General features: G+C 51.6%; 54 protein-coding genes and 7 tRNA genes (2 of these 61 cut by a window edge). 29 read left to right on the top strand and 32 right to left on the bottom strand.

Features of this window, described 5'->3' with window-relative positions:
• Positions 1 to 1,248, bottom strand: the 5' portion of a protein-coding gene (miaB, locus tag ACJHYW_RS08400; RefSeq protein WP_000162740.1) for a tRNA (N6-isopentenyl adenosine(37)-C2)-methylthiotransferase MiaB. The gene continues 177 nt to the left of window position 1, outside the view; 1,248 of the gene's 1,425 nt are visible here — the first part of the coding sequence; the start codon lies at positions 1,246 to 1,248; its stop codon lies beyond the left edge, outside the window.
• Between the two features lie 145 nt (positions 1,249 to 1,393).
• On the opposite strand from miaB, the gene ubiF reads away from it, so the two are divergent.
• Positions 1,394 to 2,569, top strand: a complete 1,176-nt coding sequence (ubiF, locus tag ACJHYW_RS08395; RefSeq protein ID WP_000184553.1) for a 3-demethoxyubiquinol 3-hydroxylase — start codon at positions 1,394 to 1,396, stop codon at positions 2,567 to 2,569.
• Between the two features lie 153 nt (positions 2,570 to 2,722).
• Here the strand turns inward: ubiF and ACJHYW_RS08390 are convergent.
• The 7 genes from ACJHYW_RS08390 to ACJHYW_RS08360 form a co-directional block, all read right to left on the bottom strand.
• Positions 2,723 to 2,797 (bottom strand) — tRNA-Gln (locus tag ACJHYW_RS08390).
• Positions 2,798 to 2,834: 37 nt separating this feature from the next.
• Positions 2,835 to 2,909: transfer RNA gene (locus ACJHYW_RS08385), tRNA-Gln, on the bottom strand.
• Between the two features lie 48 nt (positions 2,910 to 2,957).
• A tRNA-Met gene (locus ACJHYW_RS08380) sits at positions 2,958 to 3,034 on the bottom strand.
• A gap of 15 nt (positions 3,035 to 3,049) precedes the next feature.
• Positions 3,050 to 3,124 (bottom strand) — tRNA-Gln (locus ACJHYW_RS08375).
• A 34-nt stretch (positions 3,125 to 3,158) separates the two neighbouring features.
• Positions 3,159 to 3,233: transfer RNA gene (locus tag ACJHYW_RS08370), tRNA-Gln, on the bottom strand.
• A 23-nt stretch (positions 3,234 to 3,256) separates the two neighbouring features.
• Positions 3,257 to 3,341 (bottom strand) — tRNA-Leu (locus ACJHYW_RS08365).
• A gap of 8 nt (positions 3,342 to 3,349) precedes the next feature.
• Positions 3,350 to 3,426, bottom strand: a tRNA-Met gene (locus ACJHYW_RS08360).
• A gap of 332 nt (positions 3,427 to 3,758) precedes the next feature.
• Between ACJHYW_RS08360 and ACJHYW_RS08355 the strand changes: the two genes are divergently transcribed.
• Positions 3,759 to 4,196, top strand: coding sequence for a hypothetical protein (locus tag ACJHYW_RS08355; RefSeq protein WP_000943488.1), 438 nt, complete (start codon positions 3,759 to 3,761; stop codon positions 4,194 to 4,196).
• A 41-nt stretch (positions 4,197 to 4,237) separates the two neighbouring features.
• On the opposite strand, the gene asnB is transcribed toward ACJHYW_RS08355, so the two are convergent.
• The 5 genes from asnB to nagB form a co-directional block, all read right to left on the bottom strand.
• Positions 4,238 to 5,902, bottom strand: a complete 1,665-nt coding sequence (asnB, locus tag ACJHYW_RS08350; protein WP_000337077.1) for an asparagine synthase B — start codon at positions 5,900 to 5,902, stop codon at positions 4,238 to 4,240.
• Positions 5,903 to 6,158: 256 nt separating this feature from the next.
• Positions 6,159 to 6,911 carry a ribonucleotide monophosphatase NagD gene (gene nagD / locus ACJHYW_RS08345; protein WP_000153129.1) on the bottom strand — a complete coding sequence of 251 codons (753 nt, stop codon included), beginning with the start codon at positions 6,909 to 6,911 and terminating at the stop codon, positions 6,159 to 6,161.
• A gap of 47 nt (positions 6,912 to 6,958) precedes the next feature.
• The gene (gene nagC, locus ACJHYW_RS08340; RefSeq protein ID WP_000187594.1) at positions 6,959 to 8,179 is read right to left on the bottom strand and encodes a DNA-binding transcriptional regulator NagC; all 1,221 of its coding nucleotides are present in this window, start codon (positions 8,177 to 8,179) and stop codon (positions 6,959 to 6,961) included.
• Positions 8,180 to 8,187: 8 nt separating this feature from the next.
• The gene (gene nagA, locus ACJHYW_RS08335) at positions 8,188 to 9,336 is read right to left on the bottom strand and encodes an N-acetylglucosamine-6-phosphate deacetylase (RefSeq protein WP_000271154.1); all 1,149 of its coding nucleotides are present in this window, start codon (positions 9,334 to 9,336) and stop codon (positions 8,188 to 8,190) included.
• Between the two features lie 59 nt (positions 9,337 to 9,395).
• Positions 9,396 to 10,196 (bottom strand): glucosamine-6-phosphate deaminase, encoded by an 801-nt coding sequence (nagB, locus tag ACJHYW_RS08330; protein WP_001237067.1) that lies wholly within the window; start codon positions 10,194 to 10,196, stop codon positions 9,396 to 9,398.
• 333 nt (positions 10,197 to 10,529) lie between these two features.
• Between nagB and nagE the strand changes: the two genes are divergently transcribed.
• The 4 genes from nagE (at position 10,530) to chiQ (ending at position 16,565) form a co-directional block, all read left to right on the top strand.
• Complete coding sequence (nagE, locus tag ACJHYW_RS08325) at positions 10,530 to 12,476, top strand: PTS N-acetyl glucosamine transporter subunit IIABC (protein WP_061092805.1); 1,947 nt, start codon at positions 10,530 to 10,532, stop codon at positions 12,474 to 12,476.
• 202 nt (positions 12,477 to 12,678) lie between these two features.
• Positions 12,679 to 14,343: a glutamine--tRNA ligase gene (gene glnS / locus ACJHYW_RS08320; RefSeq protein WP_001287164.1), complete on the top strand. Its 1,665-nt coding sequence runs from the start codon at positions 12,679 to 12,681 to the stop codon at positions 14,341 to 14,343.
• Positions 14,344 to 14,782: 439 nt separating this feature from the next.
• Positions 14,783 to 16,189: a chitoporin ChiP gene (gene chiP / locus ACJHYW_RS08315; protein ID WP_001201177.1), complete on the top strand. Its 1,407-nt coding sequence runs from the start codon at positions 14,783 to 14,785 to the stop codon at positions 16,187 to 16,189.
• Positions 16,190 to 16,238: 49 nt separating this feature from the next.
• Positions 16,239 to 16,565, top strand: coding sequence for a ChiQ/YbfN family lipoprotein (gene chiQ / locus ACJHYW_RS08310; RefSeq protein WP_000733582.1), 327 nt, complete (start codon positions 16,239 to 16,241; stop codon positions 16,563 to 16,565).
• Between the two features lie 83 nt (positions 16,566 to 16,648).
• Here the strand turns inward: chiQ and fur are convergent, their stop codons facing one another.
• The 5 genes from fur to ybfF all read right to left on the bottom strand — a co-directional run bounded on the left by fur (position 16,649) and on the right by ybfF (position 19,251).
• Positions 16,649 to 17,095 carry a ferric iron uptake transcriptional regulator gene (fur, locus tag ACJHYW_RS08305; protein ID WP_000131702.1) on the bottom strand — a complete coding sequence of 149 codons (447 nt, stop codon included), beginning with the start codon at positions 17,093 to 17,095 and terminating at the stop codon, positions 16,649 to 16,651.
• Positions 17,088 to 17,174: a fur leader peptide gene (uof, locus tag ACJHYW_RS08300; protein WP_001406816.1), complete on the bottom strand. Its 87-nt coding sequence runs from the start codon at positions 17,172 to 17,174 to the stop codon at positions 17,088 to 17,090. Before uof ends, fur begins: the two co-directional genes overlap by 8 nt.
• A 209-nt stretch (positions 17,175 to 17,383) precedes the next feature.
• Complete coding sequence (gene fldA / locus ACJHYW_RS08295) at positions 17,384 to 17,914, bottom strand: flavodoxin FldA (RefSeq protein ID WP_001018618.1); 531 nt, start codon at positions 17,912 to 17,914, stop codon at positions 17,384 to 17,386.
• A 139-nt stretch (positions 17,915 to 18,053) separates the two neighbouring features.
• The gene (ybfE, locus tag ACJHYW_RS08290) at positions 18,054 to 18,347 is read right to left on the bottom strand and encodes a LexA regulated protein (RefSeq protein ID WP_001300829.1); all 294 of its coding nucleotides are present in this window, start codon (positions 18,345 to 18,347) and stop codon (positions 18,054 to 18,056) included.
• A 139-nt stretch (positions 18,348 to 18,486) separates the two neighbouring features.
• Positions 18,487 to 19,251, bottom strand: a complete 765-nt coding sequence (ybfF, locus tag ACJHYW_RS08285) for an esterase (RefSeq protein ID WP_000773282.1) — start codon at positions 19,249 to 19,251, stop codon at positions 18,487 to 18,489.
• 184 nt (positions 19,252 to 19,435) lie between these two features.
• On the opposite strand from ybfF, the gene seqA reads away from it, so the two are divergent.
• Together seqA and pgm are read left to right on the top strand one after the other, a co-directional pair.
• On the top strand, positions 19,436 to 19,981 hold the full coding sequence (seqA, locus tag ACJHYW_RS08280; RefSeq protein ID WP_000848387.1) for a replication initiation negative regulator SeqA: 546 nt from the start codon (positions 19,436 to 19,438) through the stop codon (positions 19,979 to 19,981).
• A gap of 25 nt (positions 19,982 to 20,006) precedes the next feature.
• On the top strand, positions 20,007 to 21,647 hold the full coding sequence (pgm, locus tag ACJHYW_RS08275) for a phosphoglucomutase (alpha-D-glucose-1,6-bisphosphate-dependent) (RefSeq protein WP_001361276.1): 1,641 nt from the start codon (positions 20,007 to 20,009) through the stop codon (positions 21,645 to 21,647).
• A gap of 56 nt (positions 21,648 to 21,703) precedes the next feature.
• Here pgm and potE read toward each other — a convergent pair whose 3' ends face one another.
• The 9 genes from potE to kdpF form a co-directional block, all read right to left on the bottom strand.
• On the bottom strand, positions 21,704 to 23,023 hold the full coding sequence (gene potE, locus ACJHYW_RS08270) for a putrescine-ornithine antiporter (protein ID WP_000075831.1): 1,320 nt from the start codon (positions 23,021 to 23,023) through the stop codon (positions 21,704 to 21,706).
• On the bottom strand, positions 23,020 to 25,218 hold the full coding sequence (speF, locus tag ACJHYW_RS08265; protein ID WP_000040178.1) for an ornithine decarboxylase SpeF: 2,199 nt from the start codon (positions 25,216 to 25,218) through the stop codon (positions 23,020 to 23,022). The genes potE and speF overlap by 4 nt, the downstream gene beginning before the upstream one ends.
• 257 nt (positions 25,219 to 25,475) lie before the next feature.
• Positions 25,476 to 25,580 (bottom strand): leader peptide SpeFL, encoded by a 105-nt coding sequence (locus ACJHYW_RS08260; protein ID WP_211180488.1) that lies wholly within the window; start codon positions 25,578 to 25,580, stop codon positions 25,476 to 25,478.
• A gap of 233 nt (positions 25,581 to 25,813) precedes the next feature.
• Positions 25,814 to 26,491 (bottom strand): two-component system response regulator KdpE, encoded by a 678-nt coding sequence (gene kdpE / locus ACJHYW_RS08255; RefSeq protein ID WP_000186076.1) that lies wholly within the window; start codon positions 26,489 to 26,491, stop codon positions 25,814 to 25,816.
• Positions 26,488 to 29,172 (bottom strand): two-component system sensor histidine kinase KdpD, encoded by a 2,685-nt coding sequence (gene kdpD, locus ACJHYW_RS08250; protein WP_001361277.1) that lies wholly within the window; start codon positions 29,170 to 29,172, stop codon positions 26,488 to 26,490. Before kdpD ends, kdpE begins: the two co-directional genes overlap by 4 nt.
• A complete protein-coding gene (gene kdpC, locus ACJHYW_RS08245) occupies positions 29,165 to 29,737 on the bottom strand; it encodes a K(+)-transporting ATPase subunit C (RefSeq protein ID WP_001361278.1) in 573 nt (190 codons plus the stop codon). Before kdpC ends, kdpD begins: the two co-directional genes overlap by 8 nt.
• Positions 29,738 to 29,745: 8 nt before the next feature.
• On the bottom strand, positions 29,746 to 31,794 hold the full coding sequence (kdpB, locus tag ACJHYW_RS08240) for a potassium-transporting ATPase subunit KdpB (protein ID WP_000087993.1): 2,049 nt from the start codon (positions 31,792 to 31,794) through the stop codon (positions 29,746 to 29,748).
• A gap of 22 nt (positions 31,795 to 31,816) precedes the next feature.
• Positions 31,817 to 33,490: a potassium-transporting ATPase subunit KdpA gene (gene kdpA / locus ACJHYW_RS08235; RefSeq protein WP_000741122.1), complete on the bottom strand. Its 1,674-nt coding sequence runs from the start codon at positions 33,488 to 33,490 to the stop codon at positions 31,817 to 31,819.
• Positions 33,490 to 33,579, bottom strand: coding sequence for a K(+)-transporting ATPase subunit F (gene kdpF, locus ACJHYW_RS08230; protein WP_001365534.1), 90 nt, complete (start codon positions 33,577 to 33,579; stop codon positions 33,490 to 33,492). The genes kdpA and kdpF overlap by 1 nt, the downstream gene beginning before the upstream one ends.
• A gap of 312 nt (positions 33,580 to 33,891) precedes the next feature.
• Here kdpF and ACJHYW_RS08225 point away from each other — a divergent pair, with 312 nt between their 5' ends.
• The 3 genes from ACJHYW_RS08225 to phrB all read left to right on the top strand — a co-directional run bounded on the left by ACJHYW_RS08225 (position 33,892) and on the right by phrB (position 36,123).
• A complete protein-coding gene (locus ACJHYW_RS08225; protein WP_000424924.1) occupies positions 33,892 to 34,098 on the top strand; it encodes a YbfA family protein in 207 nt (68 codons plus the stop codon).
• Positions 34,099 to 34,198: 100 nt separating this feature from the next.
• Positions 34,199 to 34,708, top strand: coding sequence for a YbgA family protein (locus tag ACJHYW_RS08220; RefSeq protein WP_061092806.1), 510 nt, complete (start codon positions 34,199 to 34,201; stop codon positions 34,706 to 34,708).
• Positions 34,705 to 36,123, top strand: a complete 1,419-nt coding sequence (phrB, locus tag ACJHYW_RS08215; RefSeq protein WP_000207165.1) for a deoxyribodipyrimidine photo-lyase — start codon at positions 34,705 to 34,707, stop codon at positions 36,121 to 36,123. The genes ACJHYW_RS08220 and phrB overlap by 4 nt, the downstream gene beginning before the upstream one ends.
• A gap of 42 nt (positions 36,124 to 36,165) precedes the next feature.
• On the opposite strand, the gene dtpD is transcribed toward phrB, so the two are convergent.
• Entirely contained in the window at positions 36,166 to 37,647 is a 1,482-nt protein-coding gene (gene dtpD / locus ACJHYW_RS08210) for a dipeptide permease DtpD (RefSeq protein WP_001032685.1), read from the bottom strand.
• Positions 37,648 to 37,917: 270 nt separating this feature from the next.
• Between dtpD and ybgI the strand changes: the two genes are divergently transcribed.
• The 5 genes from ybgI to nei are packed head-to-tail and all read left to right on the top strand — an operon-like array spanning position 37,918 to position 41,817.
• A complete protein-coding gene (gene ybgI / locus ACJHYW_RS08205) occupies positions 37,918 to 38,661 on the top strand; it encodes a radiation resistance protein YbgI (protein ID WP_000798865.1) in 744 nt (247 codons plus the stop codon).
• A gap of 22 nt (positions 38,662 to 38,683) precedes the next feature.
• Entirely contained in the window at positions 38,684 to 39,340 is a 657-nt protein-coding gene (gene pxpB, locus ACJHYW_RS08200) for a 5-oxoprolinase subunit PxpB (protein WP_001188344.1), read from the top strand.
• Positions 39,334 to 40,266: a 5-oxoprolinase subunit PxpC gene (gene pxpC, locus ACJHYW_RS08195; RefSeq protein ID WP_000912719.1), complete on the top strand. Its 933-nt coding sequence runs from the start codon at positions 39,334 to 39,336 to the stop codon at positions 40,264 to 40,266. The genes pxpB and pxpC overlap by 7 nt, the downstream gene beginning before the upstream one ends.
• Positions 40,256 to 40,990, top strand: a complete 735-nt coding sequence (gene pxpA, locus ACJHYW_RS08190; RefSeq protein WP_000687176.1) for a 5-oxoprolinase subunit PxpA — start codon at positions 40,256 to 40,258, stop codon at positions 40,988 to 40,990. Before pxpC ends, pxpA begins: the two co-directional genes overlap by 11 nt.
• A gap of 35 nt (positions 40,991 to 41,025) precedes the next feature.
• A complete protein-coding gene (gene nei, locus ACJHYW_RS08185) occupies positions 41,026 to 41,817 on the top strand; it encodes an endonuclease VIII (protein WP_001114000.1) in 792 nt (263 codons plus the stop codon).
• On the opposite strand, the gene ACJHYW_RS08180 is transcribed toward nei, so the two are convergent.
• Complete coding sequence (locus ACJHYW_RS08180) at positions 41,814 to 42,860, bottom strand: AbrB family transcriptional regulator (RefSeq protein WP_061092807.1); 1,047 nt, start codon at positions 42,858 to 42,860, stop codon at positions 41,814 to 41,816. The genes nei and ACJHYW_RS08180 overlap by 4 nt on opposite strands.
• A 179-nt stretch (positions 42,861 to 43,039) precedes the next feature.
• Positions 43,040 to 43,753 carry a FadR/GntR family transcriptional regulator gene (locus tag ACJHYW_RS08175; protein ID WP_000004201.1) on the bottom strand — a complete coding sequence of 238 codons (714 nt, stop codon included), beginning with the start codon at positions 43,751 to 43,753 and terminating at the stop codon, positions 43,040 to 43,042.
• A 263-nt stretch (positions 43,754 to 44,016) separates the two neighbouring features.
• On the opposite strand from ACJHYW_RS08175, the gene ACJHYW_RS08170 reads away from it, so the two are divergent.
• From ACJHYW_RS08170 to ACJHYW_RS08135, 8 genes are read left to right on the top strand one after another with little or no spacing between them, the layout of a single operon-like run.
• On the top strand, positions 44,017 to 44,703 hold the full coding sequence (locus ACJHYW_RS08170; protein WP_000265973.1) for an RraA family protein: 687 nt from the start codon (positions 44,017 to 44,019) through the stop codon (positions 44,701 to 44,703).
• Positions 44,704 to 44,715: 12 nt separating this feature from the next.
• Positions 44,716 to 45,729 carry a zinc-binding alcohol dehydrogenase family protein gene (locus tag ACJHYW_RS08165; RefSeq protein WP_000646083.1) on the top strand — a complete coding sequence of 338 codons (1,014 nt, stop codon included), beginning with the start codon at positions 44,716 to 44,718 and terminating at the stop codon, positions 45,727 to 45,729.
• Positions 45,730 to 45,740: 11 nt separating this feature from the next.
• A complete protein-coding gene (locus ACJHYW_RS08160; protein ID WP_000991075.1) occupies positions 45,741 to 46,496 on the top strand; it encodes an SDR family NAD(P)-dependent oxidoreductase in 756 nt (251 codons plus the stop codon).
• A gap of 14 nt (positions 46,497 to 46,510) precedes the next feature.
• Positions 46,511 to 46,822 (top strand): UxaA family hydrolase, encoded by a 312-nt coding sequence (locus tag ACJHYW_RS08155; protein WP_001361279.1) that lies wholly within the window; start codon positions 46,511 to 46,513, stop codon positions 46,820 to 46,822.
• Entirely contained in the window at positions 46,822 to 48,018 is a 1,197-nt protein-coding gene (locus tag ACJHYW_RS08150) for a UxaA family hydrolase (protein WP_000399430.1), read from the top strand. Before ACJHYW_RS08155 ends, ACJHYW_RS08150 begins: the two co-directional genes overlap by 1 nt.
• A 27-nt stretch (positions 48,019 to 48,045) precedes the next feature.
• Complete coding sequence (locus tag ACJHYW_RS08145; RefSeq protein ID WP_000735580.1) at positions 48,046 to 49,014, top strand: C4-dicarboxylate TRAP transporter substrate-binding protein; 969 nt, start codon at positions 48,046 to 48,048, stop codon at positions 49,012 to 49,014.
• A gap of 59 nt (positions 49,015 to 49,073) precedes the next feature.
• Positions 49,074 to 49,535: a TRAP transporter small permease gene (locus ACJHYW_RS08140; RefSeq protein WP_001237778.1), complete on the top strand. Its 462-nt coding sequence runs from the start codon at positions 49,074 to 49,076 to the stop codon at positions 49,533 to 49,535.
• Complete coding sequence (locus ACJHYW_RS08135; RefSeq protein ID WP_000126141.1) at positions 49,535 to 50,845, top strand: TRAP transporter large permease; 1,311 nt, start codon at positions 49,535 to 49,537, stop codon at positions 50,843 to 50,845. The genes ACJHYW_RS08140 and ACJHYW_RS08135 overlap by 1 nt, the downstream gene beginning before the upstream one ends.
• 46 nt (positions 50,846 to 50,891) lie before the next feature.
• Here the strand turns inward: ACJHYW_RS08135 and gltA are convergent, their stop codons facing one another.
• Both gltA and ACJHYW_RS08125 read right to left on the bottom strand, forming a co-directional pair.
• A complete protein-coding gene (gene gltA, locus ACJHYW_RS08130) occupies positions 50,892 to 52,175 on the bottom strand; it encodes a citrate synthase (protein WP_000785832.1) in 1,284 nt (427 codons plus the stop codon).
• Positions 52,176 to 52,380: 205 nt separating this feature from the next.
• The gene (locus ACJHYW_RS08125) at positions 52,381 to 52,488 is read right to left on the bottom strand and encodes a hypothetical protein (protein WP_001305582.1); all 108 of its coding nucleotides are present in this window, start codon (positions 52,486 to 52,488) and stop codon (positions 52,381 to 52,383) included.
• A gap of 380 nt (positions 52,489 to 52,868) precedes the next feature.
• On the opposite strand from ACJHYW_RS08125, the gene sdhC reads away from it, so the two are divergent.
• From sdhC to sucA, 5 genes are all read left to right on the top strand, one after another.
• On the top strand, positions 52,869 to 53,273 hold the full coding sequence (gene sdhC / locus ACJHYW_RS08120) for a succinate dehydrogenase cytochrome b556 subunit (protein WP_000263355.1): 405 nt from the start codon (positions 52,869 to 52,871) through the stop codon (positions 53,271 to 53,273).
• Positions 53,267 to 53,614 (top strand): succinate dehydrogenase membrane anchor subunit, encoded by a 348-nt coding sequence (sdhD, locus tag ACJHYW_RS08115; protein WP_000254365.1) that lies wholly within the window; start codon positions 53,267 to 53,269, stop codon positions 53,612 to 53,614. The genes sdhC and sdhD overlap by 7 nt, the downstream gene beginning before the upstream one ends.
• Complete coding sequence (gene sdhA, locus ACJHYW_RS08110) at positions 53,614 to 55,380, top strand: succinate dehydrogenase flavoprotein subunit (RefSeq protein WP_000775540.1); 1,767 nt, start codon at positions 53,614 to 53,616, stop codon at positions 55,378 to 55,380. Before sdhD ends, sdhA begins: the two co-directional genes overlap by 1 nt.
• A 15-nt stretch (positions 55,381 to 55,395) precedes the next feature.
• A complete protein-coding gene (gene sdhB / locus ACJHYW_RS08105; RefSeq protein ID WP_001235263.1) occupies positions 55,396 to 56,112 on the top strand; it encodes a succinate dehydrogenase iron-sulfur subunit SdhB in 717 nt (238 codons plus the stop codon).
• A 200-nt stretch (positions 56,113 to 56,312) separates the two neighbouring features.
• Positions 56,313 to 56,797, top strand: partial view of a 2-oxoglutarate dehydrogenase E1 component gene (gene sucA / locus ACJHYW_RS08100; RefSeq protein WP_001181473.1) — the 5' end (the start) only. Its footprint extends 2,317 nt past the window's final position; only the first 485 of its 2,802 coding nucleotides appear in the window; it begins with the start codon at positions 56,313 to 56,315; its stop codon lies beyond the right edge, outside the window.

Below are 56,797 nucleotides of genomic sequence, written 5' to 3'. Positions count from 1 at the left end.
TGGCGTGCCTTCAAAGTTGACCACGCGGTTATTTTCAGTGCGACCGGAAAGCTCCATGATGCTCTTACGCGATGTACCTTCTACCAGAATACGCTGGGTGGTGCCGAGCATCCGGCGGCTCCATGCCATCGCTTGCTGATTAATACGTTCTTGCAGAATATACAGACGCTGCTTCTTCTCTTCTTCCGGAACATCATCAACCATATCGGCGGCTGGCGTACCCGGACGTGCAGAGAAGATAAAGCTGTAGCTCATGTCGAAATTGACGTCGGCAATCAGCTTCATCGTTTTCTCGAAGTCTTCGGTGGTTTCGCCAGGGAAGCCAACGATGAAGTCAGAACTGATCTGAATATCCGGACGCGCCGCACGCAGTTTACGGATGATCGCTTTGTACTCCAGCGCTGTATGGGTACGTCCCATCAGGTTCAGAATGCGATCGGAACCGCTCTGTACCGGCAGATGCAGGAAACTCACCAGCTCCGGCGTGTCGCGGTACACTTCGATGATATCGTCGGTGAATTCGATCGGATGGCTGGTGGTAAAGCGAATACGATCGATCCCGTCGATCGCCGCAACCAGACGCAGCAGGTCGGCAAACGATCCGGTGGTGCCGTCGTAGTTCTCACCACGCCAGGCGTTCACGTTCTGACCGAGCAGGTTGACTTCACGCACGCCCTGAGCCGCAAGCTGGGCAATTTCAAACAGAATATCGTCGGACGGACGGCTTACCTCTTCACCACGGGTGTAAGGCACTACGCAGTAGGTGCAATATTTATTGCAGCCTTCCATGATGGAGACAAACGCGGTCGGCCCTTCGGCGCGCGGTTCCGGCAGACGGTCAAACTTCTCGATTTCCGGGAAGCTGATATCTACAACCGGGCTGCGGTCGCCGCGCACGGAGTTGATCATCTCCGGCAGACGGTGCAGCGTTTGCGGCCCAAAAATAATATCGACATAGTGGGCGCGCTGGCGAATGTGCTCGCCTTCTTGCGATGCCACGCAGCCGCCGACGCCGATAATCAGGTCTGGATTCTTCTCTTTTAACAGTTTCCAGCGACCCAACTGATGGAAGACTTTTTCCTGAGCCTTCTCGCGGATTGAGCAGGTGTTCAGCAGCAGCACATCCGCTTCTTCCGCCACATCGGTCAGTTGATAGCCGTGGGTGGCATCCAGCAGATCGGCCATCTTCGATGAATCGTACTCGTTCATCTGACAGCCCCAGGTTTTAATATGGAGTTTTTTGGTCATCGACTTGCTCTTGCGAAATAGTAGCCAGGAATGCAGGGCGCATAGTGTAATGCTTTGCTGCCGTTGTGACCAGTATGAGCGTTATCAGCCCTTGGGGGTAAAAATCCTGTAAACTTAAAGCATATTGCTAACAGGATGATTGACCATGACAAATCAACCAACGGAAATTGCCATTGTCGGCGGAGGAATGGTCGGCGGCGCACTGGCGCTGGGACTGGCTCAGCACGGATTTTCGGTAATGGTTATCGAACATGCCCAACCTGCACCGTTTGTCGCTGACAGCCAGCCGGACGTGCGGATCTCGGCGATTAGTGCGGCTTCGGTATCATTGCTTAAAGGGTTAGGGGTCTGGGATGCAGTACAGGCTATGCGTTGCCATCCTTACCGCAGACTGGAAACGTGGGAGTGGGAAACGGCGCATGTGGTGTTTGACGCCGCTGAACTTAAGCTACCGTTGCTTGGCTACATGGTGGAAAACACTGTCCTGCAACAGGCGCTGTGGCAGGCGCTGGAAGCGCATCCGAAAGTAACGTTACGTGTGCCAGGCTCGCTGATTGCGCTGCATCGCCATAATGATCTTCAGGAGCTGGAACTGAAGGGCGGTGAAACGATCCGCGCGAAGCTGGTGATTGGTGCCGATGGCGCAAATTCGCAGGTGCGGCAGATAGCGGGAATTGGCGTTCATGCCTGGCAGTATGCGCAGTCGTGTATGTTGATTAGCGTACAGTGCGAGAATGATCCCGGCGACAGCACCTGGCAGCAGTTTACTCCGGACGGGCCGCGTGCGTTTTTGCCGCTGTTTGATAACTGGGCGTCGCTGGTGTGGTATGACTCTCCGGCGCGTATTCGCCAGTTGCAGAATATGAATATGGCGCAGCTCCAGGCGGAAATCGCGAAGCATTTCCCGTCGCGTCTGGGTTACGTGACACCGCTTGCCGCTGGTGCGTTTCCGCTGACACGTCGCCATGCGTTGCAGTATGTGCAACCAGGGCTTGCGCTGGTGGGCGATGCCGCGCACACCATTCATCCGTTGGCGGGGCAGGGGGTTAACCTCGGTTATCGCGATGTTGATGCGCTGATTGACGTTCTGGTGAATGCCCGCAGCTACGGTGAAGCGTGGGCCAGTTATCCTGTCCTCAAGCGTTACCAGATGCGGCGTATGGCGGATAACTTCATTATGCAAAGCGGTATGGATCTGTTTTATGCCGGATTCAGTAATAATCTGCCGCCGCTGCGTTTTGTGCGTAATCTTGGTTTGATGGCGGCGGAGCGTGCTGGCGTGTTGAAACGTCAGGCGCTGAAATATGCGTTAGGGTTGTAGCCTTACAACATTGCCGGATGCATGCCAACCGTAGGTCGGATAAGACGCGTCAGCGTCGCATCCGACTTTGAAGGATAAGACGTGTCAACATCGCATTCGACATTGAATATACGCAGAAAAGCAAAAAGCTCGCCGAAGCGAGCTTTTTTAATGTGGCTGGGGTACGAGGATTCGAACCTCGGAATGCCGGAATCAGAATCCGGTGCCTTACCGCTTGGCGATACCCCAACTGGGTGCACTTACAAGGTAAGCGTCTTGAATAAATTGGCTGGGGTACGAGGATTCGAACCTCGGAATGCCGGAATCAGAATCCGGTGCCTTACCGCTTGGCGATACCCCAACAAATTGGTTTGTGAATTTGCCGAACACATTCGACACATTCAGAATTTGGTGGCTACGACGGGATTCGAACCTGTGACCCCATCATTATGAGTGATGTGCTCTAACCAACTGAGCTACGTAGCCAGATTGTTTCTTCGATGGCTGGGGTACCTGGATTCGAACCAGGGAATGCCGGTATCAAAAACCGGTGCCTTACCGCTTGGCGATACCCCAATAACCGGGCGGTGAACCGCTTACTCGAAGAATATGGCTGGGGTACCTGGATTCGAACCAGGGAATGCCGGTATCAAAAACCGGTGCCTTACCGCTTGGCGATACCCCATCCGTACAACGCTTTCTGGTGAATGGTGCGGGAGGCGAGACTTGAACTCGCACACCTTGCGGCGCCAGAACCTAAATCTGGTGCGTCTACCAATTTCGCCACTCCCGCAAAAAAGATGGTGGCTACGACGGGATTCGAACCTGTGACCCCATCATTATGAGTGATGTGCTCTAACCAACTGAGCTACGTAGCCATCTTTTTTTTCGCGATACCTTATCGGCGTTGCGGGGCGCATTATGCGTATAGAGCCTTGCAGCGTCAACCTCTTTTTCAAGGAAAATTGCTCGAAAGTGACTGTTTGGTTAGGTTGCGAACAGCGTGGCGCTATATTCGTCAATTATTGTTTACTTTGTGTTTTTTCCCCACCCTACAGCCATTCTTTTGTCATACAGGATGAAATTCGGAATTCAACAATAGTGGTGGGAAATTAATCTATGAAATACTGGCCCGTTGCAACAGGACAGGGCAGGGATCGCTACGCCTGCATCTCTGCTACCACTTCAGGCGATTTATTGAGGGAATACTATGCTGCGTTTTATGACGGCGCTGATGGGTGCGTTATTACTTATGCAATCTGCGTTTGCCGATACGGTCAAACCGGAAATCGGTAAATATGTTTTTGGCTATCGTGGGCAGGAAGGCGCTGTGGTGTGGATGATGCGGATAGGGCCGAAAGCCTCTAATGAAGCCCTCATTCAGGTATCGCATGTTGATAATGACATCGATGGCCAGATTTTTCGCTGTAAAGTGAAAGCATTACAGGAAGGTGAAAAATCCTATACCGCCGTAATTAAGGGCAAATCTTTTGAGTTATTACGCCTGAAAGAGGGGAATGGCAGCCTGCATATTCCGGATGAGCAGGCGACCTGGTCGGTGGCCTACAGTAATGAGTTGTCAAACAGTGATGTGGCAAACCCGGAACATTTCCTTACTGCATATCAGAATCAACAAGCACCTCAATAACTGAAACAGCCCCGGATTTTACCGGGGCTGTTTCGCATTTCTTACTTATACGCCGACTGGTGAACACCAACCGCACGACCAGATGGATCGTCCATTTTTTTGAACGCTTCATCCCATTCGATCGCTTTAGCGGAAGAACACGCGACGGAAGGACCGCCCGGCACGCACTCAGCGGCGCTCGGAAGCGGGAACAGTTCTTCAAAGATCTCGCGGTACAGATACGCTTCTTTGGACGTCGGCGTGTTGTACGGGAAGCGGAAGCGGGCAGTTTCCAGCTGTTGATCAGAAACCTGCTGCGCCGCCACTTCTTTCAGGGTGTCGATCCAACTGTAACCGACGCCATCGGAGAACTGCTCTTTCTGCCGCCAGGCCACGCTTGCAGGCAGATACGCTTCAAAACATTCACGCAGGATGTGTTTTTCCATTTTGCCGTTACCGCACATTTTATCCTGTGGGTTAATGCGCATCGCTACATCAAGGAATTTTTTGTCGAGGAACGGAACGCGTGCTTCCACGCCCCAGGCTGACATCGCTTTGTTGGCACGCGCGCAGTCATACATATGCAGGGCCAGCAGTTTACGCACCGTCTCTTCATGCAGTTCTTTGGCATTCGGCGCTTTGTGGAAGTATAGATAACCGCCAAACACTTCATCAGATCCTTCACCGGACAGCACCATTTTAATGCCCATCGCCTTGATCTTACGCGACATTAAATACATCGGTGTTGAAGCGCGAATAGTGGTCACATCATAGGTTTCGATGTGGTAAATCACGTCGCGGATGGCGTCCAGACCTTCCTGTACAGTGAAGTGAATTTCATGATGCACAGTGCCCAGATGGTTTGCCACTTCCTGGGCTGCCTTCAGATCCGGTGAACCCGGCAGACCTACAGCAAAGGAGTGCAGCTGCGGCCACCAGGCTTCAGAGCGTTCCTGATCTTCCACGCGACGGGCGGCGTATTTCTTGGTGATAGCGGAAATGATTGAGGAATCCAGGCCACCAGATAGCAGCACACCGTAAGGCACATCAGACATCAGATGGCTTTTAACGGAATCTTCCAGTGCCTGACGCAGCTCGTTTTTGTCGGTCACGTTATCTTTCACCGCATCGTAGTCGAACCAGTCGCGATGATAATAAGAACGGATTTCGCCGTCCTGACTCCACAAATAGCTCCCCGCCGGGAACTCTTTAATCGTGCGGCATACCGGCACCAGGGCTTTCATTTCTGAGGCCACATACAGCTGACCATGTTCGTCATAGCCCATATACAGTGGGATGATCCCCAGATGGTCGCGACCAATCAGGTAGGCATCTTTTTCGCTGTCGTACAGGGCAAAGGCAAACATGCCCTGCAAGTCGTCAAGAAATTCCGGCCCTTTTTCCTGATACAGCGCGAGGATCACTTCGCAGTCAGATCCGGTCTGGAACTGATAACGATCGCCATATTCGGCGCGCAGTGCCTGGTGGTTGTAGATTTCACCGTTTACCGCCAGTACGTGGGTTTTTTGTTGGTTGTAGAGAGGTTGCGCCCCTGCGTTAACGTCAACAATTGACAGACGTTCGTGAGCGAGAATGGCGTTATCGCTGGCATAAATACCGGACCAGTCCGGGCCACGATGACGCATCAGGCGTGACAGCTCGAGGGCTTTCTTCCGCAGCTCAACTGCGTCTGTTTTGATATCGAATACGCCAAAAATTGAACACATAACCTTCTCCGTTAACCTGGTATTTGTTGCTTGTTGTGTTTGCTTGTTTAAAAAAATGCCGCAAAGTAGCACTGTGCGCAAGCGATTTGGCGGTGGAAAAATAAAAAACGTAATGGCGATTGCTGATTTGTGAAAAAGGATAGGGTGTGGTGACGTATTTATTGATGGATCGATAATTTTGGGCGGGTTTTATTGAATAGGATGATTTTAATGATGGCTAAAAATAAGAAACCACGCCCTGAGGCGTGGTTGCTATTCAGATAACGTCGATTTCAGCGACCGACGGGTAAATCCAGCTTGGGCGGAACGGCATACTGTCGATATCGTCGAGCGATGAAACACCAGAAAGCACCAGAATCGTCTCCAGACCCGCCTGGAAGCCCGCCAGAATATCGGTACGCAGGTTATCGCCGACAATCACCGTTTCTTCCGAATGCGCCTGCATTTTGTTTAATGCCGCGCGGATGATCCACGGACTCGGCTTACCAACATAGAACGGTTTACGTCCGGAGATTTTTTCGATGCCTGCACACAACGCGCCACAGGCCGGATAAAAACCGCGCCCGTGGGTGTCCGGGTTGGTGGCGATAAAGCGTGCACCGTTAGCGACGAAATAGGCTGCTTTATGCATCATGTCCCAGTTGTAGGAACGCGTTTCGCCAACAATCACGAAATCAGGGTTCACATCGGTAATAGTGAAACCGGCTTTGTACAGTTCATGAATCAGTGCGCCTTCGCCCACCACATACGCTTTCTTGCCTTCCTGGCGACGCAGGAAATCGGCGGTCGCCATTGCAGAGGTATAAAACACGCTGTCAGGTACATCGACACCGGCAGTGGCAAAGCGGTTCGCCAGATCTTGCCCGGTCTGCGAAGGATAGTTGGTCAGCAACACCAGCGGCAGGCCTTTATCCATAATCCCGTGCAAAAATTCCGCTGCACCCGGTACGGCGACGTTATCGTGCATCAGCACGCCGTCGATATCGCAAATTACATTTTTAATGGTCATGGACTACCCAGAATATTGACAACAATAAGCGCCACTATAAAAGCACATTAATTTTCCAGCAAATGCTGGAGCAAAATACCGTTGAGCATGGCGCGTTTTACCAGCGCAAAAGCGCCGATTGCCGAGCGGTGATCCAGCTCAGAACGTACCACCGGCAGATTAGTGCGAAACGCCTTCAGCGCCTGGGTATTAATGCAGCTTTCAATAGCAGGGAGCAGCACTTTATCGGCTTCGGTGATTTCACCAGCAATAACAATTTTTTGCGGATTAAATAAGTTGATAGCAATGGCGATGGTTTTACCCAGATGACGACCGACATACTCAATCACTTCCGAGGCCAGGCTATCGCCTTTGTTCGCGGCTTTGCAGATAGTTTTGATGGTGCAGTCGTCCAGTGGCACACGGCTCTGGTAGCCCTGCTTTAACAGATTCAACACCCGTTGTTCAATGGCAGCGTTGGCGGCGATAGTTTCCAGGCAGCCAAAGTTGCCACAGTGGCAGCGTTCACCCAGCGGTTCGACCTGAATATGGCCAATTTCACCGACGTTGCCGTTGCGCCCGATAAAAATTCGCCCGTTAGAGATAATCCCGGCCCCGGTTCCACGATGGACACGCACCAGAATGGAGTCTTCGCAATCCTGACTTGCACCGAAGTAGTGCTCTGCCAGCGCCAGACTGCGGATATCGTGGCCGACAAAACAGGTCACTTTAAAACGTTCTTCCAGTGCTTCTACCAGCCCCCAGTTTTCTACCTGAATATGCGGCATGTAATGAATTTTGCCGCTGTCCGGGTCAACAAGTCCTGGCAGGATCACGGAAATGGCGATCAGCTCGCGCAGTTTGCGCTGGTAGCTATCAATAAACTGAGCAATGGCGTTAAGCAGGGCATGTTCCAGCGTCTGCTGGGTACGTTCCGGCAGCGGGTAATGTTCTTCTGCCAGCACTTTGCTACTAAGATCAAACAGAGTGATGGTGGCGTCGTGACGACCAAGCCGTACGCCGATTGCGTGGAAATTGCGGGTTTCGGTGACGATAGAGATAGCGCGGCGGCCCCCGGTGGAGGCCTGCTGATCAACTTCTTTGATCAGCCCGCGTTCGATAAGCTGACGCGTAATTTTGGTTACGCTGGCGGGGGCAAGCTGACTTTGCTCGGCAATCTGAATCCGCGAGATTGGTCCGTACTGGTCAATCAGGCGATAAACCGCCGCGCTGTTAAGCTGTTTTACGAGATCAACATTACCTATCTGAGCTTGTCCGCCTGGTGTCATACTTTCTCTTATTGAGTTACGACCTCGTTACCGTTAACGATGGTCCTGGTGATTTTAAAATCAGGTGTGAATGCAGTCAGGTTGGCTACTTTACCTGCGGCGAGCGTGCCGAGACGTTTCTCAACGCCAATCGCACGTGCCGGATAGAGCGTCGCCATACGCAGCACTTCATCCAGTGCGATACCACAATGTTCGACCAGATTACGCACGCCTTCAATCATGGTTAAGGATGAACCGCTTAACGTACCGTTCTCATCCACACAAAGTCCATTACGGTAGTATATTGTTTTACCCGCAAAAATGAACTGTTCAATGTTGGCACCTGCTGGCGCGGTGGCATCGGTAACCAGACACAATTTGTCGCCTTTCAGACGTTTAGCGTTACGAATGTTGGCGTAATCAACATGCAGGCCATCAGCAATAATACCGCAATAAATGTCAGCTTCGTCGAGGATCGCGCCCGCCAGGCCCGGTTCACGACCGGTAATATACGGCATCGCGTTGTAGAGATGGGTGGCAAAGGTAATCCCCGCGCGGAAACCGGCTTTCGCTTCTTTCAACGTCGCGTTGGAGTGACCAGCAGAAACCACAATCCCGGCATTTGCCAGTTTGCTGATGACTTCCGCTGGAACCATTTCCGGTGCCAGAGTCACTTTGGTAATCACGTCGGCGTTCTCACACAGGAAATCGACCAGCGCGGCATCAGGCTTACGCACAAAATTCGGATTATGGGTGCCTTTTTTTACCAGATTCAGCCACGGACCTTCCAGATGCAGACCTAACGCCTGGTTCGGATGTTTTGCCAGGTACTCGCGCATAACGCGCACGCCCTGTTTCATCAGCTCATCGCTGGTGGTGATAAGCGTCGGCAGATAGTTAGTACAGCCTGATTTCTCATTGGCTTTCTGCATGATTTCCAGCGTTTCCACGCTGACCGCTTCAGCAGTATCGTTAAACTGCACGCCGCCGCAGCCGTTTAACTGCACATCGATAAAACCGGGGGAGAGAATGGCCCCGTTCAGTGAACGTTGTTCGATCTCTGGCGGCAGTTCCGCTACCGGACAGACGCTTTTAATCAGGCCATCAGCGATAACAACCGCGTGGTCATCAAGAAATTCGTGGCCGGTAAAGATCCGGCCCTGGGTTAATGCATACATTCTGACCCCCGATTTTAAAAAATATTGCCCTGAGCAAGGAGCCAGGGCAGGGATAACAATTACAGACCTTTGATATTTTCTGCTTCTAATTCATTGAAATATCTTAAAGTCTTAACTTTCAGCTCCATGGTGGAAGGTTCATCACACACCATGATCGCTTTTGGATGCAGTTGCAGACAGCTGATGGTCCACATGTGGTTCACGCAACCTTCAACGGCGGCCTGCAGTGCCAGTGCTTTCTGACTACCCAGCACCAGAATCATCACTTCTTCGGCATCCAACAATGTACCAACACCGACAGTCAGGGCATATTTTGGCACCTGTTTAACATCGTTATCAAAGAAACGAGAGTTCGCGACGCGAGTGTCATGAGTCAGGGTTTTGATACGAGTACGAGAAGCCAGAGAAGACGCCGGTTCGTTAAATGCAATATGACCGTCGTTACCTACACCGCCCATAAACAGATGAATTTTTCCGTAAGAACGGATTTTTTCTTCATACTGGCGGCACTCGGCGTCGATATCCGGGGCGTTGCCGTTGAGAAGGTTGATGTTTTCTGCTGGAATATCAACGTGATCGAAGAAATTACGGTGCATAAAGCTGTAGTAGCTTTCCGGATGCTCTTTCGGCAGACCGACATATTCGTCCATGTTGAAGGTGACAACGTGCTTAAAGCTGACCTGGCCTGCTTTATGCATTTCGACTAACGCTTTATAGGTGGTCATCGGCGTGCCGCCAGTCGGCAGGCCCAGAACAAACGGACGATCGGCAGTCGGTTTGAACGCATTGATACGATTGACGATATGGCGAGCAGCCCATTTGCCGACCTGTTCAGCGGTAGTCAGGGGGATCAGTCTCATTATTCACCTCAAGTAAGTAAAAAGTAAGCCGTTGGCGGATTAGGCATCTTTAAGCGTAACCTGGATTTGCGCAGACAGGCGTCAATCCGACCTGATTTTTTGAATGATAAAATAAGTTTTCTGGTTTAGCCAGTAAAAGGGAGTGATGATAACGATATTTGGTGACAAAACTCACAAAAGACACGCGTTTAATTTGCGATACGAATTAAATTTTCACACACTCTGTAGCAGATGATCTAACAATCTGATTACAGAACATCGGCAGTACAATTTGCAGCAAAATAAAAATACGGCTTTAAACGAGCCAAATAGGGTTCTCGTAGGGGGAATAAGATGAATATTTTAGGTTTTTTCCAGCGACTCGGTAGGGCGTTACAGCTCCCTATCGCGGTGCTGCCGGTGGCGGCGCTGTTGCTGCGATTCGGTCAGCCAGATTTACTTAACGTTGCGTTTATTGCCCAGGCGGGCGGTGCGATTTTTGATAACCTCGCATTAATCTTCGCCATCGGCGTGGCATCCAGCTGGTCGAAAGACAGCGCAGGTGCGGCGGCACTGGCGGGTGCGGTAGGTTACTTTGTGTTAACCAAAGCGATGGTTACCATCAACCCAGAAATTAACATGGGTGTACTGGCGGGTATCATTACTGGTCTGGTTGGTGGCGCAGCCTATAACCGTTGGTCCGATATTAAACTGCCGGACTTCCTGAGTTTCTTCGGCGGCAAACGCTTTGTGCCGATTGCCACCGGCTTCTTCTGCCTGGTGCTGGCGGCCATTTTTGGTTACGTCTGGCCGCCGGTACAGCACGCTATCCATGCAGGCGGCGAGTGGATCGTTTCTGCGGGCGCGCTGGGTTCCGGTATCTTTGGTTTCATCAACCGTCTGCTGATCCCAACCGGTCTGCATCAGGTGCTGAACACCATCGCCTGGTTCCAGATTGGTGAATTCACCAACGCGGCGGGTACAGTTTTCCACGGTGATATCAACCGCTTCTATGCCGGTGACGGCACCGCGGGGATGTTCATGTCCGGCTTCTTCCCGATCATGATGTTCGGTCTGCCGGGTGCGGCGCTGGCGATGTACTTTGCAGCACCGAAAGAGCGTCGTCCGATGGTTGGCGGGATGCTGCTTTCTGTTGCTGTTACTGCGTTCCTGACCGGTGTGACTGAGCCGCTGGAATTCCTGTTCATGTTCCTTGCACCGCTGCTGTACCTCCTGCACGCACTGCTGACCGGTATCAGCCTGTTTGTGGCAACGTTGCTGGGTATCCATGCCGGCTTCTCTTTCTCTGCGGGGGCTATCGACTACGCGTTGATGTATAACCTGCCGGCCGCCAGCCAGAACGTCTGGATGCTGCTGGTGATGGGGGTTGTCTTCTTCGCTATCTACTTCGTGGTGTTCAGTTTGGTTATCCGCATGTTCAACCTGAAAACGCCAGGTCGTGAAGATAAAGAAGACGAGATCGTTACTGAAGAGGCTAACAGCAATACTGAAGAAGGTCTCAATCAACTGGCAACCAACTATATTGCTGCGGTTGGCGGTACTGACAACCTGAAAGCCATTGACGCCTGTATTACTCGTCTGCGCCTGACCGTGGTTGACTCAGCTCGCGTCAACGATGCGATGTGTAAACGTCTGGGGGCTTCTGGGGTAGTGAAACTGAACAAACAGACTATTCAGGTGATTGTTGGCGCGAAAGCGGAATCCATTGGCGATGCAATGAAGAAAGTTGTTGCCCGTGGTCCGGTAGCCGCTGCGACAGCTGAAACTGCGCCTGCAACTGCCGCGCCTGTAGCAAAACCGCAGGCTGTACCAAACGCAGTATCTATCGCGGAGCTGGTATCGCCGGTTACCGGTGATGTTGTGGCACTGGATCAGGTTCCTGACGAAGCATTCGCCAGCAAAGCGGTGGGTGACGGTGTGGCGGTGAAACCGACAGATAAAATCGTCGTATCACCAGCCGCAGGGACTATCGTGAAAATCTTCAACACCAACCATGCATTCTGCCTGGAAACTGAAAAAGGCGCGGAGATTGTCGTCCATATGGGTATCGACACCGTAGCGCTGGAAGGTAAAGGCTTTAAACGTCTGGTGGAAGAGGGCGCGAAAGTAAGCGCAGGGCAACCGATTCTGGAAATGGATCTGGATTATCTGAACGAAAACGCCCGCTCGATGATTAGCCCGGTGGTTTGCAGCAATATCGACGATTTCAGCGGCTTGATCATTAAAGCTCAGGGCCATGTCGTGGCGGGTCAAACGCCGCTGTATGAAATCAAAAAGTAATCTTCTTTATGCCTGATGCGACGCTTGAGCGTCGCATCCAACAATGACAAGCGGTGGAGATCTTCTCTGCCGCTTTTTTTTTCATCAATCATCCCCATAATCTCAGTGAGATTTTCGATTTTCACTAACTAACAGTTGTCAGCCTGTCCCGCTTATAAGATCATACGCCGTTATACGTTGTTTACGCTTTGAGGAATCCACGATGAGTGAGGCAGAAGCCCGCCCGACTAACTTTATTCGTCAGATCATCGATGAAGATCTGGCCAGTGGTAAGCACACCACAGTACACACCCGTTTCCCGCCGGAGCCGAATGGCTATCTGCATATTGGCCATGCGAAATCTATCTGCCTGAACTTCGGGATCGCCCAGGACTATAAAGGCCAGTGCAACCTGCGTTTCGACGACACTAACCCGGTAAAAGAAGATATCGAGTATGTTGAGTCGATCAAAAACGACGTTGAGTGGTTAGGTTTTCACTGGTCTGGTAACGTCCGTTACTCCTCCGATTATTTTGATCAGCTCCACGCCTATGCGATCGAACTGATCAATAAAGGCCTGGCGTACGTTGATGAACTGACGCCGGAACAGATCCGCGAATACCGCGGCACCTTGACGCAGCCGGGTAAAAACAGCCCGTACCGCGATCGCAGCGTTGAAGAGAACCTGGCGCTGTTCGAGAAAATGCGTACCGGCGGTTTTGAAGAAGGTAAAGCCTGCCTGCGTGCGAAAATCGACATGGCTTCGCCGTTTATCGTGATGCGCGATCCGGTGCTGTACCGCATTAAGTTTGCTGAACACCACCAGACTGGCAACAAGTGGTGCATCTACCCGATGTACGACTTCACCCACTGCATCAGCGATGCGCTGGAAGGTATTACGCACTCTCTGTGTACGCTTGAGTTCCAGGACAACCGTCGCCTGTACGACTGGGTGCTGGACAACATCACCATTCCTGTTCACCCGCGCCAGTACGAATTCTCGCGCCTGAATCTGGAATACACTGTGATGTCCAAGCGTAAGCTGAACCTGCTGGTGACAGACAAGCACGTTGAAGGCTGGGATGACCCGCGTATGCCGACCATTTCCGGTCTGCGTCGTCGTGGTTACACTGCGGCTTCTATTCGTGAGTTCTGCAAACGCATCGGCGTGACCAAGCAGGACAACACCATTGAAATGGCGTCGCTGGAATCCTGCATCCGTGAAGATCTCAACGAAAACGCCCCGCGCGCAATGGCGGTTATCGATCCGGTGAAACTGGTTATCGAAAACTATCAGGGCGAAGGCGAAATGGTTACCATGCCGAACCATCCGAACAAACCGGAAATGGGGAGCCGTCAGGTGCCGTTTAGCGGTGAGATTTGGATCGATCGCGCCGATTTCCGCGAAGAAGCTAACAAGCAGTACAAGCGTCTGGTGCTGGGTAAAGAAGTGCGTCTGCGTAATGCTTACGTCATTAAGGCAGAACGCGTCGAGAAAGATGCCGAAGGCAATATCACCACCATCTTCTGTACTTATGACGCCGACACCTTAAGCAAAGATCCGGCAGATGGTCGTAAAGTCAAAGGTGTTATTCACTGGGTGAGCGCGGCACATGCGCTGCCGGTTGAAATCCGTTTGTATGACCGTCTGTTCAGCGTGCCGAACCCTGGTGCTGCGGATGATTTCCTGTCGGTGATTAACCCGGAATCGCTGGTGATCAAACAGGGCTTTGCTGAACCGTCGCTGAAAGATGCGGTTGCGGGTAAAGCATTCCAGTTTGAGCGTGAAGGTTATTTCTGCCTCGACAGCCGCCATTCTACGGCGGAAAAACCGGTATTTAACCGCACCGTTGGGCTGCGTGATACCTGGGCGAAAGTAGGCGAGTAAGTTTACGTTGTCGGATAGAGCGTTTACGCCGCATCCGGAAAGAAATATGCAAACAATCCCAAACGCCGCGCTCTGCGGCGTTTTTTTCTGCTTTTCTTCGCGAATTAATTCCGCTTCGTAATTTATTCATAAAACAAATTTAAAATTACAAATCATAATTAAATAAAATGTAACCGCTTTCATCTTGCTGGAAATTCACGCATTTTTTCTTCAACACACCTTTCAACTACAACTTAAGCCTTGTAACAAAAATCATCAAAATATGTGCGGTTGCTCATGTTCTTACATTCTGATTACAGAAAGAGATTGATAATTCGCGTCGCGAAAAATAGTCTGTTCCTGTAGTCAGCGAGACTTTTCTCAACGCTACTTTTTAATTTTTATTTTTTTCGCTGTTCACCTTTGGTGCAGCAATTTATACGTCAAAGAGGATTAACCCATGCGTGCGTTTAGTGGCAAACGTAGTACGCTGGCGCTGGCTATCGCCGGTGTTACAGCTATGTCGGGCTTTATGGCAATTCCGGAGGCTCGCGCCGAAGGATTCATCGACGATTCAACCTTAACCGGCGGTATCTATTACTGGCAGCGTGAACGCGACCGTAAAGATGTTACCGACGGCGACAAATATAAAACCAACCTTTCTCACTCCACCTGGAACGCTAATCTCGATTTTCAGTCTGGCTATGCCGCTGATATGTTCGGTCTGGATATTGCCGCGTTTACAGCGATTGAAATGGCAGAAAACGGCGACAGCTCTCACCCGAACGAAATCGCGTTTTCAAAAAGTAATAAAGCCTATGACGAAGACTGGTCCGGCGATAAAAGCGGTATAAGTCTGTATAAAGCGGCGGCTAAATTTAAATACGGTCCGGTTTGGGCGAGGGCAGGTTACATTCAGCCAACTGGTCAAACGCTGTTAGCGCCGCACTGGAGCTTTATGCCGGGTACTTATCAGGGGGCGGAAGCCGGGGCGAATTTTGATTATGGCGATGCTGGTGCGTTGAGTTTCTCCTACATGTGGACCAACGAATACAAAGCACCGTGGCATCTGGAAATGGATGAGTTTTATCAGAACGATAAAACCACCAAAGTTGATTATCTACACTCCCTTGGGGCGAAGTACGACTTCAAAAATAACTTCGTACTGGAAGCGGCGTTTGGTCAGGCCGAAGGGTATATCGATCAATATTTTGCCAAAGCCAGCTACAAATTTGATATCGCCGGTAGCCCGTTAACCACCAGCTACCAGTTCTATGGTACGCGCGATAAAGTTGACGATCGCAGCGTCAACGATCTTTATGACGGCACCGCCTGGCTGCAGGCGTTGACCTTTGGTTACCGGGCGGCTGACGTAGTGGATTTGCGCCTCGAAGGTACCTGGGTTAAGGCTGACGGTCAGCAGGGATACTTCCTGCAACGTATGACTCCAACCTACGCTTCCTCGAACGGTCGCCTGGATATCTGGTGGGATAACCGTTCCGACTTCAACGCCAACGGCGAAAAAGCGATCTTCTTCGGTGCGATGTATGACCTGAAAAACTGGAATCTTCCAGGCTTCGCCATCGGCGCTTCCTACGTTTACGCATGGGATGCTAAACCTGCGACCTGGCAGAGCAATCCGGATGCGTACTACGATAAAAACCGGACTATTGAAGAGTCTGCCTACAGCCTGGATGCGGTGTACACCATTCAGGACGGTCGCGCCAAAGGCACGATGTTCAAACTGCACTTCACCGAATACGACAACCACTCCGACATCCCAAGCTGGGGCGGTGGTTACGGCAACATCTTCCAGGATGAGCGTGACGTGAAATTTATGGTAATCGCACCATTCACCATCTTCTGATGCCCGACGCGGCAGGTTTTGTGCCTGCCGCACGTTTGAGGAATTTGCTATGAAAAAACTGATTCTCATCGCCATAATGGCATCGGGGCTGGTAGCTTGTGTGCAATCAACCGCGCCACAGGAAGACAGTCGTCTGAAAGAGGCATACAGCGCCTGTATCAACACCGCACAAGGTTCGCCAGAAAAAATTGAAGCCTGCCAGAGCGTGTTAAACGTGCTGAAGAAAGAGAAACAACATCAGCAGTTTGCCGACCAGGAAAGTGTCCGCGTACTGGATTATCAGCAGTGTCTGCGCGCAACGCAAACCGGAAATGATCAGGCGGTGAAAGCCGATTGTGATAAGGTCTGGCAGGAAATTCGCAGTAATAACAAATAAGTGAGAGCTGTAACTCTCGCTTTTCTTATTTCCCTTGCATAAAAAAGCCAACCCGCAGGTTGGCTTTTCTCGTTCAGGCTGGCTTATTTGCCTTCGTGCGCGTGCTCATCTTCGCGGCAATCGCCTTCGGCACAGTGACCGTAAAGATAGAGACTGTGGTTAGTCAGGCGAATGCCATGTTTTGCGGCAATTTCACGCTGACGCGCTTCGATGGAATCATCACTAAATTCGATTACCTTGCCGCAGTCGAGGCAGATCAGGTGATCGTGGTGATGTTGCTGTGTCAGTTCAAATACGGATTTACCGCCTTCAAAATTGTGGCGGGTGACGATACCAGCGTCGTCAAACTGGTTCAGTACGCGATATACCGTAGCCAGACCAATTTCTTCACCCATATCGATCAGACGTTTGTATAAATCTTCCGCACTGACGTGATGGTTGTCCGGCTCCTGAAGAACTTCCAGGATTTTTAAACGAGGAAGCGTTACTTTCAGGCCAGCTTTCTTTAGGGCGGTATTGTTATCAGTCATGCGGAATCTGTCCTGTTACTAAGCGGTTCACTTCATTAGAAGAAGTGACAGAATTTGCTCTTGAGATAATGCGTATCATTATAGAATTGCCACGCCTAAATGAAAACCACAAGTCCCTGGCAAATATTGTTAATAAAAACGTGGCACAGCTTACATTTACAACGGCAAGGCCACTTGAACACCGGGACATTGTACAGGTACAACAGCAAAAGTTACAAATTTGTAGCAATTATTTTGATTGGCATTATCTATTAATACGGCGTAGACATGAGTCTACGCCGCATCACATCAGGCATTGAGAATTTCGTCGAGATGCAGCTCTTCAGAAATTTGTTTAACCCATTTTTCTACACGTTCAGCGGTCAGTTCCGGCTGACGATCTTCGTCGATAGCCAGACCGACAAAGTGGTCATCATCAGCCAGACCTTTTGACGCTTCGAAGTGGTAGCCCGCAGTTGGCCAGTGACCAACGATAGTTGCGCCGCGCGGTTCAATGATGTCGCGGATGGTGCCCAATGCATCGCAGAAGTATTCTGCGTAATCTTCCTGGTCGCCACAACCAAACAGCGCAACCAGTTTACCATTAAAATCAATCTCTTCGAGAGTCGGGAAGAAGTCATCCCAGTCACACTGCGCTTCGCCGTAATACCAGGTTGGGATGCCCAGCAGCAGAATGTCATAAGCTTCCAGATCTTCTTTGCTGCTTTTTGCAATGTCATGGACATCGGCAACGTCTTTACCAAGCTGTTTTTGAATCATTTTTGCGATATTTTCGGTATTACCGGTGTCGCTGCCGAAAAAGATGCCAGTGATAGCCATGAGTGAAATAACCTCTTGAAACTTATTGAAATGGGGGTGGAAAATTGCCCACGGATAAAGGCAATCATAGCAGAACAGGCAGTCTTGCGGAATCAGCAAACGAGCAGGACTGCACACTGTGCTACATGAAAGTGGAAATTTAAACGATGCCCTGACTACGCAGCGCCGCCAGTTGCTGCATTAACATCTCTTCGATCAGTTCGCTACGGCTCATATTGCGCGACTCCGCCAGCTCGTTCAGTGCCTCGACAGCTTCCGCGTTCAGCTTCAGTTCGACACGCTTAAGGCCACGTACTTTGTCGCGTTTTAGTTGGTTACGTTTATTAATACGCAGCTGTTCATCGCGCGAAAGCGGATTAGTTTTCGGTCGTCCCGGTCGACGCTCGTGCGCGAACAGATCTAATGTCGTACGGTCCGTTTGTTCTTTGGCCATGATCTTGGTGACTTCGGGGGAAACAATCAGCCAGGCCTCTGCCCGGATGGATAGCGCGCCATAATACATCAGCGTGAGGAGTCACGCCAACGTCCACGCGCGGAAAGCGACGCGGACGCTGGGTTTTTAATCAGTTGCGTTAATCATTGAGATAGCGACGGATAGCGCGTAATACCGCATCCGGTTTTTCAGCATGGACCCAGTGACCCGCGCCTGCAATCACATGCGCCCGAGCCTGTGGAAATTGTGCCAGTAAATCATCACGGTACTGCTCGCTAACATACGGAGAATTGCCGCCAGGGATAAACAGGGTAGGATGATCCCATGCCGGGATTTTCTCCCAACCCACAATATGCGGATACTGATCCCACAATACTGGCACGTTAAAGCGCCACTCCCCGTCAACAAAAGATTTCAACAGAAACTGAATCACCCCTTCTTCATTAAGATGCTGGCGCATTATTGCCGCTGCTTGCTGGCGTGTTTGTGCGTCTGATTCACTGACTGCGTTGATGGCCGCGAAAATCTCATCATGACGGCGTACGTGATAGTCGACCGGCGCAATATCAATCGCCACCAGCTTGTCAATGCGATCGGGGGCTAGTGCAGTAAGAGCCATTACCGCTTTACCGCCCATTGAGTGACCGATAAATGTTGCTTTGTCGATCTGCTGTGCATCCAGGGTATCAACAAGATCCTGCGCCATCGCCGGGTAATTCATTACCGGATCTCTCGGTGAAAGACCGTGGTTACGCATATCAACCTGGATGATATTGTGATCGTTTACCAGATCGCGAGCCAGTACGCCAAGGTTGTCGAGGCTGCCAAACAGACCATGGACAAGAACGATGGGAGAATTATTGTGCTGGTTTTGTGCAGTTTGCGCGCGGATATTCAATTTCATGGCAAAGTTCTTTTTTTCGCGTTGTCGGGTTAGGGTATTATGTTGACCATTGTGCCACAGGGCTGCAACAAATAAGGTTTATTCCGAGTTTTTCTGCAAGCCAGGCTTGACGCTATCCGCTGCCGGGATTTATTCATATACTCCTGGCGACTTGTATTCAGCTAAGACACTGCACTGGATTAAGATGAAAACGATTGAAGTTGATGATGAACTCTACAGCTATATTGCCAGCCACACTAAGCATATCGGCGAGAGCGCATCCGACATTTTACGGCGTATGTTGAAATTTTCCGCCGCATCACAGCCTGCTGCTCCGGTGACGAAAGAGGTTCGCGTTGCGTCACCTGCTATCGTCGAAGCGAAGCCGGTCAAAACGATTAAAGACAAGGTTCGCGCAATGCGTGAACTTCTGCTTTCGGATGAATACGCAGAGCAAAAGCGAGCGGTCAATCGCTTTATGCTGCTGTTGTCTACACTATATTCTCTTGACGCCCAGGCGTTTGCCGAAGCAACGGAATCGTTGCACGGTCGTACACGCGTGTACTTTGCGGCAGATGAACAAACGCTGCTGAAAAATGGTAATCAGACCAAGCCGAAACATGTGCCTGGTACGCCGTATTGGGTGATCACCAACACCAACACCGGCCGTAAATGCAGCATGATCGAACACATCATGCAGTCGATGCAATTCCCGGCGGAATTGATTGAGAAGGTTTGCGGAACTATCTAAAACGTTGCAGACAAAGGACAAAGCAATGGCTATCCACAACCGTGCAGGCCAACCTGCACAACAGAGTGATTTGATTAACGTCGCCCAACTGACGGCGCAATATTATGTACTGAAACCAGAAGCAGGGAATGCGGAGCACGCGGTGAAATTCGGTACTTCCGGTCACCGTGGCAGTGCAGCGCGCCACAGCTTTAACGAGCCGCATATTCTGGCGATCGCTCAGGCAATTGCTGAAGAACGTGCGAAAAACGGCATCACTGGCCCTTGCTATGTGGGTAAAGATACTCACGCCCTGTCCGAACCTGCGTTCATTTCCGTTCTGGAAGTGCTGGCAGCGAACGGCGTTGATGTTATTGTGCAGGAAAACAATGGCTTCACTCCGACGCCTGCCGTTTCCAATGCCATCCTGGTTCACAATAAAAAAGGTGGCCCACTGGCAGACGGTATCGTGATTACACCGTCCCATAACCCGCCGGAAGATGGTGGTATCAAGTACAATCCGCCAAATGGTGGCCCGGCTGATACCAACGTCACTAAAGTGGTGGAAGATCGTGCCAACGCACTGCTGGCCGATGGCCTGAAAGGCGTGAAGCGTATCTCCCTCGACGAAGCGATGGCATCCGGTCATGTGAAAGAGCAGGATCTGGTGCAGCCGTTTGTGGAAGGTCTGGCCGATATCGTTGATATGGCGGCGATTCAGAAAGCGGGCCTGACGCTGGGCGTTGATCCGCTGGGCGGTTCCGGTATCGAATACTGGAAGCGTATTGGCGAGTATTACAACCTTAACCTGACCATCGTTAACGATCAGGTCGATCAAACCTTCCGCTTTATGCACCTCGATAAAGACGGCGCGATCCGTATGGACTGCTCCTCCGAGTGTGCGATGGCGGGTCTGCTGGCACTGCGTGATAAGTTCGATCTGGCGTTTGCTAACGACCCGGATTATGACCGTCACGGTATCGTCACTCCGGCAGGTTTGATGAATCCGAACCACTACCTGGCGGTGGCGATCAATTACCTGTTCCAGCATCGTCCGCAGTGGGGCAAAGATGTTGCCGTTGGTAAAACGCTGGTTTCTTCTGCGATGATCGACCGTGTGGTCAATGATTTGGGCCGCAGGCTGGTGGAAGTGCCGGTAGGCTTCAAATGGTTTGTTGATGGCCTGTTCGACGGCAGCTTCGGCTTTGGCGGCGAAGAGAGCGCAGGGGCTTCCTTCCTGCGTTTCGACGGCACGCCGTGGTCCACCGACAAAGACGGCATCATTATGTGTCTGCTGGCGGCGGAAATCACCGCTGTCACCGGTAAGAACCCGCAGGAACACTACAACGAACTGGCAAAACGCTTTGGTGCGCCGAGCTACAACCGTTTGCAGGCAGCTGCGACTTCCGCACAAAAAGCGGCGCTGTCTAAGCTGTCTCCGGAAATGGTGAGCGCCAGCACCCTGGCAGGTGACCCGATCACCGCGCGCCTGACCGCTGCGCCTGGCAACGGTGCTTCTATTGGCGGTCTGAAAGTGATGACTGACAACGGCTGGTTCGCCGCGCGTCCGTCAGGCACGGAAGACGCATATAAGATCTACTGCGAAAGCTTCCTCGGTGAAGAACATCGCAAGCAGATCGAGAAAGAAGCGGTTGAGATTGTTAGCGAAGTTCTGAAAAACGCGTAAACACATTTAATAAGAAAAAGGGCGGTCAGAAGATCGCCCTTTTTTACTTTGCTTTATTAACCGTGTTTATTTTTCAGTTCAAAGCGTGGAGATACCAGACCATACAGTGTCCAACCAAGGAAGGTCACGATGGAACCGTACAGCATGGCTTCTTCCCCGGATGAGTACAGCGCATAGAAACTGTACATCGCACCAACAAAGGCAACAAAGTTTGCTACTTTCGCTTTTGACGGTGGCACATTGGCGACCTGCTGAATAATAACTAATGCTGCCATCGACAGAATATACGGGATGATATTGGTCACCACGGCCAGGTTAACCAGCACGTTGAACTGGCTGTTCAGTGACGGGCTAATGGTCATCAGTGCCAATCCACTCTGAATAATCACAATGGTCAACATTCCCTGAACCGGTGCATCCACTTTGGTTACACGGGAGAAAATTTTAGGGAAGTAGCCTTCATCAGATGAAGATTTAAACACCTGGGCAATGGTGAACTGCCAGCCAAGCAGTGAACCGCAGCAGGACATCACCATCAGCGCCATAATGACTTTACCCACTTCTGGTGTGAACATCTGTGCGAAGGCCAGGCCAAATGGTGCCGTTGAATTTGCCAGCTCCATATTTGGCACAATCCCGGCAATCACGTTGGTGGAGACGATATAAATCACCGCCGCACCTAACGTACCGCCAAGGACTGCTATTGGCACGTTACGTTCCGGGTTTTCCACTACTTCGGCGTTGGCACAGGCTGACTCCAGACCAAGGAAAGCCCACAACGTCATAGCGATGGAAGAACCTACAGCGCTAAAGAACGGCACATGGTGCGGGTTCCATGAGTTAGCGTATAGCGTCGGGCTAAACCAGAACCAGCCGATAATGCACAGACCGACGACCGGAATAATGACCCCCCACACAGTAATGCTACTGATTTGCCCGGTAATGCGCGCACCACCAAAGTTAGCCACGGTACAAATCCACAGCACTCCGATGGTCGCAAGACCAATCTGCACTGGCGACAAACTCGCGCCGAGCAGTTCGGTGCCGTAACCAACCGCCGAAATAGCAATCGCGACGTTAGCAATCAGCAGCGAGACACCGTAGGTGTAGTTCGCCATAAAGTTCCCTGATTTACCGAAAGCATACTCCGCATAACCGCCCATACCGCCTGATTTACGGCTGAACATGCCGCATTTTGCGAATGCCCATGCCAGCGCCATTGAGCCTACGGCAGTCACCAACCAGGAGATTATTGAGATTGTCCCAACTTCGGCAAGCTTTGTCGGCAGCATGATGATACCGGAGCCCATCATGTTGACCATCGTCAGTATGGTTAACTGAACGACGCCCATTTTGTTCGATTTAGCCTGACTCATAATTTTTCCCCTTTCAACAGGATGCTTTGCGCATCACGAGGCTTGATGACATAGCACCAAACTTGCTTACGACCATCATGTTCTTCGATATAGACACCCTGAAGCTCCGGTGCAAAACCTGGCAGCAGGTTGATCCCTTCTTCCAGAGCGCTGAAGTAACGCAGAACAGCACCACCCCAGATTTCACCCGGAACAACACACAGCACACCCGGAGGATAAGGAAGCGCACCTTCTGCAGCGATACGGCCTTCTGCATCCGGCAGACGAACCAGCTCCACTTCACCGCGTAAATAGGCGTAGTTGGCTTCTTGTGGATTCATGCTGACACGTGGGAAGTGTTCCTTACGAAACATCTCTTTTTGCAGTTGTTTCACGTTGTGACGGGCATACAAATCATGCATTTCCTGACACAACTGACGCAGGGTATAACCGGTGTAGCGCTCATCATGCTGTTTGTAGATGGAAGGCAGTACTTCTGATAATGGCGCGTCGGACTCAAGCAGTTTTTCGAAGCGTACCAGCAGAGCAGCAAGTTGCTGAAGTTTGGCCATATCTTCTGCCGGAGTCAGCAGAAAGAGGATGGAGTTAAGATCGCATTTTTCCGGCACTACGCCATTTTCGCGCAGGAAGTTAGCAAGAATCGTCGCGGGTACACCGAACGCTTCATATTCGCCGTTACGTGCATCAATACCTGGGGTTGTCAGCAACAGTTTGCACGGATCGACAAAGTATTGATTCTCTGCATAGCCTTCAAAAGAATGCCAGTGCTCACCTGGTACAAACTGGAAGAAGCGCAGATCAACCGCAATTTGCGCTGTTTCATACGACTGCCAGGGTTTACCATCCACCAGTTCAGGTACGAATGGACGAATATGCTGACAGTTATCGAGGATCAGTTTGCGGGCATTAATGCCATTTACTACACAATCCATCCACATATTACGACCGCTGACACCTTCATGCATTTTGGCGTTGATATCCAGTGCGGCAAACAGCGGATAGAACGGGCTGGTGGAGGCATGCATCATAAAGGCGTTGTTCATGCGTTTGTGCGGTACATAACGCTGTTGCCCTTTGATATGGCTGTCTTTTTTATGGATTTGTGAAGTCTGGGAAAAACCAGCCTGCTGTTTATGCACAGATTGCGTAACCAGAATACCCGGATCGTTCTCATTAAGATCCAGCAACAGTGGTGAACAGTCCGCCATCATCGGGATAAACTGCTCATAGCCGACCCATGCGGAGTCAAAGAGGATGTAGTCACACAGATGACCAATTTTATCCACCACCTGACGGGCGTTATAAATCGTACCGTCGTAAGTGCCTAGCTGAATAACGGCGAGGCGGAAAGGACGCGCCTCTTTTGCCCGCTGCGGTGCGACTTCTGTAATCAGTTCGCGCAGGTAATTTTCTTCGAAGCAGTGGGCATCAATACCACCGATAAAGCCATACGGGTTGCGTGCGGTTTCCAGATAAACTGGTGTTGCGCCAGCCTGTAGCAACGCTCCGTGGTGATTAGATTTATGGTTATTACGGTCAAACAGCACCAGATCCCCCGGTGTTAACAGGGCGTTTAAAACCACTTTGTTAGAAGATGAAGTGCCATTTAGAACGAAGTATGTTTTATCGGCATTAAACACTTTTGCCGCATGTTGCTGTGCAATGCATGGCGCGCCTTCGTGAATCAGCAGATCGCCCATTGCCACATCCGCGTTGCACAAGTCAGCACGGAACAGCGCCTCACCAAAGTATTCCACAAACTGATTCCCCGCCGGATGGCGACGGAAAAATTCGCCGCCCTGATGACCGGGGCAATCAAACGCGCTGTTACCCTGATTGACATAATCGACCAGTGCGCGGAAGAAGGGCGGGCGCAGTTGAGTTTCATAATGGCTGGCTGCGGTTTCTAACTGACGACCATAAAATTCTCGTCGCGATTCGCAATTCTCAAAGACACCCGAAATACGGGGCAAATACTCTGCGGGTACACGTTCTTGATTTTCAGTAGCAATAAATACCGGGATGCCATAACCCGTGGCATCGATTTCATCGAGTTTTCCGCGTGTAACATCGTTGAGCGATAAAACTATTGCCGCCACATCGATATTACTGTTTTCATTAATATAGATACATTCTCGCTGCGTGGTAAAACAGTCCGGGCAAGAATCACTAACCGCAATTTTTAATTTTGACATTTTCCAACTCTTTATTTTTGGTAATAGCAGGTCCTCAATTTCTCGAATGAGAAATCGATCGTGCCGGAAAAAAAGCAAAGTTACCCCGCTGATAAATTAATCAGAAGTTTGCTTTTTTCAGAATGCAGAAACCCTTATCAGTCCGGTGGCTGATAATACAAGGGTTAACAGAGAATGAGCACTGCGGAATACAGGCATATGCCTGTAATACAGAGAGTCAGGAAGACCTGTACGCTGAAGTGCCCTTAGTCGGTAGACTAACGGGCATTGAAGAAGTGAAAGTCGAAGCTATTGCGATGAGCAAACTTCATAATATGAGTTGTCCGCCTTATATGGGGCATAGTGCGGCTGTTATTTTCCATTTAATTTACCTTTCCTGATGTGAATGAAGGTGAAGGTATTCTATCCAGGAAATACGGTTGAACTGTGAAGGTGATCAATAAAAAATGATCAATCTTAATTTATTTAATGATGAGCTTTTTACTCAGTAATATAAAATATTGAATTGTTATTTTTGTGTGTTGTTTAAGATAAAAAGCCGTATTTATTATTACGGCTTTAATTAATAAAAGGCAGGATGTATTAAAATTAATATTCAAAGCATAAACCGATACCCAATACCGGTTTCAGTAATGAAATGGCGGGGGCGGGCGGGATCCTGTTCCAGTTTTTGTCGCAGATGCCCCATATAAATACGCAAATAATGACTGTGTTCGACCGCGTTTGGTCCCCACACCTGATTGAGTAACTGGCGCTGGGTGAGCACTTTTCCGGCGTTGTTGAGCAGCACGGCCAGCAGGCGGAATTCAATCGGCGTGAGATGCACCTCTTCCTCACCCCGGTGAATCACGCGGGCGGCTAAATCGACGGTCACATCGGAAAATTTCACCAGCGGATCGGGCGCGGTGGTGGCGGAGTGGCGGCGTAAAGCGACGCGCAGACGGGCCTGCAATTCGCCAATGCCAAACGGCTTACTCAGGTAATCATCCGCTCCGGCATCCAGCGCGGCGATTTTGTCGCTCTCTTCGCTGCGTGCGGAAAGCACAATCACCGGCACCGCGCTCCACTGGCGCAGGTCGCGGATAAACTCAATCCCATCACCATCGGGCAGGCCGAGATCGAGAATAATCAAATCTGGCTTACGGGTTGCCGCTTCCAGCAAGCCGCGTTGCAGCGTTTCGGCCTCAAAGACGCGCATCCCGTCGCCCTCCAGCGCCGTGCGCAGAAAGCGACGAATAGCCTGTTCATCTTCAACAATCAGAACGTTTGTCACATATCCTCATGAAATTCTTCAAGTTCAGGGGCAGTTTGCTGGGGAAGTGTAACACGAAAACAGGCACCACCTTCCGGTCGGTTGAACGCGGTAATGGTTCCGCCGTGTACATCCACAATCGCCCGACAAATTGCCAACCCAAGCCCTACCCCCGGCACCGCCGACTCTTTATTCCCGCGAGCAAACTTATCAAATATCGTCTGCTCCTGGCCTGGTGGAAGACCGGGGCCATTATCCCAGACATCCAGTTGTAGATTTTCGCCCTCAACGTGGGCATCGATACCAATTTCGGCCTGCGCACCCGCGTATTTCACCGCGTTCTCCAGCAGATTAATCAGCACCCGTTCAAACAGTGGCCCGTCAACGTGGATTAAGGTCAGCGGTTCTGGCAGAGAAAGATTGATGGGCGACGATAAACCCGGTTCCAGCATTTGCAGCGCGCTGCCGACCACTTCTTCCAGCGTTAACCACTCTTTCTTCAAATTAAAGCCGCCGGACTGAATTCGCGCCATATCCAGTAGATTATTCACCAGTCGGGTCGTGTTCAGCACATGCTGGCGAATCTCGCTGGCCTGGCGGGCGTGGGGCGATCCTTCGCTTGCCAGATCGAGCGTTAAGATTTCTGCCTGACCGAACAGCACCGTAAGCGGCGTGCGTAAATCATGCGAAAGTGCCGCCAGCAGGGCGTTGCGGATCTGTTCTCGTTCGCTTGCCATCCGCGCCTGTTCTTCGCTGGCGGTCAGTGTCAGCCGCTCAAGGGCATTGGCGACTAACAGCGTAAACGTCTCCAGCAGGCGTTGCTGTTCCGGGATCATCAACTGGCGCAGATTCCCCGGTTCCACCACCACCAGCCCGTAGGTTTTCTCGCCGCTTTTTAGCGGCAAAATCTGGTACGGTACACCGGGTAACGTGTCGGTGCCCGCGCCCGCAGGCAGGCCTTTATCAAAACTCCACTGCGCGATGGCATCGTCCCACGGCGTCATTCCTTGCGGATGTGTTAACGGCTGCAATTTACCGTTGTCATCGGGTAACAGCACCTGACTGCGGGCATGAAACGTGGAGGCAATAAATTGTTCGCTGGTGGCGGCGATGTCCTGCGGACTGCGGCCCACAGCCAGAGCTTTCGACATTTCATATAAGTGCCGTGTGCGTTGCTCGCGGTAACGGGCTACCCGCGCCTGATAACGCACGCCAGCAGTAAGGTTCCCGATCACCAGCCCGACGGTTAACATCACCGCGAAGGTAAGCAGATATTGCACATCAGAGACGGCGAGCGTGCCGCGTGGGGCGATAAAAAAGAGATCGAAACTCACTACATTAATGACGGTGGCGACCACCGAAGGCCAGCGTCCATAAAATAGCGCCACCACCACCACGCCAAGCAGATACAGCATCACCAGGTTGGCGGCATCAAACGCCATCAGCCACTGCATGGCAATTAAGGTGATAACGGCGCATAACGCGGCGGCAACCACGCATCCCTGAATCTGTACCCGCCACTTGTCTTTAAAAGAGCGGCTATCCGGCGCGTTGTTAATCGTGCGGGCGGGTGGGTCATCAAGCGCGACCAGCACCTGATCGAGATCGGGGGCGATACGCGCCAGTCGGTCAGCAAACGTTTCCCGACGCCACCAGCGGCGCGAGGCCGGGCGACCGAGAATAATCTTGCCGAGATTATGTTCACGGGCATAACGCACTACCGCTTTCTCTTCCGCTGGATCAGAAAGTGTTGCCGTCTCCGCGCCCAGCTCCTGCGCCAGACGTAAGGCGCTGAGAATTGCCCGACGTTTTTTCTCCGGTAAGCGATGCAGGGCAGGGGTTTCAACATACACCGCGTGCCAGACACTACCCAGCCGTGACGCCAGCCGCGCCGCAGCGCGGACCAGTTTCTCACTGCCGGTGTTATGCCCGATGCATAAAAGGATCGCGTCGCGCGTGTGCCAGACTTTCTCTTCGCCAGGATGCCCCCGCCAGGCGCGCATTTGCTCATCAACACGATCGGCAGTACGGCGCAGTGCCAGTTCGCGCAGGGCGATCAGATTGCCTTTGCGGAAAAAATGTTCAATGGCGCGCTCCGCCTGCCCGGCAATATAGACTTTGCCTTCTTTCAGTCGCTGGCGCAGATCGTCCGGGGGCAAGTCCACCAGTACTACGTCGTCGGCGGCATCAAAAAAAGGATCGGGCACGGTTTCCCGTACCTGAATTCCGGTGACGCCGCTGACCACATCATTCAGACTTTCCAGATGCTGAACGTTGACGGTAGTGAAAACATCAATGCCAGCTTCCAGCAGCTCTTCGATGTCCTGCCAGCGTTTAGGATGACGTGAACCTGGCGCATTACTGTGCGCCAGTTCGTCCATTAAGATCAGTGCCGGACGGCGGGCGAGGGCGGCATCGAGATCAAACTCGCTGATGTACCGCCCACGGTACGCCTGGCGTTTTAGCGGTAGAACAGCCAGCCCTTCCAGCATTGCGGCGGTATCTTTCCGCCCGTGGGTTTCTACCACGCCAACCACAATATCCAGCCCTTGCGCCCGCAGTCGCTGGGCTTCTGCCAGCATCGCCCAGGTCTTCCCGACGCCTGCGCAGGCACCGAAGAAAACTTTCAGCTTCCCCCGATGCGGCGCGGCAGTTTGTTCCAGTAGACGATCGGGGTCGGGACGTAAGGGTTCGTTATTCATCAAGCTTATCCAGCGCCAGATTGAGTTCGACAATGTTGACGACCGGCTGGCCGATATATTTCACCAGCGGTTGTTGGCTGTATTTTGCGATCAGTTGCGTGAGCTGTTCAACGCTGAGATTACGCGCTTTCGCCACGCGTGGGATTTGCCAGGCCGCCGCTTGCGGGGTGATGTTATTGTCCAGCCCGCTTGCCGACGCCGTCACCAGTTCAACCGGAACGCTCGCGCTGGCATCCGGGTTAGCGGCCCGTAATGCAGCAACGCGTGTGGCTATCTGTTTATCCAGCTCCGGGTTACTGACTGCCAGATTGCTCCCGCCAGAAGCCTGTGAATTATAGGGCATTTCTGCCGTTGCCGACGGGCGACCATGAAAATAGCCGTTGCCGGTAAAATTCTGCCCGATTAATGCCGAACCGCGCACCGTATCACCTTCACGAATCAACGAACCGTTGGCCTGCCAGGGAAACCACCATTGCCCCAGCGCGGTGGTCAGCAGCGGGTAAACGCCGCCAGTAATCAGTAACAAAAAGAGAAATGTCGATAATGCCGGACGTAATCCACTCATGGTAAACCTCACACCAGACCGCAAACGGTCAGCAGTAAATCAATGACTTTGATACCAATAAACGGCACCAGCAGCCCACCCAGACCGTAAATCCATAAGTTACGGCGCAACATGGCAGAAGCGGTAAGCGGTTTATAACTCACGCCTTTTAACGCCAGGGGAATCAAAAAGACGATAATCAAGGCGTTGAAAATGACCGCACTGAGAATGGCGGAGTCGGGCGAATGCAGGCGCATGATGTTCAGCGCATTTAACTGCGGATATGTTGCCGCGAATGCCGCCGGAATAATGGCGAAGTATTTCGCCACATCGTTGGCAATGCTGAAGGTGGTCAGCGAGCCACGGGTCATCAGCATCTGTTTGCCAATATGCACCACCTCGATCAACTTGGTCGGGTTAGAGTCGAGATCCACCATATTGCCCGCTTCTTTCGCCGCCTGAGTACCAGAGTTCATCGCCACCGCGACATCTGCCTGCGCCAGCGCCGGAGCATCGTTGGTGCCATCGCCGGTCATCGCCACCAAACGGCCTTCCCCCTGATACTGACGAATCAATGCCAGCTTGGCCTCCGGTGTCGCTTCGGCGAGGAAATCATCAACTCCCGCTTCCGCAGCAATGGCGGCGGCAGTCAGACGGTTATCGCCGGTAATCATCACTGTTTTAATGCCCATTTGGCGCAGTTGCGCGAAACGCTCTTTAATGCCGCCTTTGACGATATCTTTCAGCGCAATAACACCCAGCACGCGTGAACCTTCCACCACCACCAGCGGCGTGGCCCCCTGACGCGCAACCTGATCGACTTTTTGATCAACATCGGCAGGGAAGTGACCACCGTTAGCCTCAACATGGCGGCGAATGGCATCGACAGAACCTTTACGGATCATGCGGTTGTCGATGTTGATCCCGCTCATCCGGCTTTGCGCAGTAAACGGTACAAAGGTGGCATGGCGCGACTGCACATCGCGCTCGCGCAGGTTAAAACGCTGCTTGGCGAGGATCACAATACTGCGGCCTTCCGGCGTTTCATCAGCCAGCGAAGCCAGTTGTGCGGCGTCAGCCAGCGTTTTTTCATCCACGCCCTGCGCAGGGATAAACTCCGACGCCTGACGGTTACCAAGTGTGATGGTGCCGGTTTTATCCAGTAGCAGAACGTCAACGTCACCTGCCGCTTCAACTGCACGTCCGCTGGTGGCAATCACATTCGCGCCCAGCATCCGACTCATCCCGGCGACGCCAATCGCTGACAACAGGCCGCCAATAGTGGTTGGGATCAGACAGACCAGCAGTGCCACCAGTACCGTTACGCTGACTGCATTACCGCCCCACGCGGAAAACGGCCACAGCGTGGCGGTTGCCAGTAAAAAGACGATAGTCAGGGCAATCAGGAGAATGGTCAGGGCAATCTCGTTTGGCGTTTTGCGTCGCTGTGCGCCTTCCACCATTGCGATCATCCGATCCAGAAATGTCTCACCGGGGTTAACGCTGCACTCAATCACCAGCCAGTCAGAAAGAATACGCGTGCCGCCAGTGACGGAGGCAAAATCGCCGCCGGATTCACGGATCACCGGTGCCGATTCTCCGGTGATGGCGCTTTCATCGACCGATGCGCCCCCTTCAATGACTTCACCATCGCAGGGGATAATATCGCCAGCTTCTACCAGTACGATATCGCCTTTACGCAGTTGATCGGCGGGAACTTTGTCCGCCGCAGCGCCATATTTCGGCTCACGCAGCTTGCGGGCAAAGGCAGTTTTTTTCACCCCTTTCAGACTGTTGGCCTGCGCTTTACTGCGGCCTTCTGCCAGCGCCTCGGCGAAATTAGCGAACAGTACGGTGACCCACAGCCAGCCGCTAATGGCCGCGCTAAACAGCACATTGCCAGGCATCGCCCCGCTTGCCATCGCGATGCTAATACAGGTGGTCAGCAGACTGCCGATCCAGACGATAAACATCACCGGATTGCGCCATTGCGCCTGCGGGTTTAATTTTTTCACCGCTTCTTTCAGCGCCTGAACGACAAGTGTTGGTTCGAATAGCGCCAGTTGTTTACGACTCATATTCAGTGCTCACTCAATATCATCAGGAGAGATATTCCGCCACCGGACCAAGCGCCAGGGCAGGGATAAAGGTCAGTGCGCCAACCAGCAACACGGTGCCGATTAACAGGCCAACAAACAGCGGGCCGTGCGTTGGCAGCGTGCCGGAGCTGGCGGGTTGGCTCTTTTTACTCACCAACGAACCGGCAATTGCCATCACCGGGATAATTACCCCGAAGCGACCGACAAACATGCACAACGCCAGCAAACAGTTCCAGAATGGAGAGTTGGCGCTTAATCCGGCAAAGGCGCTGCCGTTGTTGTTAGCGGCGGACGACACGGCGTACAGCACTTCGCTAAAACCATGCGGGCCAGGGTTGAGCATGGCGCTACGTCCGGCGTCGGTCATCATTGCCAGCGCCGCGCCCATCAGCACCAGCGTCGGGGTGACCAGAATCGCCAGTGCAGTCAGTTTCATCTCACGTACGTCGATTTTTTTACCCAGATATTCCGGTGTACGACCAATCATCAGCCCAGCAATAAACACCGCCAGCAGAACAAACAGCATCATGCCGTAAAGGCCGGAACCGACGCCGCCGAATACCACTTCACCAATTTGCATCAACCACATCGGCACCATGCCACCAAGAGCGGTAAACGAATCATGCATCGCAATCACCGCGCCGCAGGAAGCCGCCGTAGTCACGACCGCAAACAGGCTACTGACCAGCACGCCGAAACGGCTCTCTTTACCTTCCATATTGATGCTGCTGTCCGCGCCGAGCGCCAGCAGATGAGGATTACCCTGAACTTCTGCCCACATCACTACGCCTACGCAGATGACAAAAATCACTGACATCGCCCACAGCAACATGCGCCCCTGGCGACGATCGCCCGCCACTTCACCAAAGGCAAAGCACAGCGCTGTTGGGATCAAGAAAATCGCCAGCATTTGCACGAAGTTGGTCAGTGCGGTTGGGTTTTCAAACGGATGCGACGAGTTGGCATTAAAGAAGCCACCGCCGTTAGTACCGAGCATCTTGATCGCTTCCTGAGAAGCTACAGGCCCCATGGGTAACAGCTGTTGCGCTCCTTCAACGGTATTCACCGCCTGATAGGGCAGAAAGTTTTGCAGCGCACCTTGTTGAATAAAAAACAATGCGATCAACAATGCCACAGGGACTAGCACCCATAACGTGATGCGTAGCAGATCGACCCAGGCATTCCCGAGCGTGCTCATGCTCTGGCGGGTAAACGCACGGATGAGGGCAAAAATCACCGCAATCCCGCTGGCGGCAGAAAGAAAGTTTTGCACCGTTAAGCCCGCCATCTGGCTGAAATAGCTCAACGTGGTTTCACCGCTATAAGATTGCCAGTTGGTATTCGTGACAAAGCTGACGGCGGTATTGAGCGCCAGATCCCACGACAGCCCCGGCAACTGCTGTGGATTAAGCGGCAGATAGTGCTGACCGAGCAACATAAAAAAAAGCACCGCCAGCCCCAGCATATTCAGGCCAAGAATGGCTGAGAGATACTGCTTCCAGTTCATCTCGCGGTCAGAGACGCCAAGCGCGCTAAAGAGTACGCGTTCAACGCCCGCTGTACCGGGAAGAGGTATGTCATTAATCAGCCGCGCCAGCCCGCTGCCTAAAGGACGTGCCAGCACCATTAACACCAGTAAAAACGTGGCAATCAGTAAGAACCCTTGCGCAGCCATCAGAACGCCTCCGCATTGATCAGGGCATAAACCAGATAACCCAGTAATAAAAACACCAGCAACACGCCGGCTATCACGCCTGCACTCACAGTGCACCTCCAGTGGCCTAAAAGTGATATCGGAAGGGTAGAATTCTGGCTGCAAAGATTTCGCAAAAATCTGCGGGCGTGGTGTAAAAAAAGTATAAAAATGGCAAAAGCCATGATTTAACTAATGTTTAGTATTAATTTAACTTTTGTGTAACTTAATTACACAGTGAATGTAAATAAACCATCAATAAACAAAAATAAGTGGTCGGATGAGTAGTAAAATTACACAAAAGGCGGTACTATTTTCATCAGATAAACAAATTCATTTTTCCGGTGCCATTCACCGGGTAGATACAAAAGGGGGAGAAAAGTATGGAACTCTACAGAGAATATCCTGCATGGCTTATCTTTTTACGCCGTACTTATGCGGTTGCAGCGGGCGTTCTGGCGCTGCCTTTCATGCTTTTCTGGAAAGACCGCGCCCGCTTTTACAGCTACCTGCACCGCGTCTGGTCGAAAACCAGCGATAAACCGGTGTGGATGGATCAGGCCGAAAAGGCAACCGGTGATTTTTACTGATTGCCAAACATGACGTTTAAAGAAAACCGCCGGTGGAAACGCTGGCGGTTTTCTTTTTTCGGCGTCTACACTTACTCCTGTAAACCGTTCAGGAGCAGTAATGAATCAACAACTTTTTGATGACAGCACCCTTATCCGCATTTTTGCTTTGCATGAGTTACACAATCTCAAAGATCGAGGACTAACGCGCGGGGCACTCAACGATTATCACAGCCGCTATAAACTCGTCTTTCTGGCCCATTCCCAGCCCGAGTACCGCAAACTTGGCCCGTTCGTGGCTGATATTCACCAGTGGCAAAATCTGGATGACTATTACAACCAGTACCGCCAACGCGTAGTTGTTTTGCTTTCTCACCCCGCCAACCGACGTGACCACACCAATGTTTTGATGCACGTTCAGGGTTATTTTCGCCCTCATATTGATTCCACAGAACGCCAGCAGCTGGCGGCGCTTATCGACAGTTATCGCGGTGGCGAGCAACCGCTTCTTGCGCCGCTGATGCGTATCAAACACTATATGGCGCTTTATCCTGACGCCTGGCTTTCAGGGCAGCGTTATTTCGAACTTTGGCCGCGTGTGATTAACTTGCGCCATTCAGGAGTTTTATGACTACCCATCTGGTCTGGTTTCGCCAGGATTTACGTCAGCATGATAATCTCGCGCTGGCTGCCGCCTGCCGCAATTCGTCTGCGCGCGTGCTGGCGTTGTATATCGCTACACCACGCCAGTGGGCGGCGCATAACATGTCGCCGCGTCAGGCTGAACTTATCAATGCTCAACTGAATGGGCTACAAATTGCGCTGGCGGAAAAAGGCATTCCTTTACTGTTTCATGAAGTGGATGACTTTGCCGCCAGCGTCGAAATAGTTAAACAGGTGTGCGCGGAAAATCGTGTTACCCATCTGTTTTATAACTATCAGTATGAGGTGAATGAGCGGGCGCGGGATGTGCAGGTTGAGAGAACGCTGCGTAACGTGGTGTGTGAAGGATTTGACGACAGCGTGATCCTGCCGCCGGGGGCGGTGATGACTGGCAATCATGAGATGTACAAAGTCTTTACGCCTTTTCAAAATGCCTGGCTGAAACGGCTGCGGGAAGGGATGCCGGAGTGCGTCGCTGCACCAAAAGTTCGTAGTAGCGGATCGATAAAGCCCGCGCCATCCATTACGCTGAATTATCCTCGTCAGCCTTTCGATACTGCGCATTTCCCGGTGGAAGAGAAAGCGGCGATTGCGCAATTACGCCAGTTTTGCCAGAACGGTGCCGGAGAGTATGAGCAACAGCGAGATTTCCCTGCGGTAGAAGGCACCAGCCGTTTGTCCGCCAGCCTGGCAACGGGCGGGTTATCGCCTCGCCAGTGTTTGCATCGCCTGTTGGCGGAACAGCCGCAGGCGCTGGACGGTGGGGCCGGTAGTATCTGGCTTAATGAGCTGATCTGGCGCGAGTTTTACCGTCATCTGATAACGTATTACCCCTCGCTGTGTAAACATCGTCCGTTTATTGTCTGGACCGACCGCGTGCAGTGGCAGAGCAATTCCGCGCATTTAAAGGCCTGGCAGGAAGGCAAAACGGGATACCCGATTGTTGATGCTGCCATGCGTCAGCTTAACAGCACTGGCTGGATGCATAACCGGCTACGGATGATTACAGCCAGTTTTTTGGTGAAAGATTTATTGATCGACTGGCGCGAAGGTGAGCGATATTTCATGTCGCAGCTGATTGATGGTGATTTGGCAGCCAATAACGGTGGCTGGCAGTGGGCCGCTTCAACCGGAACCGATGCAGCGCCGTATTTTCGTATTTTCAACCCGACAACTCAGGGTGAGAAATTTGACCGCGAAGGCGAATTTATCCGCCAGTGGCTCCCGGAGCTGCGCGATGTGCCAGGGAAAGTGGTGCATGAGCCGTGGAAGTGGGCGCAGAAAGCAGGTGTGACGCTGGATTATCCGCAACCGATAGTTGATCACAAAGAGGCAAGGCTGCGAACGCTGGCAGCGTACGAAGAAGCGAGGAAAGGAGCCTGATAAAACGCAGCGAGCGTCTTATCAGGCATCGGTGCTGGCCTGTTAAGATTCCAGCGCCAGCGCGCGGTTTCTGAATTTCAGCGCCTGATACAGCCAAATCATCAACACCACTCCTACACACGCCAGTGCGCCCCAGGTAATTTGATCAAACACTTCAATATATGCATTGATGGAATAGTTGATCGCCCCGGAAGCATCAAACGAAGCCTGCGATGTCTGATCGGCAATAACGCCAGCCAGATAGTTCGCAATCGCGCCGGAAAGCAGCATATAAATGCCAGTTAATACGCCAGTCACGCCAGGGATTTCAATGCGCGTAATCTGCGACATAGCAACCGGGTCGATAAACAGTTCCGCAAAGCCCATCACCGCCAGGCCTAACACCATCAGTGGCAGAGAAGAATGACCATACATTGCGGACCAGCGGGCGCTTAAGGTCAGAATGCAGAATCCGGCGCTCATCAGGCCGAGACCAAGAGCAAATTTTCCCCAGATGCGCACGGTACGATTACCTGCGACGCTCTCTTTAACCACCCACGCCAGGAACACACCGCACAGCATAACTGCGAAGGCATTAATCGACTGGAACATAGCAGTCGGAACGGTATAACCAAACATATCGCGGTTAACGAAGCGGTCGATATAAAGGCTAATCGAGCTACCCCCCTGTTGTGCGAATGCCCAGAACAACATGCTGAAGAAGGTGAGGGTAACAATCAGCCCCAGCTCCTTACGCTGTTTCTGGTTTTCTGCTTTGCGATAAATTTTTGCCAATACACCCAGGCCAATAATAGTCGCGACAATCAAGGCGTATACCGACCACTCTTTCCAGAACAGTACGGTGATCAGCGCAGGTGTTGCCACCAGCAGAACCAGCAGCCATCCCCAGTTGGGCAGGAGAAAGTTTGTCGCACGCAGTACTTTTTTGTTAACGCCGCGGGTATGAGAGAAATGACGATTGCCACATAAGAAAATGACCAGACCCGCGATCATGCCAACCGCCGCCAGGCCAAAGCCCATCGCCCAACTGTACTCTTCCTGGGCGTAGCCACAGGCGATAGGTGCGATAATAGACCCCACGTTACCCGCCGCATACATCAGCGAGAAACCGCCATCACGACGCGGATCGGTTGGCTCATATAGCTCGCCGAGCAGGCAACTGACGTTGGATTTAAACAGACCATAGCCACAAACGATAATCGCCAGGGACAGATAGAGGAATGACGGATGGATCTCACTGGCACCCAGCACCACATGACCGATCGCCATCAACAACGCCCCCAGCATCACCGCCATGCGATTGCCGAGAACTTTATCCGCCAAAAAGCCACCGAGGATTGGCGTGACATACACCAGCGAACAGTAGGCGCTAAATAACTCGTAGGCGTGAGTATCGTTGTATTTTAGTTGATTGGTGAGATAGAGAATCAGCAGGGCACGCATGCCGTAAAAGCTAAAATATTCCCAGATTTGCAGCGCAACGACATAGTAAATAGCGCGCGGCTGTGATGCGTGTTTATTCATAATAATTCCACAATTGACTGCAACGTCACGTAATAGTTGCGCGGCGTGCTTGTGTTTCCTTAAAGTTAAAACTTTGATACAGATCTGATTATTTATGCAATATGCTGTCTGATTGCATAAATATACATTAGCTGAAGCGTGATGATATAAACAATTTGCGTCTTTTGGCGTCGGGTTTGTTTCTTAATATGTCAAAAGATTGGCTATCGACGAACAGGCGAGGTAACGCTATGTTAACGGTGTAGCTATCAGAATACGGAAGGCGCGAAGATGAAAAACACCGAACTGGAACAACTGATTAACGAAAAACTGAACAGCGCGGCGATTAGTGATTACGCGCCGAATGGTTTGCAGGTGGAAGGCAAAGAGACGGTGCAAAAAATTGTTACCGGTGTCACCGCCAGCCAGGCTTTGCTCGATGAAGCGGTGCGTCTGGGCGCGGATGCGGTCATTGTGCATCATGGCTACTTCTGGAAAGGTGAATCCCCGGTCATTCGCGGCATGAAGCGTAACCGTTTAAAAACGTTGCTGGCAAATGATATCAACCTGTATGGCTGGCATTTGCCGCTTGACGCACATCCTGAGCTGGGCAATAACGCACAGCTGGCGGCGTTACTGGGGATCACGGTCATGGGCGATATTGAGCCGTTGGTGCCGTGGGGCGAACTGACCATGCCTGTGCCGGGACTGGAACTGGCCTCCTGGATTGAAGCGCGTCTGGGACGTAAGCCGTTATGGTGTGGCGATACCGGACCTGAGGTGGTCCAGCGCGTCGCCTGGTGCACGGGGGGCGGGCAAAGTTTTATCGATAGCGCCGCGCGTTTTGGCGTGGATGCTTTTATTACTGGCGAAGTTTCTGAACAGACCATTCATTCAGCCCGCGAGCAGGGATTGCATTTTTATGCTGCGGGTCACCATGCCACTGAACGCGGTGGTATTCGCGCGTTGAGCGAGTGGCTGAATGAAAATACCGATCTTGATGTGACCTTTATTGATATTCCTAATCCTGCATAACGAATAATCAGAGGGATCGAAAGTGCAACGAGCGCGTTGTTATCTGATAGGTGAAACGGCGGTAGTGCTGGAGCTGGAACCGCCGGTGACGCTGGCTAGCCAGAAACGGATCTGGCGACTGGCGCAGCGTCTGGTGGATATGCCAAATGTGGTTGAAGCGATACCGGGGATGAACAATATCACGGTGATTTTACGTAATCCTGAGTCGCTGGCGCTGGATGCCATAGAGCGTTTGCAACGCTGGTGGGAGGAGAGTGAGGCGCTGGAGCCGGAGTCTCGCTTTATTGAAATTCCGGTGGTTTACGGTGGTGCAGGCGGACCGGATTTGGCGGTGGTCGCGGCGCATTGCGGGTTGAGCGAAAAACAGGTTGTTGAATTGCACTCCTCCGTGGAATACGTGGTCTGGTTTTTAGGTTTTCAACCGGGCTTCCCGTATCTCGGGAGTTTGCCGGAACAACTACACACGCCACGGCGCGCTGAACCGCGCTTGCTCGTTCCGGCAGGTTCTGTCGGGATCGGCGGGCCGCAGACTGGTGTTTATCCGCTGGCAACGCCGGGTGGCTGGCAGTTGATTGGTCATACCTCACTCAGCCTGTTTGATCCGGCGCGTGGCGAACCCATCTTATTACGTCCGGGAGACAGCGTGCGCTTTGTACCGCAAAAGGAGGGAGTATGCTGAAGATTATTCGTGCGGGCATGTATACCACTGTGCAGGATGGCGGTCGTCACGGTTTTCGCCAGTCGGGTATCAGCCACTGCGGCGCACTGGATATGCCCGCGTTACGCATTGCTAACCTACTGGTGGGTAATGACGCCAATGCCCCCGCGCTGGAGATCACGCTCGGTCAGTTAACGGTTGAGTTCGAAACTGATGGGTGGTTTGCTCTGACGGGGGCCGGTTGCGAAGCGCGGCTGGATGATAACGCCGTCTGGACCGGCTGGCGATTGCCGATGAAAGCAGGCCAGCGTTTAACGCTTAAACGCCCGCAGCACGGGATGCGCAGTTATCTGGCGGTCGCGGGTGGTATTGACGTTCCGCCGGTAATGGGGTCATGCAGCACCGATCTCAAAGTGGGGATTGGCGGGCTGGAAGGCCGTTTACTGAAGGATGGTGACCGACTCCCGATTGGCAAATCGAAGCGTGATTTTATGGAAGCGCAGGGCGTTAAACAGCTGCTGTGGGGCAACCGCATTCGCGCCTTGCCGGGGCCGGAATATCATGAGTTCGATCGCGCCTCGCAGGATGCATTCTGGCGTTCGCCCTGGCAGCTTAGCCCGCAAAGTAACCGAATGGGCTATCGCTTACAGGGGCAAATTTTAAAACGTACCACCGATCGCGAACTGTTATCTCACGGTTTGTTACCGGGCGTGGTGCAGGTGCCGCATAACGGGCAGCCCATTGTGTTGATGAACGACGCACAGACCACCGGTGGTTATCCGCGTATTGCCTGTATCATCGAGGCTGATATGTACCATCTGGCGCAAATTCCGCTCGGTCAGCCGATTCATTTTGTCCAGTGTTCACTGGAAGAGGCACTTAAAGCACGGCAAGATCAGCAACGTTATTTCGAACAATTAGCGTGGCGGCTGCACAATGAAAATTGACCTGAACGCTGATCTGGGCGAAGGCTATGCCAGCGACGCAGAGCTATTAACGCTGGTTTCCTCTGCCAATATTGCCTGTGGATTTCATGCAGGCGATGCGCAAACCATGCAGGCTTGCGTGCGTGAAGCAATAAAAAATGGTGTCGCGATTGGCGCTCACCCGAGTTTTCCCGACAGGGAAAATTTTGGTCGCAGCGCCATGCAGCTGCCGCCAGAAACCGCTTTCGCCCAGACGCTGTATCAAATTGGCGCGCTGGCAGCGATTGCCCGTGCGCAAGGCGGTGTAATGCGTCATGTCAAACCGCACGGCATGTTATACAACCAGGCGGCGAAAGAGGCACAACTGGCAGACGCCATCGCCAGAGCGGTATACGCTTGCGATCCGGCATTGATTCTCGTCGGGCTGGCGGGAAGCGAGCTGATTCGTGCAGGCAAGCAATATGGCCTGACAACGCGCGAGGAAGTGTTTGCCGATCGCGGTTATCAGGCAGACGGTTCGCTGGTGCCGCGAAGCCAGCCAGGCGCGTTGATTGAAAACGAAGAACAGGCGCTGGCGCAAACGCTGGAGATGGTGCAACACGGCAGAGTCAAAAGTATCACCGGCGAATGGGCAACGGTCACGGCGCAAACGGTCTGCCTGCATGGCGATGGCGAGCACGCACTGGCGTTCGCCCGCCGACTACGCTCTACATTTGCCGAAAAGGGGATTGTTGTCGCAGCATAACCCCGCTTAATAAAGAATGAAAAAAGGATATCACCATGCCTGAAGGCCCGGAGATCCGCCGTGCAGCGGATAACCTGGAGGCGGCGATCAAAGGCAAACCACTAACTGATGTCTGGTTTGCCTTCCCGCAGTTAAAATCTTATCAATCACAACTTATCGGTCAACACGTTACCCATGTGGAAACGCGTGGTAAGGCGTTGTTAACTCATTTTTCCAACGAATTAACGCTCTACAGCCATAATCAGCTTTACGGCGTCTGGCGCGTGGTTGATACCGGCGAAGAGCCGCAGACCACGCGAGTATTGCGGGTAAAACTGCAAACGGTTGACAAAACCATTCTGCTTTATAGCGCCTCGGATATTGAGATGTTGACCCCGGAACAACTGACCACGCATCCGTTTTTACAACGCGTTGGTCCCGATGTGCTGGATCCGAATCTGACGCCAGAGGTGGTAAAGGAACGATTATTGTCACCGCGCTTTCGTAACCGTCAGTTTGCTGGATTACTACTCGATCAGGCGTTTCTGGCAGGACTTGGCAATTATTTGCGGGTGGAGATCCTCTGGCAGGTTGGGTTGACCGGAAATCATAAAGCGAAAGATCTCAATGCGGCGCAACTGGACGCACTCGCACACGCGTTACTGGATATTCCGCGACTTTCTTACGCTACGCGGGGGCAGGTGGATGAAAACAAATATCATGGGGCGCTGTTTCGCTTTAAGGTTTTTCATCGTGATGGCGAACCGTGCGAACGCTGTGGCGGCATCATTGAGAAAACCACGCTGTCATCTCGCCCGTTTTACTGGTGCCCTGGCTGTCAGCACTAGGCCGTACGTTTCGGCGCATAGGTTGAAATAAACCGCGCAATGGCAGGTCCCGTCAGCAAAATACTGAACAGGCGCAGGGTTTGCATCGCCATAATGAGCGCCATATCGGCATTGCTCCCTGCGGCGATGACCGCCACGGTATCAAGCCCGCCGGGACTGGTGGCGAGGTAGGCAGTCATAAAATCAATATGCATAAACCGGGTCAGTCCCCACGCCATACCCGCACAAATAGCCAGCAGAGCAAAAATCGACAGCAGGATTTGTGGCAGTGGGCGCAATGCCCGCAGTAATATTTGCTTATCGAAACCAAGACCAATCCGCCAGCCAATTGCCATATATGCCATCGCCAGCAGCCATTCCGGGAGTTCAATCGTGATGAGCTGACCAGACTGGAGCACTGCGCCCGCCAGCATCGGGATGAGCATCGTGCCGGAAGGAAGACGTAGCAAGCATCCCGCCGTACCGGCAACGACCGCGAGCAAAATCGTAAGCAGGAGATTAATGCTCACTGGCGGGAACCAGACGATCTGCTGGTTAACCGCTTCAGCGTTATCGCCCAGCATCATGCGGGTGACCAGAACAGCGGCCCCCGCGACGAACAGCACTCGCAGATATTGCATAAACGCCACCAGGCGAATATCTGCGCCGTAATCTTGCGCCATAGCGACCATTGCCGCCGCGCCGCCAGGAGAAGAACCCCAGGCACCGGTATTTCCAGGCAGTGAGCTATAGCGCACCAATAACCAATCCACGATGGCGCTGGAAAGCAGCGTCACCAGTAAAATGGCTAACACTATCGGCCAGTTCACCGCTAGCGTGGTCAGGATCGAACCGGTCAGGTTTTGCGCAATCATGCAGCCAAGAATGGCCTGCGCGGCGAGAAAAGCGGAGCGGGGGAGTTGCAGGGTAACCCCGCGCATACTGAAGATGATCCCGGCGAGCATCGGGCCAAGCAGGAGTGCCGCCGGGAGATGTAAAGCGAGGAAGCCAATAGAAAGGAGAAGTGACAGAACACATAACATTCCCCACTGCAAAACTGGCATCCGTCACTCCCTGTTTAACTTACCTTTGGTGTATCGATACAGCATAAAGAATGCGCCTCAACGAAAAAATAGCGGTAATCAAGAAAAAGACAGATTTTGGCTAAAGGGCGTATTAAGTACCGTTGTCTCCCTCTCATTTGTAAAAGAGGGAAGAGTAAACGATTGAACTGAAATAAGTCTTATGGCGAGGAATTATTGATCAGTGCACTGACCGGGCTGTCGAAGTGTGATTTCATGGCTTGAGTCGCCGTTTCGACATCTCTGGCACACACAGCGTCGCAGATTTTCTGGTGTAGTGTGATGATGTGATTGCCATACTCTTTCTGATCGCTTTGGGCGTTTAATCCCTCCTGGATGGATTGCCGCAATTGCTGATGTAATGCCTGCAATAACATCATAAAAAGCGGATTTTTTGAGGCAACGGCGAGTAACTGATGGAAGCGGATGTCATGGGTGATAAAGCTTTCGACATCATCGAACTGTTCGCGGATTTTTGCCATTTCAGCCCGTAGGTTAGCAAAATCTTCTTCTCCGCCATTACGGGCAGCAGCTTCCACAACGCCCAACTCTAGCCAGCGACGTACTTGAAGAATTTGCTCTGTTGTTACTTGTTCGGTCGCCAGGGCAAATCCAAACACCACGCGCAGCACTTCATCATCAAATTTTTTGATCCGTGGCACTTTACCGCTGTGCGTTTCCAGAATCCCCAGGGCGGCAAGTGAACGATAGGCCTCACGCACAATACCCCGACTGACGCCCAATTTCTGAATCAACTGAATTTCACTGGGAACTGGCATCCCCGGTGTCAATTTTTGTTCGGCGATCAGATTAAGAATATGATTTTTGACCTGTGACGATAACGTTACGCTGGTCAATAACGCACTCTCACTCATTTTTACTCCTGTTGTACTTTTTCCTGGTCGGTAAAATCCAGAATACCGGGACTGTATCCTTCATATTTTCCTCCAGAACCCTTGATTATCAATAGACTACTGCGCCTGTGCGCCCGCCATGCAGTGCGAATCAAAGACATATTGTGTGAAAGAGTGGCGAAGAAATAGTAAATACACAACTTTTTCGTGACGCCCTTCGCAGTATTGTGCGCTTTTTCTCCTTACCCTGTAAACCTGTTAAACAGGCTTACAGGGTGAAAATAATGTGGAAGAGTGATAACGAACTTTTTGCTTTGATGAAAACCCGGCTATTTACCGCCGTGGTTGGCGATATTCTCGACACGCTGGGCTATATGCACCAGTTTGTTTCTCCGGCAATCAAGCCGCTGGATGTGAATACGGTGGTGGCAGGCCGGGCAATGCCGGTGCTGGAGTCGGACGTTTACGAAACCAAATCGACGTCGGGTAAGACGGCGATTGGCGAAAAACCGTTTGGCATCATGTTTGAAGCGCTGGATGCCCTCAAAGAGAACGATGTTTACATCACTACGGGCAGCTCTCTGCGCTATGCCTTGTGGGGCGGGTTGATGTCTACCCGTGCCATGCATCTGAAAGCAGCAGGTGCGGTACTCGATGGTTACGCCCGTGACTCTGCTGAAATTCTTGAATTGAAATTTCCCACCTTTTGTCATGGCACTTACGCACAAGATCAAGGTCCGCGCGGCAAGGTCATCGACTTCGGCGTACCTATTGAATTTCACGGCGTGCGGGTGAATCCGGGCGATATCGTGTTTGGTGATCGTGATGGATTACTGATTATTCCCCAGGTTGTTGAGAAAGAAGTTATTACCCAGGCCCTGGAAAAAGTGGCAACTGAAAGTGAAGTGCGCAAAGCCATCAGTGATGGCATGAGCACGGTACAGGCCTTTGAAACCTTCGGCGTAATGTAAGGAGAGCAATGAATGAAGGCATTAACCATTGAGCAGGGAAGTCAGGCGCGATTTGTTGATATCCCCGAACCTGTCTGCGGTAAAGGAGAAGTGCTAATCAATGTTGAGCGTGTCGGACTGTGTGGTTCTGACCTCAATACATGGCGGGGACTGAATCCGCTGGTTAATTATCCCTGTATTCCGGGGCATGAAATTGGCGGCACGGTGCTGGCAACTGGCGATATGGCAGGGGCGATCAAGCCAGGTGACCGGGTGGTCGTTCTGCCTTGCACTGAGTGTGGCGTGTGCAGCTCCTGTCTGAGCGGTCGTCCTAACGCCTGTAAAAACAACCAAACTCTTGGTGTGCAACGTCAGGGGGGGATGGCGCAACAACTGACGATGCCTGCACATAAAGTCATTGTCTGTAATGCCTTAAGTGTTGATGAGTTAGCGCTGGTAGAACCGCTGGCCGTGGGACTACATGCGGCCAGACGTGCGCAAATTAATGTGGGTGAATGGGTCGCAGTTATCGGTTGTGGGGTAATTGGCCTTGGCGCTATCGCCGCGGCATCCGCCATGGGGGCGCGCGTAATTGCTATCGATATTGATGATCGCAAGCAGAACATTGCCCTGGAATGCGGTGCGCAACGTTTTCTTAATTCGCAGCAATGTGACGTGGCGGCAGAACTGGTGCTGTTAAATGACGGTCGCGGCCCGGAAGTGGTGATTGAAGCGGTGGGTAATCAACAAACCATTGAACAGGCTACAGGGTTGGTGGCGTTTAGCGGTCGTGTGGTTTATGTCGGTTACGCCAAACAGCCAGTGAGTTATCAGAGTGCGCAGTTCCTGATGAAAGAACTGGATATCCGTGGTTCGCGCAATGCCACCGTGGCGGATTTTCGTGCCGTGCTGGCATTGATGGAGTCCGGGCGTTATCCGGTCAGCAATCTGGTGAGTGCTCACTACCCGCTGGAACAGGCTGATCATGCTTTTAGCGACTGGGCAAGTGATCCCGGCGCGTATACCAAAATCCTCATTGACCTTTAAGGAGCGACACCATGAATGCTTTTTCTTTACATAACAAAACCGCGTTGATCACCGGTGCAGCCAGTGGGCTGGGGCTGGCAATGGCGAAATGCATGATAGTCAGCGGGGCGAAGGTCATTATTGCTGACCTGAACGGCGAGCTGGCGCAAGCGACCGCCGGAACATTGGGGTCGCAGGCCAGTTGGATACAAATGGATGTCGGGGATACCGCAGCCGCGCAGGAAAAAGTTGATGCGCTTATTAGCGAACACGGGGCTATCGATATCCTGGTCAATAACGCAGGCAATCACTGCAAAAAACCGATTGAAGAGATGAGCGTCAGTGATTTTGAGTCAGTACTCGACGTTCACGTAGTCGGCGCATTTGCGTTAACCAAAGCGCTGGTGCCGCATATGAAACAACGCGGTCAAGGCTGTGTGCTTTTTACTGCATCGATGACCTCATTTCTTGGGCAGCCTCTGGTTACTGGCTACAGCGCAGCGAAGTCAGCCTATCTCGGCATGATTCGCGGTATGACCACGGAGCTTGCCGTTCATGGGATTCGCGTCAACGGTATTGCGCCAGGCTGGATCGATACACCAATGTTGCGTAAGGCCATTGAAGGTGATGACGAACGCCGTAACAAAATCCTGGGGCGGACACCGATGAAAAAATTCGGCAAGCCGGAAGATATCGGTTGGGCTGCGGTTTATCTGGCTTCAGACGCAGCGGCATTTGTCAGTGGTCAGGTGCTGGTGGTGGATGGCGGCGCATTGATCGGCTTCTGATGTACGGAGGAATTATGCGCAAACGTGCGTTAAAGCTACATGCCAAAGATAACTGTGTAGTCGCGCTGAATGACATCGCCAGTGGCGATATTGTCTGGTGGGATGAGGGGGAAATGGTGGCCTGTAGTTCCGTTACCCTGGGTCACAAACTGGCCTGCGAAGCGCTGAACAATGGTGATTCGATTCTGAAATACGGCGCCATTATCGGACACGCCACTCGCGATATTGCCATGGGTGAACATGTGCATTCCCATAATCTTGCCAGCAATGCCATCGCCATTTTTCATCATGATGATGCCGGCTATCAGCCAGAGGAAAAAGCATAATGGAAGGTTATGTACGGCAAAATGGTCGACCGGGTATTCGTAATACTGTGCAGGTAATCTTTATGGTGGAGTGTGCCAGCCATGTCGCTAAAAAGATTGCCGAAGGATTTCCTTGTCACGACGTGCAGTATTTTGGTTTTTCAGGTTGTTATCCCAGCGATTATGGCTATCGTCTGGTAAAAAATCTGGCGATTCATAGCAACGTAGGTGGTGTACTGATTATTTCGCTGGGGTGCGAGAATTTTGATCGCCGTCGGCTGGAGCAAGAAGTACGAGAAAGTGGGCGACCGTGCCATACGCTGGTCATTCAGGAAAATAAAGGCACGACCAACACCATTACTCTGGGTAAGCAGTTGGTCGCTGAAATGCTGGAACAGCTTGCGGATACACCGCGTTGTATCCTGAACTGGAGCGACCTGGTGGTTGGTACTATCTGCGGTGGCTCCGATGGCACCAGTGGTATCACGGGTAACCCGGCAGTAGGACGTGCCTTTGACCAACTGCTGGAGAAAGGGGCTACCTGTATTTTTGAAGAAAGCGGTGAGTTGCTTGGTTGTGAGCAGCATATGATGTCGCGCGCGGCTAGTTCGCAGGCACGTGATGCCATCGAAGTGGCAATGGCAAAAGCCGAACGTTATTACAGTTTGATGGGGCTGGGGAGTTTTTCTAATGGTAATGCTGAAGGCGGCTTAACCACTCAGGAAGAAAAATCCCTTGGGGCTTATACCAAGTCGGGCGATGCGCTGATTGCTGGCGTTATTTTGCCGACGCAACAAACGCCCTTTCCTGGGCTTTGGTTGATGGACGTGGTGCCTGATGGTGAACCTCGTTTTGGGTATCCGAATATTAACGATTCCTCAGAAGCACTGGAACTTATCGCCTCTGGCTGTCATATGGTGTTATTTACCACAGGTCGCGGTTCAGTTATTGGTTCAGTGATCGCTCCTATTATTAAAGTGTGTAATAACCCGCAGACGTGGGAGCATTTATCTGACGATATGGACGTTAATGCCGGTCGTGTAATTAGCGAAGGCGCAACGCTCGACGATATTGCAGACGATATTATGCAGGTGATTGAACATGTCGCCAACGGTCAATATTGTGCCGCAGAACGACTGGAACATCAGGAGTTTGTTTTAACGTATAAAGCATTTGATTACAGCAAAAGTGCAGTCTGTCGGGCAGATCCCCGTTAATCGATAAAGCTCTTACAGGTAATAATAATGAAAAAATTACTGACACCACTTTTATTTCTTTTCGCTTTATTTAGTCCGATGCTGAATGCCGCACCGGTAACTATCAAAATCGCCTATGAAAGTAACCCCGGCGAGCCAGCGGATACAGTAGTGAAGCACTGGGCAGAACTTGTGAAGAAAAAAAGCAATGGAGATATTGTTTTCGAACTTTACCCAAGTTCACAGTTAGGTTCTAAACAAGATATTACTGAACAAGCGTTGATGGGGATGAATATTATCACCATCAGTGATGTGGGATTTTTAACTGACTACGATGCAGACCTGGGAATATTGTTTGGGCCTTATTTAACCGAAGATCCGCAGAAACTGTTTGCGATTTATGCCAGTGACTGGTTTAAACAAAAAGAACAGAAACTACGGGAAAAAGGTGTGCATATTGTCATGAGCAACTATCTGTACGGTACCAGGCAGATCATTGCTAAAAAACCGATTCGTACACCTGAAGACCTGAAAGGGATGAAGATCCGCGTGCCGAATAACGTTATGCAGATTAAAGCCATTGAAGCAATGGGCGCAACCCCAACGCCAATGCCGCTGGGAGACGTTTATCCGGCGCTGACGCAGGGGATGATCGATGGTGTGGAAAACCCGGTTTCTGTTCTGTATGGGCAAAAACTGCATGAGCAGGCGAAATATCTGTCAATGGTGAACTATCTGACCAATACATCATTATGGTTGGGTGGTGAAGCGTTTTTCAGTACCCTGACACCTGCGCAGTTAGATATTATTCACCAGACAGCGTATGAAGCTGGTTTATATAGCCAGAAAATTACCACTGAGCAGGATGCGACAATGTTGAAAACCATGCAGGAGCAGGGCGTGGAAATTATCTATCCTGACGTCGCCCCTTTCAAAGAAAAAGCCTTAAAAGTCTATCAACAATTCCCGGAATGGACCCCTGGTTTGTATGACACTATTCAGCAACAGCTGAAATAACTTCATGGCATAAGGACTGGTCGGTGTTTCGGCACCGACCGTTAAGAGCAGAGGTGTTTATGCGTCTTTTAGGGAAAATGATTGAAGTTGCTGCGGTATTAACGCTCTTTATATTGGTAATCATGACCATTGCTGCGGTAATAATGCGTTACTGTTTTCATATGCCATTACAGTGGACAGAAGAGGTTTCCGGTTTATTAATGATTTGGGTAGTCATGTTTGGTGCGGTCGTTGCCGAGCGGGATAATACCCATTTGTCGATTCCATTTTTAGCTGATGCACTGACACCACGCGTGCAACGTGTTTTAACGTTATTTGTCTCTCTGATATCTATTGTTTTACTGAGTGTGATGGCTTGGTCAGCATGGAAATTAGCTGCCGGAACAGCATTTAAAACCACGCAAATATTAAAAATATCCTGGTTTTGGATCGATATTGCGGTCACGGTTGGTGCAATCGGTATCGCCTGTTTTACTGCCTTACACCTGATCAAGAAAACGCCACGCAAGGAAGGTGAATAATGACAGCATTGAGTGAATTACTGGCGGGAAGCTGGCTGGATAACTGGCTAATGATCATTCCGCTTATGTTCATCTGTTTATTTATCAATATGCCGGTATGGCTGGCGATGTTTTGCGGCATTCTGACCTACTTCCTTTGCTATTCAAATGTGCCGTTAATGGTAGCAATTCAGCGTTTGATTGCCACGACGCAAACCCCTTCGCTGTTAGCTATTCCATTTTTTATCTTATTAGGCACGTTAATGAGCTATACCGGTATTGCCGCGCGTATTTTGCAAATTGCCAACGTGTTGATTGGCAGAATGCGCGGTGGTCTGGGTGGGGCTAATATTCTGGTCAGTACCATGATGGGCGGCGTTAGCGCCTCAAACCTGGCGGATGCTGCGATGTTATCGCGCATGATGGTGCCGGAAATGGAACAGAAAGGTTATTCCCGTGGCTTTGCGGCGGCGATAACGGCAAGTGGTTCGCTGATTACACCAATTATTCCACCGGGTATTGCACTGATCCTTTACGGACTGGTGGCGGATGTCTCCATCGGCTCCATGTTTATGGCCGGGATCCTGCCCGGTCTGCTGTGTTCCGCCATGTTGATTGTCACTGTATGGCTGGTAGCTATTCGGCGCGGTTTAAAACCTTCCAGCGAACACTGGCCAAAACCGAAAGAAGTGTCAGTGGCGCTGGTGCAGGCCTGGCCAGCACTGTTCTTAATTGTTGCGGTTATCGGTGGTATTCGGGCAAATATCTTTACGCCAACGGAAGCTGGAGCCGTAGCAGTATTATTGGTGATGTTTATTGGTTTTGTAATTTATCGCGAACTGAAAATCAGCCATGTATTTACAGCACTCTCAGAGACGGCGCGTTCGACGGCATCGGTCATGTTAATCATTATGGCGAGTGCCGCGCTGGGCTGGATATTTTCCCTTGAGCGGGCAGGTATCACGGTTGCGGAGTTTGTGACATCTCTGACTGATAATAAATACGTCTTTTTATTGATTATCAATCTATTGCTGCTGGTGCTTGGCATGTTTCTTGAAGGTAGTGCCATCCTGCTGATATTAGTTCCATTACTTAAACCTGTGGTGGCTCATTTTGGCATTGATCCGGTGCATTTTGGCATCATCATGATCCTCAACTTATCGTTAGGAACGTTATCACCGCCTGTCGGAACGGTGATGCTGCTGGTATGTAATACCGTGCAGGTTTCTGTCGGGCAATTTATGCGAGAAGCGGTGCCACTACTGGTTAGTCTTATTTTACTGCTGTTGGTTATTACCTATATCCCGGCAATATCTTTGCTGTTGGTGTAGAACTAAAAACCCTGCGTGAACACGCAGGGTTTTGTCGGTGTCATTTTTACTTCTTAATATCCGACTTAAAATCACGCTGCGCGTAGCCGGTGTAAAGCTGACGCGGACGGGCAATCTTCATACCGTCACTGTGCATTTCGCTCCAGTGGGCGATCCAGCCAACGGTACGCGCCATCGCGAAGATCACGGTGAACATAGAAGACGGAATACCCATCGCTTTCAGGATGATACCAGAGTAGAAATCGACGTTCGGGTACAGTTTTTTCTCGATAAAGTACGGGTCGTTCAGCGCGATGTTTTCCAGCTCCATAGCCACTTCCAGCAGGTCATCTTTGGTGCCCAGCTCTTTCAGAACTTCATGGCAGGTTTCACGCATTACGGTGGCGCGCGGGTCGTAATTTTTGTACACGCGGTGGCCGAAGCCCATCAGGCGGAAAGAGTCATTTTTGTCTTTCGCACGACGAACAAATTCCGGAATGTGTTTAACGGAACTGATTTCTTCCAGCATTTTCAGCGCCGCTTCGTTAGCACCACCGTGCGCAGGTCCCCACAGTGAAGCAATACCTGCTGCGATACAGGCAAACGGGTTCGCCCCCGAAGAGCCAGCGGTACGCACGGTGGAGGTAGAGGCGTTCTGTTCATGGTCAGCGTGCAGGATCAGAATACGGTCCATAGCACGTTCCAGAATCGGATTAACTTCATACGGTTCGCACGGCGTGGAGAACATCATATTCAGGAAGTTACCGGCATAGGAGAGATCGTTGCGCGGGTAAACGAATGGCTGACCAATGGAATACTTGTAACACATCGCGGCCATGGTCGGCATTTTCGACAGCAGGCGGAACGCGGCAATTTCACGATGACGAGGATTGTTAACATCCAGCGAGTCGTGATAGAACGCCGCCAGCGCGCCGGTAATACCACACATGACTGCCATTGGATGCGAGTCGCGACGGAAAGCATGGAACAGACGGGTAATCTGCTCGTGGATCATGGTATGACGGGTCACCGTAGTTTTAAATTCGTCATACTGTTCCTGAGTTGGTTTTTCACCATTCAGCAGGATGTAACAAACTTCCAGGTAGTTAGAATCGGTCGCCAGCTGATCGATCGGGAAACCGCGGTGCAGCAAAATACCTTCATCACCATCAATAAAAGTAATTTTAGATTCGCAGGATGCGGTTGAAGTGAAGCCTGGGTCAAAGGTGAACACACCTTTTGAACCGAGAGTACGGATATCAATAACATCTTGACCCAGCGTGCCTTTCAGCACATCCAGTTCAACAGCTGTGTCCCCGTTGAGGGTGAGTTTTGCTTTTGTATCAGCCATTTAAGGTCTCCTTAGCGCCTTATTGCGTAAGACTGCCGGAACTTAAATTTGCCTTCGCACATCAACCTGGCTTTACCCGTTTGTTATTTGGCTCGCCGCTCTGTGAAAGAGGGGAAAACCTGGGTACAGAGCTCTGGGCGCTTGCAGGTAAAGGATCCATTGATGACGAATAAATGGCGAATCAAGTACTTAGCAATCCGAATTATTAAACTTGTCTACCACTAATAACTGTCCCGAATGAATTGGTCAATACTTCCACACTGTTACATAAGTTAATCTTAGGTGAAATACCGACTTCATAACTTTTACGCATTATATGCTTTTCCTGGTAATGTTTGTAACAACTTTGTTGAATGATTGTCAAATTAGATGATTAAAAATTAAATAAATGTTGTTATCGTGACCTGGATCACTGTTCAGGATAAAACCCGACAAACTATATGTAGGTTAATTGTAATGATTTTGTGAACGGCCTATACTGCCGCCAGGTCTCCGGAACACCCTGCAATCCCGAGCCACCCAGCGTTGTAACGTGTCGTTTTCGCATCTGGAAGCAGTGTTTTGCATGACGCGCAGTTATAGAAAGGACGCTGTCTGACCCGCAAGCAGACCGGAGGAAGGAAATCCCGACGTCTCCAGGTAACAGAAAGTTAACCTCTGTGCCCGTAGTCCCCAGGGAATAATAAGAACAGCATGTGGGCGTTATTCATGATAAGAAATGTGAAAAAACAAAGACCTGTTAATCTGGACCTACAGACCATTCGGTTCCCCGTCACGGCGATAGCGTCCATTCTCCATCGCGTTTCCGGTGTGATCACCTTTGTTGCAGTGGGCATCCTGCTGTGGCTTCTGGGTACCAGCCTCTCTTCCCCTGAAGGTTTCGAGCAAGCTTCTGCGATTATGGGCAGCTTCTTCGTCAAATTTATCATGTGGGGCATCCTTACCGCTCTGGCATATCACGTCGTCGTAGGTATTCGCCACATGATGATGGATTTTGGCTATCTGGAAGAAACATTCGAAGCGGGTAAACGCTCCGCCAAAATCTCCTTTGTTATTACTGTCGTGCTTTCACTTCTCGCAGGAGTCCTCGTATGGTAAGCAACGCCTCCGCATTAGGACGCAATGGCGTACATGATTTCATCCTCGTTCGCGCTACCGCTATCGTCCTGACGCTCTACATCATTTATATGGTCGGTTTTTTCGCTACCAGTGGCGAGCTGACATATGAAGTCTGGATTGGTTTCTTCGCCTCTGCGTTCACCAAAGTGTTCACCCTGCTGGCGCTGTTTTCTATCTTGATCCATGCCTGGATCGGCATGTGGCAGGTGTTGACCGACTACGTTAAACCGCTGGCCTTGCGCCTGATGCTGCAACTGGTGATTGTCGTTGCTCTGGTGGTTTACGTGATTTATGGATTCGTTGTGGTGTGGGGTGTGTGATGAAATTGCCAGTCAGAGAATTTGATGCAGTTGTGATTGGTGCCGGTGGCGCAGGTATGCGCGCGGCGCTGCAAATTTCCCAGAGCGGTCAGACCTGTGCGCTGCTCTCTAAAGTCTTCCCGACCCGTTCCCATACCGTTTCTGCGCAAGGCGGCATTACCGTTGCGCTGGGTAATACCCATGAAGATAACTGGGAATGGCATATGTACGACACCGTAAAAGGGTCGGACTATATCGGTGACCAGGACGCGATTGAATATATGTGTAAAACCGGGCCGGAAGCGATTCTGGAACTGGAACATATGGGCCTGCCGTTCTCGCGTCTTGATGATGGTCGTATCTATCAACGTCCGTTTGGCGGTCAGTCGAAAAACTTCGGCGGCGAGCAGGCGGCACGTACTGCGGCGGCAGCTGACCGTACCGGTCACGCACTGTTGCACACGCTTTATCAGCAGAACCTGAAAAACCACACCACCATTTTCTCCGAGTGGTATGCGCTGGATCTGGTGAAAAACCAGGATGGCGCAGTGGTCGGTTGTACCGCACTGTGCATCGAAACTGGTGAAGTGGTTTACTTTAAAGCTCGCGCGACAGTGCTGGCGACTGGCGGGGCAGGGCGTATTTATCAGTCCACCACCAACGCCCACATTAACACTGGCGACGGTGTCGGCATGGCTATCCGTGCAGGCGTACCGGTACAGGATATGGAAATGTGGCAGTTCCACCCGACCGGTATTGCCGGTGCGGGCGTACTGGTCACCGAAGGTTGCCGTGGTGAAGGCGGTTATCTGCTGAACAAACATGGCGAACGCTTTATGGAGCGTTATGCGCCGAACGCCAAAGACCTGGCGGGCCGTGATGTGGTGGCGCGTTCCATCATGATCGAAATCCGTGAAGGTCGCGGCTGTGATGGTCCGTGGGGGCCACACGCGAAACTGAAACTCGATCACCTGGGTAAAGAAGTTCTCGAATCCCGTCTGCCGGGTATTCTGGAACTCTCCCGTACCTTCGCTCACGTTGATCCGGTGAAAGAGCCGATTCCGGTTATCCCAACCTGTCACTACATGATGGGCGGTATTCCGACCAAAGTGACCGGTCAGGCGCTGACTGTGAACGAGAAAGGCGAAGATGTGGTTGTTCCGGGGCTGTTTGCCGTTGGTGAAATCGCTTGTGTATCGGTACACGGCGCTAACCGTCTGGGCGGCAACTCGCTGCTGGACCTGGTGGTCTTTGGTCGCGCAGCGGGTCTGCATCTGCAAGAGTCTATTGCCGAGCAGGGCGCACTGCGCGATGCCAGCGAGTCTGATGTAGAAGCGTCTCTGGATCGTCTGAATCGCTGGAACAACAACCGTAACGGTGAAGATCCGGTGGCGATCCGTAAAGCACTGCAAGAATGTATGCAGCATAACTTCTCGGTCTTCCGTGAAGGTGATGCGATGGCGAAAGGGCTTGAGCAGTTGAAAGTTATCCGCGAGCGTCTGAAAAATGCCCGTCTGGATGACACTTCCAGCGAGTTCAACACCCAGCGCGTTGAGTGCCTGGAACTGGATAACCTGATGGAAACGGCGTATGCAACGGCTGTTTCTGCCAACTTCCGTACCGAAAGCCGTGGCGCGCATAGCCGCTTCGACTTCCCGGATCGCGATGATGAAAACTGGCTGTGCCACTCCCTGTATCTGCCAGAGTCGGAATCCATGACGCGCCGAAGCGTCAACATGGAACCGAAACTGCGCCCGGCATTCCCGCCGAAGATTCGTACTTACTAATGCGGAGACAGGAAAATGAGACTCGAGTTTTCAATTTATCGCTATAACCCGGATGTTGATGATGCTCCGCGTATGCAGGATTACACCCTGGAAGCGGAAGAAGGTCGCGACATGATGCTGCTGGATGCGCTTATCCAGCTGAAAGAGAAAGATCCCAGCCTGTCGTTCCGCCGCTCCTGCCGCGAAGGTGTGTGCGGTTCCGACGGTCTGAACATGAACGGCAAGAATGGTCTGGCCTGTATTACCCCGATTTCGGCACTCAACCAGCCGGGCAAGAAGATTGTGATTCGCCCGCTGCCAGGTTTACCGGTGATCCGCGATTTGGTGGTAGACATGGGACAATTCTATGCGCAATATGAGAAAATTAAGCCTTACCTGTTGAATAATGGACAAAATCCGCCAGCTCGCGAGCATTTACAGATGCCAGAGCAGCGCGAAAAACTCGACGGGTTGTATGAATGTATTCTCTGCGCATGTTGTTCAACCTCTTGTCCGTCTTTCTGGTGGAATCCCGATAAGTTTATCGGCCCGGCAGGCTTGTTAGCGGCATATCGTTTCCTGATCGATAGCCGTGATACCGAGACTGACAGCCGCCTCGACGGTTTGAGCGATGCATTCAGTGTATTCCGCTGTCACAGCATCATGAACTGCGTCAGTGTATGTCCGAAGGGGCTGAACCCGACGCGCGCCATCGGCCATATCAAGTCGATGTTGTTGCAACGTAATGCGTAATTAAATGTTGATGCCGGGGAAATCCCCCGGCTATTCAGGAAATCTTTAAAAACTGCCCCTGACACTAAGACAGTTTTTAAAGGTTCCTTCGCGAGCCACTACGTAGACAAGAGCTCGCAAGTGAACCCCGGCACGCACATCACTGTGCGTGGTAGTATCCACGGCGAAGTAAGCATAAAAAAGATGCTTAAGGGATCACGATGCAGAACAGCGCTTTGAAAGCCTGGTTGGACTCTTCTTACCTCTCTGGCGCAAACCAGAGCTGGATAGAACAGCTCTATGAAGACTTCTTAACCGATCCTGACTCGGTTGACGCTAACTGGCGTTCGACGTTCCAGCAGTTACCTGGTACGGGAGTCAAACCGGATCAATTCCACTCTCAAACGCGTGAATATTTCCGCCGCCTGGCGAAAGACGCTTCACGTTACTCTTCAACGATCTCCGACCCTGACACCAATGTGAAGCAGGTTAAAGTCCTGCAGCTCATTAACGCATACCGCTTCCGTGGTCACCAGCATGCGAATCTCGATCCGCTGGGACTGTGGCAGCAAGATAAAGTGGCCGATCTGGATCCGTCTTTCCACGATCTGACCGAAGCAGACTTCCAGGAGACCTTCAACGTCGGTTCATTTGCCAGCGGCAAAGAAACCATGAAACTCGGCGAGCTGCTGGAAGCCCTCAAGCA

Source organism: Escherichia sp. WS3063 (assembly GCF_046486595.1).
In the GTDB taxonomy this organism is placed as follows: domain Bacteria; phylum Pseudomonadota; class Gammaproteobacteria; order Enterobacterales; family Enterobacteriaceae; genus Escherichia; species Escherichia coli.
The sequence above is the reverse complement of the archived record's forward strand: the minus strand, read 5'-3'. Positions and strand labels throughout refer to the sequence as shown.

Excerpts from the sequence above, each read along its gene's own strand:
- kdpA (WP_000741122.1), bottom strand. The coding sequence starts at position 33,490 with ATGGCTGCGCAAGGGTTCTTACTGATTGCCACGTTTTTACTGGTGTTA.
- ybfF (WP_000773282.1), bottom strand. The coding sequence starts at position 19,251 with ATGAAATTGAATATCCGCGCGCAAACTGCACAAAACCAGCACAATAAT.
- uof (WP_001406816.1), bottom strand. The coding sequence starts at position 17,174 with ATGATACGCATTATCTCAAGAGCAAATTCTGTCACTTCTTCTAATGAA.
- nagB (WP_001237067.1), bottom strand. The coding sequence starts at position 10,196 with ATGAGACTGATCCCCCTGACTACCGCTGAACAGGTCGGCAAATGGGCT.
- ACJHYW_RS08145 (WP_000735580.1), top strand. The coding sequence starts at position 48,046 with ATGAAAAAATTACTGACACCACTTTTATTTCTTTTCGCTTTATTTAGT.
- ACJHYW_RS08155 (WP_001361279.1), top strand. The coding sequence starts at position 46,511 with ATGCGCAAACGTGCGTTAAAGCTACATGCCAAAGATAACTGTGTAGTC.
- sdhC (WP_000263355.1), top strand. The coding sequence starts at position 52,869 with ATGTGGGCGTTATTCATGATAAGAAATGTGAAAAAACAAAGACCTGTT.
- pxpA (WP_000687176.1), top strand. The coding sequence starts at position 40,256 with ATGAAAATTGACCTGAACGCTGATCTGGGCGAAGGCTATGCCAGCGAC.
- nagC (WP_000187594.1), bottom strand. The coding sequence starts at position 8,179 with ATGACACCAGGCGGACAAGCTCAGATAGGTAATGTTGATCTCGTAAAA.
- sdhB (WP_001235263.1), top strand. The coding sequence starts at position 55,396 with ATGAGACTCGAGTTTTCAATTTATCGCTATAACCCGGATGTTGATGAT.
- nei (WP_001114000.1), top strand. The coding sequence starts at position 41,026 with ATGCCTGAAGGCCCGGAGATCCGCCGTGCAGCGGATAACCTGGAGGCG.
- phrB (WP_000207165.1), top strand. The coding sequence starts at position 34,705 with ATGACTACCCATCTGGTCTGGTTTCGCCAGGATTTACGTCAGCATGAT.
- nagD (WP_000153129.1), bottom strand. The coding sequence starts at position 6,911 with ATGACCATTAAAAATGTAATTTGCGATATCGACGGCGTGCTGATGCAC.
- ACJHYW_RS08170 (WP_000265973.1), top strand. The coding sequence starts at position 44,017 with ATGTGGAAGAGTGATAACGAACTTTTTGCTTTGATGAAAACCCGGCTA.
- ACJHYW_RS08150 (WP_000399430.1), top strand. The coding sequence starts at position 46,822 with ATGGAAGGTTATGTACGGCAAAATGGTCGACCGGGTATTCGTAATACT.
- pxpC (WP_000912719.1), top strand. The coding sequence starts at position 39,334 with ATGCTGAAGATTATTCGTGCGGGCATGTATACCACTGTGCAGGATGGC.
- ACJHYW_RS08135 (WP_000126141.1), top strand. The coding sequence starts at position 49,535 with ATGACAGCATTGAGTGAATTACTGGCGGGAAGCTGGCTGGATAACTGG.
- ybgI (WP_000798865.1), top strand. The coding sequence starts at position 37,918 with ATGAAAAACACCGAACTGGAACAACTGATTAACGAAAAACTGAACAGC.
- ACJHYW_RS08165 (WP_000646083.1), top strand. The coding sequence starts at position 44,716 with ATGAAGGCATTAACCATTGAGCAGGGAAGTCAGGCGCGATTTGTTGAT.
- kdpC (WP_001361278.1), bottom strand. The coding sequence starts at position 29,737 with ATGAGTGGATTACGTCCGGCATTATCGACATTTCTCTTTTTGTTACTG.
- ACJHYW_RS08355 (WP_000943488.1), top strand. The coding sequence starts at position 3,759 with ATGCTGCGTTTTATGACGGCGCTGATGGGTGCGTTATTACTTATGCAA.
- kdpD (WP_001361277.1), bottom strand. The coding sequence starts at position 29,172 with ATGAATAACGAACCCTTACGTCCCGACCCCGATCGTCTACTGGAACAA.
- fldA (WP_001018618.1), bottom strand. The coding sequence starts at position 17,914 with ATGGCTATCACTGGCATCTTTTTCGGCAGCGACACCGGTAATACCGAA.
- kdpB (WP_000087993.1), bottom strand. The coding sequence starts at position 31,794 with ATGAGTCGTAAACAACTGGCGCTATTCGAACCAACACTTGTCGTTCAG.
- asnB (WP_000337077.1), bottom strand. The coding sequence starts at position 5,902 with ATGTGTTCAATTTTTGGCGTATTCGATATCAAAACAGACGCAGTTGAG.
- dtpD (WP_001032685.1), bottom strand. The coding sequence starts at position 37,647 with ATGAATAAACACGCATCACAGCCGCGCGCTATTTACTATGTCGTTGCG.
- speF (WP_000040178.1), bottom strand. The coding sequence starts at position 25,218 with ATGTCAAAATTAAAAATTGCGGTTAGTGATTCTTGCCCGGACTGTTTT.
- nagE (WP_061092805.1), top strand. The coding sequence starts at position 10,530 with ATGAATATTTTAGGTTTTTTCCAGCGACTCGGTAGGGCGTTACAGCTC.
- sdhA (WP_000775540.1), top strand. The coding sequence starts at position 53,614 with ATGAAATTGCCAGTCAGAGAATTTGATGCAGTTGTGATTGGTGCCGGT.
- pgm (WP_001361276.1), top strand. The coding sequence starts at position 20,007 with ATGGCTATCCACAACCGTGCAGGCCAACCTGCACAACAGAGTGATTTG.
- seqA (WP_000848387.1), top strand. The coding sequence starts at position 19,436 with ATGAAAACGATTGAAGTTGATGATGAACTCTACAGCTATATTGCCAGC.
- ACJHYW_RS08175 (WP_000004201.1), bottom strand. The coding sequence starts at position 43,753 with ATGAGTGAGAGTGCGTTATTGACCAGCGTAACGTTATCGTCACAGGTC.
- glnS (WP_001287164.1), top strand. The coding sequence starts at position 12,679 with ATGAGTGAGGCAGAAGCCCGCCCGACTAACTTTATTCGTCAGATCATC.
- ACJHYW_RS08180 (WP_061092807.1), bottom strand. The coding sequence starts at position 42,860 with ATGCCAGTTTTGCAGTGGGGAATGTTATGTGTTCTGTCACTTCTCCTT.
- chiP (WP_001201177.1), top strand. The coding sequence starts at position 14,783 with ATGCGTGCGTTTAGTGGCAAACGTAGTACGCTGGCGCTGGCTATCGCC.
- ybfE (WP_001300829.1), bottom strand. The coding sequence starts at position 18,347 with ATGGCCAAAGAACAAACGGACCGTACGACATTAGATCTGTTCGCGCAC.
- ubiF (WP_000184553.1), top strand. The coding sequence starts at position 1,394 with ATGACAAATCAACCAACGGAAATTGCCATTGTCGGCGGAGGAATGGTC.
- potE (WP_000075831.1), bottom strand. The coding sequence starts at position 23,023 with ATGAGTCAGGCTAAATCGAACAAAATGGGCGTCGTTCAGTTAACCATA.
- gltA (WP_000785832.1), bottom strand. The coding sequence starts at position 52,175 with ATGGCTGATACAAAAGCAAAACTCACCCTCAACGGGGACACAGCTGTT.
- chiQ (WP_000733582.1), top strand. The coding sequence starts at position 16,239 with ATGAAAAAACTGATTCTCATCGCCATAATGGCATCGGGGCTGGTAGCT.
- ACJHYW_RS08160 (WP_000991075.1), top strand. The coding sequence starts at position 45,741 with ATGAATGCTTTTTCTTTACATAACAAAACCGCGTTGATCACCGGTGCA.
- fur (WP_000131702.1), bottom strand. The coding sequence starts at position 17,095 with ATGACTGATAACAATACCGCCCTAAAGAAAGCTGGCCTGAAAGTAACG.
- nagA (WP_000271154.1), bottom strand. The coding sequence starts at position 9,336 with ATGTATGCATTAACCCAGGGCCGGATCTTTACCGGCCACGAATTTCTT.
- ACJHYW_RS08125 (WP_001305582.1), bottom strand. The coding sequence starts at position 52,488 with ATGCGTAAAAGTTATGAAGTCGGTATTTCACCTAAGATTAACTTATGT.
- sdhD (WP_000254365.1), top strand. The coding sequence starts at position 53,267 with ATGGTAAGCAACGCCTCCGCATTAGGACGCAATGGCGTACATGATTTC.
- ACJHYW_RS08220 (WP_061092806.1), top strand. The coding sequence starts at position 34,199 with ATGAATCAACAACTTTTTGATGACAGCACCCTTATCCGCATTTTTGCT.
- ACJHYW_RS08140 (WP_001237778.1), top strand. The coding sequence starts at position 49,074 with ATGCGTCTTTTAGGGAAAATGATTGAAGTTGCTGCGGTATTAACGCTC.
- ACJHYW_RS08260 (WP_211180488.1), bottom strand. The coding sequence starts at position 25,580 with ATGGAAAATAACAGCCGCACTATGCCCCATATAAGGCGGACAACTCAT.
- ACJHYW_RS08225 (WP_000424924.1), top strand. The coding sequence starts at position 33,892 with ATGGAACTCTACAGAGAATATCCTGCATGGCTTATCTTTTTACGCCGT.